Here is a 53,245-nt window from a genome sequence, read left to right on the forward strand (position 1 = left end):
TCCTGTACCGACCCGACAGTCTGTATGGTCGAGCACAGCGGCCCAGGAGACAGATGATGCGGCGTTTGGTAATGGCAATGGCGATGTCCGCATTCGCGGGTGGCACGGCACTGGCGGCGGCGCCCTATGTCGGGGCATGGTCCAGCGATCGGCTGAACTGCCATGCGGCCGCCGACATCCAGCGCGAAACTGTGTTCACTGTGGATCAGGCTGCCCTGTCGTTTCCCGAATTCGGCTGCGAGCACGCGACGTTTCGCAAAAGCCCGACCGGATGGGTGGTGCTGGCAAGCCAATGCTACGGTTCGGACCCGTCGCTCGAGGAGCCGTTCACGCGCGTCATCCATATCGTGAGGCATGGCGCCACGCTGCGGCTCACCTGGCCCGGCTTCGACAGCGGACCCCTCGTCCGCTGCTGAAGGCGTCCATCGCCTCAGAACAGCCCGACCAGAAACGCGGCGCCGCCGAGAAAGCCAGCCGAACAGACCCACAGCAGCCATAGTCCGCGCACGCGGCATTCGAGCACCGCCGAGGCGGGGTTGGCGGGGTCATAGTGGACGTCGACCTTGCTGCCCTCGACATACTGTCGTGCCTGGCCGCCAACGAGGCCGGGCAGCGAAGCCGTCACGGTTGCGCCGAAGGTCACACGATCGGCGCTGTAGCGCTGGCCGTCGACGCCATAGGAGTAGACGACGCGGGATTTGAAGACGGTGCGCCAGCGTCGATAGCCTGAGTGGCTTTTGAGCGCCTGCAGGCCCGAGGCATCGATGCGGCCGGCAGTGACCGGCCATTTTGCAGCCTGCTCGGCAAGCGATTTCTGGGCGAAACCCATGCGCAGGACAAACAGGCCCATGAACAGCAGCAGCGCTCCCGCGCCGAGATTCTGCGGCTTGGGCAGATGCGGCCCGATCGCCTCCAGGACACCGCCGACGGAAAACACCAGCACCAGTGCGCCGACCACCAGTCCGGCCGAGAGCTGGACCATGAACTTGAAGGCGCCGTCCGGCATGGTGCGCTCGATCACGGCTTTGCTCGGATCAGCTGGATTGTAGAACACAGTCACCTCCGCGCCGCGAGGAAACTGCGCAAGGGTCTCCTTGACTTCGAAATTCCCCAAATTCTCCTTCACGCTGTAGCGCGAGCTTTGAAATTTCTTGCCGCCGACCTTGTATTCGAAGGTGATCGCCGGAAAATTGCGCATTTCGGTGGTATCAGTGCTGTCCGAGCCAACGCCCGAGCGTCTCACCTCACGGGCCTCGACGCGCGAGGAGATGATCTTTCCCGGTGTCGGCAGCCAGCGGCTGAGCGCCTTCACCTCTCGCCATTTCAGGAAGGTGATGAGCGACAGCATGCCCGCGACCACGCAGGCGAAGCCGACGAGCATGATCTTGAGTTCCAACTCGTCTCCCCCCAGGAGTGCAGGAGCCTGCACATAGACAGCATGGCGACGGCAAAGTCTTGTATTTTCGAGAAGCCGCCTCTCCAGAAAGGAACAGACCGTTTTCCTTTGATCCAGATCAACGCACACGCACCGCTCATGCTGTCTCCTCGACAGTCACCAAAGGGAGAACGAGCGTGTCGACTTACGACCTCATGGTTATCACCGCACTGCTAGTCTGTTTCGGGTCATTCTCCGCAGTCCCGGCCTATGCCACCCTCGCTGAATCGCGTCGCCGGCCACGCAGATAAGAGCAGCGCAAACAGCAATAGTCCGCAGCGCGTCAAGACGGCCTCACGGCCAGGAACGTGTTCCATTCCTCGCCATCGCGGCCTACGTTGAAATCGTCCCTGATGAGAACCAGCCCGGCGCTTTCGAGACGGGCCGCGAAGTCGTCCCTGCGCCAGTAGACGGTATGATATTCGCCTGATGTCTCGCCATCGCTGTTGCGCATCGAGGACCGGCACCGGAAAATGGCCCGGCCTGACAGAGCACTATCTGTTCAAGGCGGACTACACGCCGATGCTCAGCCCCAAGCTGGCCGAGAGCGTGGGCGGCATTCGCCACCCCGAGGATCTCTACAAGGTAGCGCTATGCTGTGCGACCGATCCCTGGTGGAAAATCTGGTTCGAAGCAGCCGGTGTACCCTTCGATCCCGATCGCGTCATCGCGGGTCCAATGCTGGGTTCGCAGGCTTATGACGCGATGGCCGCATTGACCGATCAGGGCGCCGCGATCCTCACCCGCAACATCTACAGCGCCCTTCTGGCAAAAGGCCAGTTGATACAGCCATTCGAAGTCCTCGGATCCGACGGCGACGGCTATTGGCTGGTGCACCTGGAAAGCCGCCGCAACACGCCGAAGATCAAGGTGTTCCGGGACTGGGTGCTGGCCCAGACGGCGGATATCAGGGACAGCGAAGCACTCCCGGCCTGATGGACCGGTTCAGTCGGCGTCGGCTACGGTCTGCCGTCCGCCGGCCCAGGCACGCCATTGCCGTTCGTCGCCATGAAAGACGTTGAGGTCGATGCGGCCGGTGACGCCATGCGACAGGCCGGAGCCGGAATACTGCCAGAACAGCCATTTGCGGTCGGGATAGACCTTGGATGGATGCCGCGCCACGGCCCGCAGCCAGAACGGATAATCGAGGAAGGCGCCGCGCAGATTGTCGCGGTAGAAATCGGGCGAGGTGTAGATGATGGGCCGCTGGCCGTAGTGGCGCTCCAGCCTGTCCATGAACAGCTGCATCTTCTCCAGCACCTTTTCGCGCGACGGCCGCCGCTTGCAGCTGGACTCGCCGTTCCACTCGACGTCGATCACCGGCGGCAGCGCGCCTTCGACCCTGGGCACGTTGCGGATGAACCAGTCGGCCTGTTCGCCGGCCGTGCGGCACCAGTAGAAGAAGTGATAGGCGCCGCGCTTCAAGCCGGCAGCGTCGGCATTGCGCCAGTTCTTCATGAACATCGGATCGAGATGGTCGCCGCCGTCCGTCGCCTTGATGTAGGCGAAATTGGCGCCCTGGGCGCGCAGCTTGTCCCAGTTGACGTTGCCTTGCCAGCGCGAGACGTCGACGCCGTGCACGGCAAGGTGGCGGGGCGAAGCCTTGCCGAAATTGATCGGCTTGGCATCGCGAAAGCCATAGCGGGTGACCGGCCCGGCTAGCATAGCGGGTGCCGCGCGGCTCAGCAGCCTCGGCGGCGATATCAAGGCCGCCGGCTCGATCGATGGCTCGATGCTGTCCGACGATCCCGGCGCTGAAAGTGCCACCGTTTCTTCCTCCGCCAGGCCGAAAGGCCGCGGACTTTCGGCCGGGTCATTGTCAGACATGGGCGCCATTTCGACCCTTGGCGCGCGCCTGGTCATTGCCTGCGGGACTGCCGTCACCGGTGCCGGCGGCCGGATCACGGAACTGGTGGTTTCGCTCGACGGTTTCTGCAAATCCAAGGCATCGACGCCGGCCGTCGACGAGCAGCCGGCAAGGCATAGCGATGCGACCAAAAAACTGACGACGCCCGGAATCCGCATCTGGACCTGTACTCAAAACACAACAGACCGAGGGCAAAACGACAGCCAACGGACAAACCGGATCAGTTATGAATGAGAAATTACCAATAAAGTTTGAATCAAAGATTATTTGTCGGAGCGAGGGTTGGCGAATGGGGTTCCCAAGGGCCAAGCGGGGAGCCGGGCAGAGAGTTCGGGCGCTAGCCGCTCTTCCTGAAGACGCCGATCATCGGCCCCAGATTCCAATAGTCGTCGTTGCGGCCGATGGCAGGCGCAAACAGGCTAGATATCGTGCCGTCGAGGAACAGCGCATTGTCGCAGCCGAGCGCGTCGCGGAAAAGCCGGGCGAAGGCATGGAAGGTCACCGTGCCGTTCGAAATCGCAAAGACCGCGACGCCGTCCTTTCGCACCCCGACCCCGTCGCGGGTTTTTCGCGAGGTGCTGTCGGCCTGGAATTTCCGATGCAACTGGCCATCGATCACCAGCATCGGCCCGGATTGCGTCGCATAGTCGACGGGCGGACGCCTTTTCACAAAATCCCTGGTGGCGCGGACCGCGGCTTTGCCGTCGCGCATGAAGAAGATGCCATTCGGCTGCAGGGAGAAATTGCCATTTCCCGATCCGGTCTTCACCGAAGCCATTTCCTGGCCGTGCTCGACGTAGAGACCAACCGGATCGAGGTTCGGGTGATACATGCCGGCGTTGATGCCGAACAGCATCGTGCGCCCGGCCGCCTGTTGCGAGGCATGGAGATTGTGCAGCGACTGAAACGGCTTGCCCGCGGGATCCTTCCAGAACAGTTCGACCTGATATCGTTTCGGGTCGACCTCGCACACGAGATAGCTGGTCGCCTCGAAGGCGAAATCCCGGCATGGCGGCAGCGAGGCAACCCACTGGCCAAACCCAATGCCGAGTGCCGCCACCGACGGCAGCGCGCCCTTGGCCAGCGCCAGCAGCAATGGGACCGATTGCAGAAGGGTCAAGAAAGCCATGCGCGTACAGGAATCCAGTTCGATGATCCGGTACGGATATAGCCCGTTTCAAGCGATACTGTGAAAGTGCCCTAGTGATCGGTAGCGCTGCACCACATCCGCATCCGCTCCACCTGGGGAACTACTCGGTTCATACCTCGGCGGATGCGCTGAAGGCCGGTGAACATCATATAATGGAATTGTGCAAAATGCTGACTGAACGCGAGCGGCAACGGCCATCATCCGAAAGTGGCCCGGTTCCGGTGTTTCGTTAGCGCTGTTGTCACGGCAGCAATTCGGTGATGCCTTGCACCACGCCAAGAAACGCCACCTTGGCGAATCCCAGGCCGACGAAGCCCGTATCCAGGCCTTGAGTGCAAATGTCGGCCAATGGCGAATTCCATGCATGAGAGATCGGACTTGCGCGGACCGGCCAGTACCGGTCAATCCCGGGCAAGCCTTATCGTCATGAGTGGGATAATCAATTTACGGATTTGTAAGCTGTGCCGGAATGCACGCGATTCAAAACCGGCCCGCATTGGGGTCGGTTCAAAGTTCATAGGGAAAACCGCAAGGCGGTTAATCTCAACGCGATTTATGGGCAGAGCTGGAGTTTCTGGCATGCCCTGGCGATCACATGCGCTGGCGGCACGCCAGGTTCATCGACAGAGGGCCGACGAACCCGTTCGAGCAGCATGCGCACCTGTTCGGGGCGCACGCGATCGCGCTCCATCACAAGCAGGACCATCGGATCGCTCAAAAGCTCGTCCAGGGTGCTGATGCTGTCATTCATCCGTCGTCTCCTCGAATGCCGTGCCCGCGCCCCCTAAATAGGGAGACAAAGATGGCTCGCCAATGACGCTTTGCCGGCTATCTCGTGTCGATTTGGATCAAATTCTGTCCAGGCTTGCGCCCTCCATTCCCAGGGAAAAGCCTAGGCCGGCGGCGGCGCGCCTTCGTGCTGCGGCAGGCCGTCTTCGAGCACCAGCCAGGGCTGCTTCGAGGCCGTGAAAATATGCATTTGCGGCTTGAAAATGGAGGGGTCATCAAGCGAACCGGTGGTGATGCCGATGATGCCTGCGGAATCGCGCCGGGAGAACATCGTCGTACCGCAACTCGCGCAAAAGCCGCGCTTCAGGTCCGGCGAGGAGTTGATCGTTGCCAGTGGCCCGTCGACCGTCACGTCGTCGATGCGAAACAGCACGCGTGCATTGAAGGCGGCTCCGATCGCCTTCTGGCAAACCCGGCAGTGGCAGATGCGTTCGTTGATGGGGGCTGCGTCCGTGCGGTAGCGCACCGCCTTGCACAGGCATCCACCCTCATATCTTGCCATGGCCCTGATCCATTGTGGAGAGAATACGCGGCAAGGTAGCCGCGGGACCAATTGGGTCAATTGAAAAGCTTTGATACAACGCCATCGATTATGATGATGCGAATGGAACCGAAGCCATGACGCCGGACATCGAAACCATCGGCATTGCGGACCTGTTCGGCCCGCCCTCGCCCGCTCGCGACCGCACCGACGCCAGGATCATGGCGGCGGCCCGCGGAATCGGCTTCATGGCGGTCCGGGACTTTCCAGGCGACGACTGGCTGACGCCGGACAAACGCGCACAAGTGCTGCGCATCTTCGCGCTTGCCGACGCCGAGAAGCAGAAACTGCTGCGCTGGAATTTCGACCGGACGAAGAAGAATGTCTATCGTGGCTGGTTCCCGCTGCAGCCGACCGCCGTCTCCTACAAGGAAGGCATCGACATGGGACCGGACCTTGCCTATGCGGCTGGTGCCCCGGCTTCAGACGATCCGTTGTGCGAGCCGACACCCTTGCCGGCCGAAGACGTTCTGCCCGGCTGGCGCGCGGCGGCAGCGGATTATTACCGCGCGATGGAGACGGTGGGCAACGCGCTGATGCGCTCGATCGCCCGAGGGCTTGGCCAGCCGGAAAAGATCTTCGATGCCTATTTCGAGCATGGCATCTCGACGCTGCGGCTGATCCGCTATCCCCTGCGTGACGCCAATGCCGGGGTCGACACCAGCGGGCCGGAATTTTCGGTTGTCCACAAGGGCGAGAGGCGCACCATCATCGGCCGCGAGCATGCCGATTCCGGCTTCGTCACCTTGCTGGCGCAGGACGGCGTCGAGGGCTTGCAGGCCAAGACCGTTGCCGGCGAGTGGATCGACGTGCCGCCGGCCAACAGCACGCTGGCGGTCAATTTCGGCCAACTGCTGGAGCGCTGGACCGGCGGACGCGTCCGGGCGACGCGGCACCGAGTGATTGCGCCGAAGACGGCGCGCTTCTCGATCCCGTTCTTCTACGAACCGCGCGTCGATGCGGAGATTGCGCTTCTGCCCCTGGCGGGCACTGAGCCCTTCGAACCGTTTCTCTATGGAGACTATCTCTGGGAGGCGGCGACAAATTTCGTCGAGATGAGCGGCATCAAGCATCTCAGGCAGCCGCGCCGCGCCAAGGCTTCATAAACAGAACCGCCAGCCGTCTCACGGGAGATGGCCGGCGGGAGCAGGCAGGCGATCATTCCGTTTCGCTGACGACCTCGTCCCAGGTCTTCACCTTGATCTCGCCGTTGAGGAACGGCAGTGCCGCAGCCGTCAGTTCCGGCGCGAAGAAGACGTCGTAGTGGGTGCGGTTGGGCAGGATCGCCAGTCGGTTCTGCGACAGGTTCTCGCGCGTCCAGCCGGCGTCCTTCAGGCCGCCGACCGGCATCTTCAGCTTGGCGACGTCGGCGGAGTAGTCGCGGTTCTGACGCATGAAGTTGCCCAGTGCATCGAGCAGCTTCGGGAAATCGGGCGGGCGCGGCGCCACCGCGACGTAGGATTTGTACATCGGCGTGTCCTTCATGAAATCGGCCGCCGCTGCACTGACCTGCGCCTGCTGGCCGCGCATCTCGGCGTAGAATCCGTCGGCCGCGTAGCCGGTCGACACCAGGACAAGCCGGCGCACCGCTTCGGGATTCTGGATGGCCATACGGAAGGCGACGCCGCCACCCAGCGAATAGCCCATGACGTCGACCTTGTCGTAGCCGAGCGCCTCGACGATGGCAGCCATGTCGTCGCCCATCGCCTCCAGACTGAACGGTCGCTCGCCGAGCGCCGTGCGGCCATGGCCTTGCAGGTCGACACCGATGACGGTGCGGTTTTCGGCAAGCTTGGGCAGGAGCGGCGCGAACATGTCCGTGGTGCCAAGGCCGCCATGCAGCAGAAGCAGCGGCTCGCCCTTGCCGTAGATGGCGTAATAGTAGTCCTGGCCGTTGATCGGCAGCAGGCCAGACTTCCCCGGCTTGGGCAGTGCGCTCGTTTCGGTCGTCATGACGGTTTTTGCCTCCTCCGCATTGGTGGTGCCCGGGCAGCCGAGAAGCGCCGCGGCCGAAGCAAGAATGGCGAAAATCAGGGTTTTGGACATATCGATCTCCTCTCCTGCCGATATCAAAGCGTCATGCCGATCAAAGCGTTTTGGCGAGTTCCTCGAGCTGATCGGTGCACTGGCCCCAGCCCTCGTGGAAACCCATCTTCTCGTGCTGTTCGCGGTCGGCGGCGCTCCAGTGCCTGACCCGGGCGATGTAGCGGGTCTTGCCATTGCCTTCGTCCTCGAAGGTCAGCACGCCGGTCATGAACGGCTTTTCCGATGGCTCCCATGCCTGGGTGTAGGCGTCGGTGAACACGATCTTCTTGCCGGGAACGACTTCGAGGAAAACACCAGGGTTGGGGAATTCGTTGCCGTCTGGGCCGGCCATGACGACAAGGCTCGAGCCGCCGGTGCGCACATCCATTTCGGCGCGCGGCGTCGTCCACGGCTTTGGCGCGAACCATTGCGTGATCAGCTTCGGGTCGGTCCAGCAGCGATAGACGTTTTCGCGCGGCGCATCGATGATGCGGGCAAGGACCAGTTCGCGGTCATTGGCGGGGGCGATGTCGAGCTTGGTGGTCATGATGATGTCCTCGGTGTGCGTTTGATCTGGCTTCCGTCCCAAGGACGAGCCGATCAACCGCAAACCGACATGGCCAGCGAAATTTTTTGACGACGTCCGTGCCGTGCGTCGATCCGGTGGCGAACGAAGGCCGTGTCAGTGACGCTTGGCTTGCACCAGATAGGCCTCTATCTCGGTCTCGCCGAGCCATTTTGCCGCCTCCAGCCGATGCAGGCCTTCGACGAGGATATGACGCTTGCCGTCATGGCGGACCTGGATCGGCGTCTTCATGCCGTTTTCCAGGATGTCCTCGGCCAGATGGCGGACGGTCTCGGGGTGCAGCGTCTTCTTGCGCGCCGTCGGCACGTAGATCTCGTCGACCTTGACCTTTTGCACTCTGAGCATGCCGACCCCCGTGGCGGAAACGCCGCCTCCCTTGAGATAGTCCGTTTGGTGGAGGCGGCCAAGGGCGCGGCTAACAAATACGATGCGTGGAGGTCATTCTCGGTTCGAAGATGCCAGGGACAGCAGACCGTTTGCCTGTCGGCGTGCGTTTCGATATTGCGTCGGCGCGATCGTCGATGGCCACGGAGGGCAAGAATCCCCATGAGCAAATCTCTCGTCACTTTTGTCGGCGTCGCTCATCCCTGGATGTGCGACGTGATGGGGCACGTGAATGTGCGTCACTACGCAGCCATGTTCGACGATGCCAGCTTCCAGCTTCTCGGCCATATCGCCGGACAGGACGATAATCAGGCATCGCAAATCGGATGGGCCGATGTGCGCACCGAAATCGACTATCGGCATGAAACCAAAGCCGGTGCGCTCATCACCATCCGCTCGCATGTCGTGAAGATCGGCCGCACCTCCATCACCTTCGAACAGGTGATGTCGGGATCGCTCGACGGCGTTGTCCGTGCATCGAGCCGGACGACCAGCGTGCGCTTCGACCTCTCCGCGCGCGCCTCGGTGGCGCTGGACGAGGCAATGCGAACCCGCGCCACGGCCTTGCTGATCGAATAAACCTGTCTCGGCCGGTCAGCCTTGGTAGATACGGTCGCCAAGCGGTGTCTCCGCGATCAACGTCTGCAGCCCGGACAGCAGCGCCTTCTCGGCGCGGTTCATCGTCTTGTCCGGATTGACCAGCAGGAAGATGTCGATGGCCGGCGGCGCGTCATAGGGGGGCAGCCGCCACAGCGTTCCATCCGCCATGTCACGCCGCGCGACGTGCAGCGGCAGCGGGCCGATGCCGAGCCCGGCAACGATCATGCGCCGTACCTCTTCCAGGCTCGAGGACACGCCGACGACATCGGCGTTCAGCCGGGCTTCGCTGCGCAACAGTGCGACCGGCCGCAACGCGTCCGAAATATGGTCGGTCTGGAACGATACCGAGGGTTCGCCCCGGAGATCGGCCAGCGTCAGTCCGGTTTGCCCGTAAAGCCTGTGTTGCGGCCCACAGAAGAAGCCGAAGAACTCGCGGTAGACCATCGCATATTCCAGCGCCGGATCGCGCTGGCTGACCAGGCAGATGCCGAAGGAGGCACGCCGCTCCCTCACCTGTTTGGCGACTTCGGTGCTTGCCGCCACCGAAATGGTGATGCTGGCGCGCGGGTAGTTGCGGTGAAATTCGGACAGCGCCTTATCGAAGAGCGGCGAGACGACATGGCTGGCCGTCGCGATCATCACATGGCCGGTGACGTCGTCGCTGATGCCGCGCATCAGCAGCGGCAGCTGCGATATGGTGCCGAACACCTCCACGCTCTGCTCATAGAGAAGCCGTCCGACCTCGGTGAGCTCGAAGCGTGTCGCGTCCCGCTCGACCAGCCGCCGGCCGACCCGGTCTTCCAGCCGCCGCAGGGCGTTGCTGACGCTGGGCTGCTTGAGGTTCAGCCGCTCGGCGGCGCGCGTGATGCTCTTCACCTCGGCGATCACAACGAACGTCCGCAGAAGGTTCCAGTCCAGATCCCAGACCAGCCGTTCGGGGCGAGGCAAAGCCATTCCTGACATCTATGCTCCCTATTCCCATTATCTATTTGCGCAATGATACCGCAAAGGCAATCATTGAAAACAGGAAAGCATCCCCGCGCCCCCCAAGAACAAGACTTTGCGCTCCATCCAGAGGACAGGAAATTAGATGAACAGAGTATTTTCCGGCATCGCCGTTGCGGCCCTGCTGCTCGCGTCGACCTTTACGGCTGTTTCGGCCAAAGCCGACGACCTCGAGAAGATCAAGGCGGCGGGCGAGCTGAAGATTTCCATGAGCGGTCAGTATCCGCCCTTCAACTTCGTCAACGACCAGAACGAAGTCGTCGGCTTCGACGCCGATATCGGCAAGGCCATCGCCGAGCGCATCGGTGTCAAGGGCATCATCATCACCACCGCCTGGGACGGGATCATCGCCGGCCTGCTCGCCAACAAATACGACACCGTCGTCGGCTCCATGACGATCACGCCAGAGCGTGAGAAGGTGGTCGATTTCGTCGGGCCCTACTACCACGCCGGCCGCGCTGTATTCGTAAGCGAGGCTTCCAAGGTGCAGAGCCTCGACGACCTCAAGGGCAAGACCATTGGCGTGACGCTGGGCGAGACGCACGAGAAATGGGCGCGCGAAAAAGGCGGCTGGGACATCCGCACCTACAAGGGCCTGCCGGAACTGCTGCTCGAGTTGAGGGCTGGTCGCGTCGATGCCATCGTCGTCGACAACATTCCGGTCATGGTTGCCGTCAAGGAAACCGGCGAGAAGGTCCGCAAGCTCAACACGCCCGATATCGAAGGCGGCGCTGTCGCCATCGGCATCGCCATCCGCAAGGACAATCCGGAGCTCAAGGCTGCGATGCAGAAGGCGCTGGACGACATGCTGGCCGACGGCAGCTACGAAAAGATCTCGATGAAGTGGGTTGGCAGCGACATCCGCTGATCCCTTCTGGCTTCAGGCGGCCAAGATCGTCTGAAGCCGAGCGCCCCTCCTGCTGGACCGTCTCATGGATTTCTCCCTGATGCAGCGTGTCTTCCCGTTCTTCGTGGAAGCCGCCCTGGTGACGATCGAGATCACGGTGTTGGCCCTGATCCTGGGCCTTGCGGCTGCGGCATTGGCCGCGACCGCCAAGATGTCGAGGTCGGCAATCCTGCGGACCATCGGCACGCTCTATGTCAGCCTGTTTCGCGGCACGCCGTGCCTGATCCAGCTCTTCGTGCTCTATTTCGGCGGCCCGCAGATCGGCATCAATCTGGAGCCGTTCGCCGCTGGCGTCATCGGCCTCGGCCTCAACATCGGCGCCTATATGGCGGAATCGATCCGTGGTGCGCTGGTCGCGGTCGACAGAGGCCAGACCGAGGCTGCCCGCACAATCGGCTTCAGCCGTCTCCAGACGCTGCGCAAGGTCGTGCTGCCGCAGGCCGCGCGGCTGATGATCCGGCCGCTCGGGGTCAATACGGTTGCTTTGCTGAAAGGATCCGCACTGGTGTCGACCATTTCAGTCGTCGAACTGACTTACACCGCCCAGCGCTTCATCGGCTCCACCTACAAGCCGTTCGAGATCTTCGGCGTTGCGGCCCTGCTCTACATGATCATGGTCTACGCGGTCGCGCGGGTCGTCGACCTGCTCGACAAACGCTTCGCCATCGTCTGACCGGAGAGCACGATGCAAGGTTTGGATTTCACCGTCGTCGCGCCCTATTGGGACCTTCTGGTGATAGGCGCCTGGTGGACGACGGCGCTGACCGTTTCGGCGGGCGCGCTCAGCTTCTTCGGCGGCATCCTGTTCGCGGTCATCGTGCTCTATGCCCCAGTGATCGTCGCCTATCCCGTGCGCGCCTTCATGTGGGTGTTCATGGGCACGCCGCTGCTTTTGCAGCTGTTCCTGATCTATTTCGGCCTGGTGCAGATCGGCATCGACATCCCTGCCCTTGCCGCCGGCATTGTCGGGCTTGGCCTGCATTTTGCCGTCTACAATGCCGACATCATCCGCGCCGGCATCGTGGCCGTCGATGTCGGCCAGACGGAAGGTGCGCGCAGCATCGGTTTCGGCAAGTGGCAGACGCTGCGCCATGTCGTCATACCGCAAGCCATCCGCAACACCGCGCCGCCGATCGGCGGCAACCTGATCGCGCTGCTGAAGGAATCCTCCATCGTCTCGGTCATCGGTATCGCCGAGCTGGTCCATTCGGCCCAGTTGGCGATCAGCGAAACGTTCCGCCCGTTCGAATTCTACATCACGGCTGCGGCGCTCTACTACATTCTCAACCTTGTGCTCGAGGCGGCCTTGCGCCTGTTTGAAAGACATGTGGAGGCTTCCCGATGAGCACGCAGCGGCCAATGGTCGAGGTTCGCGGCGCGCGCAAATCGTTCGGCGCGGTCGAGGTCCTCAAAGGCATAGACCTGTCGGTCGATCGCGGACAGATCGTCGCCATCATCGGGCCGAGCGGCTCCGGCAAGAGCACGCTGCTGCGCTCCATCAACCATCTGGAATCCCTTGACTCCGGTGAAGTCTGGCTCGACGGCGTGCAGGTCAACCAGAAGCTGCACGGTCATGCCTTCGAGCGGCACATCAACAAGGTGCGACAGCAGATGGGCATGGTGTTTCAGCACTTCAATCTGTTCCCGCATCTGACCGTGATCGAGAACATCTCCATGGGGCCGATGATCCTCAAAGGCATGACCAAGGGCGATGCACATGCGCTTGCGCATAGCCTCTTGTCCAAGGTCGGGCTCGCCGACAAGATCGACGCCTACCCTTCGCGGCTTTCGGGCGGCCAGAAGCAGCGCGTGGCGATTGCCCGTGCGTTGGCTATGCAGCCCAAGGTGATGCTGTTCGACGAAGCCACCTCGGCGCTCGACCCGGAACTGGTCGACGAGGTCAACGCGGTGATGAAACAGCTTGCCGCCGAACACATGACCATGCTCATCGTAACGCATGAGATGCGCTTTGCCGGCGAAGTGGCCGACAGGGTGCTGTTCATGGATGGCGGCGTGATCGTCGAGGAAGGCCCGCCCGGCGACATGTTCCGCGCGCCGCAGAAGGAACGCACGCGCACCTTCCTCAAGAAATATCTTTCCGCCTGAGTATGACCATGACCAGACCAAACACGGAATTCCCCGATTTCGGACTGACGCCGGAGCAGCGCCGCCACGCGGTACGCGGCCACTATTACGAATGGCCGGGCATGGACGGCGAACGCGGCGAGATCTGGTGCTACAGCGACCGGTTTTCCTATCGCGCCGGCGAAACGGTGGCGTTGCATGTCAGTTCGACAGCTCCAACGTTAGGCATGACAATCACCCGGGACGGCGGCAGCGAGACCAAAGTCTTCGAGAAATCGGGCATCGCGGCGCGCTGGCAGGAAAGTCCGGACCAATGTTCGGCTGAAGGCTGCGGCTGGGAAGCCTCGTTCGAATTCCGTATCGGGAGCGACTGGCCGTCCGGAGCCTACCGGGTCACGCTGACCGCGGATGGTCGCGACGGCAAGCCGATCCAATGCCACCATATTTTCATCGTCGCGCCCCTGCCCGGCAAGAAACCCGGCCGTGTGCTGCAGGTGGCGGCGACGGGAACGTGGCTCGCCTACAACACCTGGGGCGGCTCCAACCACTACCAGGGCATCACCGGGCCGGATCGCAACCAGTATTCGCCCATCGTGTCGACGCAACGCCCCTGGTGTCGTGGCTTCGTCGTGCTGCCGAAGGATGCGCCGCGCGTGCCGCTGGAAGTCGCCGTGCCGCCCAAGACGGTGCCGCGCTATCCGCACATGGAATGGGCGCTCGCCACCGGCCATTCGAAGAAATACGCCTCGTCGGGCTGGGCCAGTTACGACAGCCATTTCTTCCGCTTCGCCGAACAGGCCGGCTATGAAGTCGATCTTGCCAGCCAGCATGATCTGCATTTTTCGCCGGACATACTCGACGGCTATGACTGTGCCGTCTTCGTCGGCCATGACGAATATTGGACCTGGGAGATGCGCGATGCCGTCGACGCCTATGTCGAGCGCGGCGGCCATGCGGCGCGCTTTGCCGGCAATTTCATGTGGCAGACGCGGCTGGAAGACGAGGGCCGCCGGCAGGTTTGCTACAAATATCGTTCGCGTGCCGAAGACCCGGCCTATCTCCCGGGCAGCGACGTCACCCGCGCCACCAATTCCTGGGAAGCGCCGGAAATCGGCCGGCCGGGATCGGCGACCTTCGGGCTCAATGCGACCCGCGGCCTCTATGCCGGTTGGGGCGGCTGCGCGCCGCGCGGCGCGCGTGGCTTCCCGGTTTACCGGCCCGAGCACTGGGCCTTCGCCGGCACTGGCATCTACTATGGCGACCTGCTGGGCGCCGACAGCCATGTCTATGGCTATGAGGTCGACGGGCTCGAGTTCGAGATACGCGGCGGCCTGCCCTACCCCGCAGCGACCAGCGGCGCGCCTGATGGCCTGCAGGTTCTCGCCGTCGGCATGGCGAGCCAGGTCGAGGAAAGCGCCGATATCCCGATCGAGGATCAGTTCCTCACCGACGAGGATGGCCGCTTCAACGCAGAAACGCTGTTCGGCGAGGCGACCGACGCCAACCTGGAAAAAGTCAAACGCGGCAATGGCATGATCGTCAATTTCCCGCGCGGCAAGGGCGAGGTGTTCCACGCCGGAAGCTGTGAATGGGTGGCCGGCCTGCTAAGAAAAGACCCGATGGTCGAACGCGTTACCCGCAATGTTCTCGATCGTTACCTCGGAAAGTCCTGACATGTCGAAAGTCCAATCCGCCACGCAAGACACTGACGCCCGGCGCCAATCGCATCTGTTCTATCTGTCCAGCCTGCGCCGGCCGCTGATCGATCGCGCCGAAGGCATCTACATGTGGACGCAGGACGGCCGCCGCTTCATCGACGGCTCTAGCGGCCCGATGGTCGCCAATATCGGCCATTCCAACCGCAATGTGCTGGATGCCATGAAGCGGCAGATGGACCGCGCCACCTTCGCCTATCGGCTGCATTTCGAGAACGAGCCGGCGGAGGAGCTGGCGCGGGAACTCGCCGGCAAACTGCCGGAAGGCATGGACCGTATCTTCTTCGTCTCGGGCGGCTCGGAAGCGACCGAATCCTGCATCAAGCTGGCGCGGCAATGGGCCGTCGCCACCGGCCAGGCCAGCCGCTGGAAGGTGATCACGCGCTTCCCCTCCTATCATGGCGGCACGTTGGGTTCGCTCTCGATTACTGGCGACGATGCGCTGGCCGAAACGTTCGAGCCGATGATGCGGGTGATGCCGACCGTGCCGGCGCCGAATGCCTGGCGCGACCGCGACAATCTCTCGATGGAACAGCGCGGTATCCGCTATGCCGACATGCTGGAAGAGAAGATCCTGGCCGAAGGCCCGGACAGCGTGGTCGCCTTCATCATGGAGCCGATTGGCGGTGCTGCGACATCAGCCCTTGTCGCTCCCGACAGCTATTATCCGCGCATCCGCGAGATCTGCGACCGCTACGGCATCCTGCTCATCCACGACGAAGTGATGAGCGGTGCCGGCCGCACCGGCAAGTTTCTCGGCGGCGACCACTGGAACTGCAAGCCCGACATCGTCGCGCTGTCCAAGGGGCTGGGCTCGGGCTATGCGCCGCTTGGCGCACTGGCCGCCCCGATGCGGCTGGTGCAGCCGCTGCTCGACTCGGGCGGTTTTCAGCATGGCCACACCTACGCCGGCAACCCGCTGGCCTGCGCTGCCGGGCTTGCGGTGCTCGGTGAAATGGATCGGCTCGATCTGATCGCCAATGCGGCTGCCATGGGCGATGTGCTGATGGACGGACTGAAGGGTCTGGCGAAGCGGTTTCCGTTCATTGCCGACGTACGCGGCAAGGGCCTGCTCACCGGCGCCCAGATGGTCGCCGATCCCGAGACGCTGAGGCCGATCGACCAGAACAAGAAAGCCACGCAGCGGCTGCTCGACCTCGCCTATGAGCGCGGGTTGATCATCTATGGCCGCAGGGTCAAGGGCGGCGTCGACGGCGACAATTTCATGGTCGCGCCGCCGATGATCGTCACCAGGGAGCAGGTCGGCGAGATCGTCTCCATCATCGGCGACTCGCTGGAGGTTCTGGCCTCCGAGCTCGACCTGCCGGTCGAAGGGTAAACGCATGGCGCCGCGAAAAGTCATCATCACCTGCGCCGTCACCGGCTCGGTGCACACGCCGTCGATGTCGCCCTATCTGCCGGTGACGCCGGACCAGATCGCCGCCGATGCGATCGCAGCCGCGGAAGCAGGCGCCTCGATCCTGCATCTGCACGCCCGCGACCCCAGGGATGGCCGCCCGACCGCCGATCCGGACGTCTACATGCAGTTCCTGCCACGCATCAAGCAGGCGACCGATGCGGTGATCAACATCACCACCGGCGGCTCGTCGCTGATGACGCTGGACCAGCGGCTGGCTGCGCCGCTGCGGGCCGAACCCGAAATGTGCTCGCTCAACATGGGTTCGATGAATTTCGCGCTGTTCCCGATGCTCGACAAGCCACGGGAATGGCAGCACGAATGGGAACCAAAGCTGCTGGAAGCCACCCGCGACACCATCTTCAAGAACACCTTCGCCGATATGGAAGGCGTGCTTGAGAGGCTGGGCATGGGCTGCGGCACGCGCTTCGAATTCGAATGCTACGATGTCGGCCATCTCTATTCGCTGGCGCATTTCCGCGACCGGGGTCTGGTGTCGGGACCGCTGTTCATCCAGTTCGTGCTGGGCATATTGGGCGGCATCGGCGCCGATCCGGACAATCTCGTCCACATGAAGCGGATCGCCGACAAATTGTTCGGTGACAGCTACCAGTTCTCGGTGCTGGCTGCCGGCCGCCAGCAGATGCCGCTGATTTCCATCGCGGCGGCGATGGGCGGCAATGTCCGTGTCGGGCTGGAGGACAGTCTTTATGACGGCCGCCAGCTGGCGAAATCCAACGCCGATCAGGTGCGTCGCATCCGTGGCATTCTCGATGGGCTGTCGCTGGAGGTTGCCACGCCCACCGAAGCGCGCGACATGCTGGCACTCAAGGGCGGCGACCGGGTGGCGTTTTGAAAGACGACAGTGATCAATCTAACATCCAATGACGTTCTCATACGCCCCGGTCGAGTGGAAGACGTCGAAAGCATCCACGCCGCGATCCTGAAACTCGGCACCCATATTGGTGCGCCCGAGGAAATCATCTCGACACCGGAGGATCTTAGAACTTACGGCTTTGGCGAAAAACCCGCTTTCTCCACACTGATCGCGGAAGTGGACGGCGAATTCGCCGGCCTTTGCCTGCATTTCCCGATGTTTTCGACCTGGATGGGGCGGCCTGGCGTCTATGTGCAGGACCTCTATGTCGAAGATCGGTTTCGCGGCCGCAAGATCGGCGAACGGCTGCTGCGGCACGTTGCGGCGCAGTGCCGGAAAGAAGGCGGCGTCTATCTCCGACTGTCCGTCGACACCGACAATGAAGGCGCCAAGGCCTTCTACGAAAGGCTGGGAATCGCCTGGTCAAGCTATGAGCAGACACAGAAGATCATCGGCGAGGCCTTCTTTGCCTTCGCCGACGCGGCCGAAAATGGGGATCAGGAATGAAAGCCTTCTATGCCGAGGAACAGAAGCGCCACGACCCCAAGGCCTTTCTTTCGAGCGGTACGGCGCAGCCCAATCCGGAAAAGCCGGAGCGCGTCGAGAGATTGTTAGCTGGCGCATTATCCGCGGGTTTCACGATCGAACGGCCGCGCAATCATGGGCTCGGTCCTGTCTCGGCGGTGCACACGCCGGAATATCTCGACTTCCTCGAGCATATCTACACGCGCTGGCAGCGCATCGACGGCGCGTCGGCTGAGGTGATTCCCAACATCCATCCGATTGCGCGCAACGGCTCCTATCCGGCCTCGGCGGTCGGCCAGGCCGGCTATCACATGGCCGATACGGCTTGCCCGATCTCGGGCGAGACTTGGCAGAGCGCGCTGTGGAGCGCCTGGAGCGCGGTCGGTGCGGCCGAGGCTGTGATATCAGGCGCACCGGCCGCCTATGCGCTGTGCCGCCCACCCGGTCACCATGCCTTTGCCGATGTCGCCGGCGGCTTTTGTTTCATCAACAACTCCGCCGTCGCCGCGCAGGTCTTGCGCAGGACGGCGTCGCGCGTGGCGATCCTCGATGTCGACCTGCATCACGGCAACGGCACGCAAGGCATCTTCTATGCACGGCCGGATGTGCTGACCGTCTCGCTGCATGCCGATCCGGTGCGTTTCTATCCGTTCTTCTGGGGCCATGCCGACGAGCGCGGCGAAGGGCCTGGCCTCGGCTACAATTTCAACCTGCCGCTGCCGCGCAAATCCGCCGACGCGGCGTTTCTCGAAGCGCTCGCGGTGGCGTTCCAGCGCATCCGTGCCTTTTCGCCGGATGCGCTGGTCGTGGCGCTTGGCCTCGACGCGTTCGAGGGCGATCCGTTCGGCGGACTTTCAGTGACGACGCCGGGGTTCTCGCGCATCGGCGAGGCCATCGCAAAGCTCGGCCTGCCGACGGTCATCGTCCAGGAGGGCGGCTACCTCTGCGACGAACTCAGCGACAATCTCACCGCGTTCCTCACCGGCTTCGGCGGCAAGGCGCGATGAAGATCGAAGCGATCGTCAGGATCGCTGCTGCCTGAGCATGGCAATGACCCGATGCACGCTCTCCAGCGTCTCGTCGATTTCGGCTGTAGTGTTGTAGTGGGCAATGCCGATGCGCACGACGCCATGCTCGGCCGGAATGCCCAACTGGTGGACGATCTCCCAGGCGTAGTTATGGCCGGACCACAGGAAGATATTTTCGGCATTCATCTGCCGCACGATCGTTTCGGGCACGATGCCGTCGACGGTGAAGGAAACCGTCGGAACGCGCTCGCCAAGCCGCTTCGGATCGGTGATGCCGTGGATGGTCAGACTTGAGATGTCGGAGAGGCCGTCGATCAGCTGTTGCGCCAGCGGGTTTTCATACGCAACCGAAACCGCAAACGCCTTGGCAATCTTCTGCCTTCTTGAACCGTCCCCGCCCGCCGCCGCACCAAGGTCGGCAAAGTAGTCGACCGCGGCGGTGAGACCGGCCATCAGTTCGATCTGCGGTGTGCCGAGTTCGAACCGCTCCGGCAAACCGTTCGACGAGCAGCGGCATTTGTAGGGTTTCAGGTCGTCGATGACATCACAGCGGCCCCACAATATGCCCATATGCGGGCCGAAGAATTTGTAGGCCGAGCAGATCAGGAAATCGCAGTCGAGTTCCTGCACGTCGATCAGTCCGTGCGGGGCGAATTGCACGGCATCGACATAGACAAGCGCGCCGGCGTTCCTGGCGATGGCGGTCAGCGCCTTCACTCGGTTGATCGAGCCGGTCAGGTTGCTGGCGTAGTTCAACGCGACCAGCCGTGTCTTGTCTGAAAGCAGACCAGCCAGCGTTGCTTCTTCAACCTGCCAGCTCTTTTCGTCGAACGGCAGCCAGCGCACGACAAGGCCGAGGTCCTCGGCCAGTTGCAGCCAGGGCGACACATTGCCCTCGTGGTCCATGCGGGTGAGGATAATCTCGTCGCCGGGCTTCATCGTGCGGCCGAGCGTGCGCGACATGTGATAGGTCAGCGTCGTCATGTTGGCGCCGATGATGATTTCCTCGGGGCTTGCGGCGCCAAGGAAATCAGCCATTGCCCGGTGCGCCTCGTCGACGACGGCTTGCGCGGCAATCGTCGTTTCGAAATAGCCGCCAAGGTTGGCATTGGTGGTCAAGAGGCAGCGCGACACGGCGTCCGCGACAGCTTGCGGCACCTGCGTGCCGGCCGGATTGTCGAGATAGACGCGGCGGCGGCCCTTGTCGGTCAGGGAGAGAGCGGGAAACCTTCCACGCACTGCCTCGATCGGAAAATCCACCATCGCTTACACCCCCCTGTTATTCCTGGATAAATTCTACCACCGGAGCCAATCAAGGGCAGGGATTGCCGACCCGCTGATGGATCGCATCCACCGCCTTCTGCATCTCTTCGGTCCAGACGACATTGACGGAAGACAGCGCCATGTCGAGCTGCGAAATGGTGGTGGCGCCGATGATGTTCGAGGTCACGAACGGCCGGCTTGACACGTAGGCATTGGCAAACAGCGCAGGCTCCAGGCCAAAGGAGCGCGCCAGCTCATTGTACTCGAGCTGTGCTTCGGCGGCATTGGGCGTCTCGTAGCGCTGGCCGCGATTGAACAGCTGCGAGCGCGACCCTTGCGGGCGCGCGCCATGGTCGTATTTGCCAGTCAGATAGCCTTGAGCCAGAGGCGAATAGGGGAGCAGCGACACCTGCTCGCGCTCGCAGACCTCGGCGAGATTCACCTCGAAAGTGCGGTTGACGAGATTGTAGGCGTTCTGGATCGACGCGACACGGGGTCCGATCCCTTTGTCAGCCTCAGCAAGGAACCGCATCACGCCCCAGGAACTCTCGTTCGACAGGCCGAAATGGCGGATCTTTCCTGCCTTCACCAACTCGTCGAACACGGCAAGCGTCTCGGCGATCGGCGTTTCGTCGGCCGGCGCGCCGACAGAATCGGCGCGCGGCGATACGGCGCCGACGCGCGTCGGGTTGGCGCCCCAGGGGATGTCCCGTTCCGGCCAATGGATCTGGTAGAGGTCGATATAGTCGGTGCCGAGCTTGGCCAGCGACTTGTCGATGGCGTCAAAAATATCGGCGCGCACCAGTTGCGATGGCCTGCAGCCGCGAAACCATCTGTTGGCCGTGGGGCCGACGACCTTGGAGGCAAGGATCACCTTGTCGCGGTTGCGGTTGGCCTTCATCCAGCTGCCGATGATCTTTTCGGTCCGTCCTTGCGTCTCCGCCTTGGGCGGGATCGGATAGAGTTCGGCGGTGTCGATGAAATTGACGCCGCGTGAAAAGGCCAGGTCCATCTGGGCGTGACCCTCGGCCTCGGTGTTCTGCTGGCCCCAGGTCATGGAGCCCAGGCAGATTTGGGTAACAAGAAGATCGGTCCGACCGAGACGGCGTTTGTGCATGGAATTCTGCTCCGGAGGGAAAGCGTGCGCGGTAGCGCGGGAGGAAGCCGCATCCTACAGGAAAGCAGAGCCGCTCTCCAAGCCTCGGCAGACCGACTTTTGCGTGAACCGGAAAAGTTTAGCGGCGAGCGCCGGCCAGCGCGCGGCGCTTGGCCTCGTCGATCAGCATGTTGGCCACCTGCATGCGGATCATGGCGCGCTGGCGCAGATGCGGGGCGACACGGTCGGGATGGTTGGCAAAGGCAAAGCTGCGGCGCATGCGGCTGAAGTCGGCGACCTGCTTGGGCTGGTTCAGGCCAAGTTCGACCGCGATGGATTCGGGATCGATCGGCGGCAGCTTTTCCTCGGGCTTTGGTTCTTCGCCAGCCAGAGCCAGTTTGGCATGATCGAGCAATGCGGCGAACTCGGTCGCCAGATCAGCACCCGCCTCGCGATATTCGGTGGCAAAGCCGCTGCCCGAAACCTTGATGCGGCCGGAATGGAGTTCATCGGCCACCGAGAGATAGTCGAACGGGATAGATGGACGAGCGCCGGCCTCTTCGCCCTCGATCCCGTCGCCCTTGTCGGAGGCAACGAAGAGGTCGTCGAGCAACGAAGCGAAATCACGCTTGGCGCCAGCAGCGATGTCAGCCTCCTCCTTGCCCGACCGTGCAAGCTTGAGAGCATAGAACCGGCTCGTTAAAAATGCATGCCATCGATCTTAACGAATTTAGCCGTCGCACGCGGTCGCCGCTTCAACTCCTCACCTCAAAACAAAAAGCCGGACTGCACTTTCATGCACTCCGGAATTCGCCAGGAGTGGCAGGAAAAACCGGCCATGTAGCCAGCATTCGAGGCTACGATGCGCGGCGGGCAAAAGTTTCACCTAGTTGCGGAAAAATGGCCAAGGAAAATCGTCAAGACATGGCAGGCATGCAAATGCTGCACTGCACAATTGTCACGATTCACCTATATTGGCTGACGTGGAGGACTAACCTGGAGCCTGAATTATGGGTTTCTTCACTGAAATGTTCGCCCGGCCGCGCCCGCAGGAACATCTGAGATACCGCTCGGCGCTCGCGCTGCTCCATTCGATGAGCAATGCCGACCGCGCCGACATCGGTATCAAGCCCGCCGACTTTCCACGCATCGCCCGCGAAATGGCCATTCGCTAGATGCGGCCGATCGCGAGATGTCCCGGATCGGTCCGGGACATCTCCAAAACCCCAATTTCTTAGCGCGCACCCAGGAACGTCGCCTTGCCCAACGGCACGCCATTGTGGCGAAGGATGTCGTAAGCCGTGGTGAGGTGGAAATAGAAGTTGGGCATGGCCACATGCAGCAGGTACTGCATGCCGGGCATCGAACTTTCGCGTCCGCCAAGCTTCAGCTCGATGATCTTGTCGTCGGAGCCGTCGAACTCGGCAGCCGAAAATGTCGTCAGAAGCTCCAGGGTCTTGGCGATGCGTGCCTGGACATCGGCAAAACTCGCCTCATTGTCCTCGTATCTCGGCACCTCGCGCCCGGCGAGTCGGGACGGTGCGCCCTTGGCGTGATCGGTGGCGATCTGCACCTGCCGGGTCAGAGCGTACATGTCGGGCGCCAGCCGAGCGGTCAAGAACACCTGCGGATCGATCTTGCGGTCAAGCGCATTCTGTTCGGCGGTCGCCAGCACATTGGACAGCGCTTTTAGCCTAGCTGAGAACACAGGCACGGAGGCCTCATACATCGATATCGTCATGTCAAATCTCCTGCCCGGCCGAACGCCGGCGGACGCGACGTAGCGCCTTCGCGCACGATTCTTCAAGACCGCCGATGCTGCGTCACCACGTTGCCGCAATCGCCAGAGTAGAATCTGCATATCGAGCGGAGATTCCGATGAGACGCGCCCTTTTCGCAGCGACTGCCTTTCTCTCCCTTGCCCCGATCGGCCAGACGGCATTGGCCGCTGAAGATGCCCCCGAAGCGCCCTACGTCGACGACCGGTCGAGCGCCGATGCGGTTGTCCGCTCGCTCTACAGTGCCATCAGCCGGCACGAATTCGCCCGTGCCTGGGGGTATTTCGGCGATACAAAGCCGGCAAAGGATTTCGACAGTTTCGTCAAAGGCTATGACGGCACCGACAAGGTCGAGGTTGCCACCGGAGGTGTCTCCGACGAAGGTGCCGCCGGCAGCATTTTCTACAACGTCCCCGTTGCCATCCGCGCGACGGACAAGAGTGGCGGCGAAAAGGTTTTTGCCGGCTGCTACACGCTGCGCCAAGTGAATGCCCAGATCCAGGCGGCGCCCCCCTTCGATCCGATCCATATCGAAAAAGGCGTGCTGAAACCCTCCACCGCCGACTTCGAGGAGGCGCTGCCGCCAAGCTGCGGCGATGGGCCGCCGCCACCGAAGAAGGACGCGGCACTGGAGCAGGCCAAGAAAGCCTTTCTGGCGACCTATGGCGACCAGTGCGACAAGCAGTTCCTCGCCGATGCGCCGACCGTTTTTTCGATCAAATATAAGGACAACGATACGCAGCCTGGCGATCCCGACAAGGAAACACGGCTGTTCCATTTTTCCTGCTCGGCCGCAGCGTACAATGAGAGCTCGATCTACTACATGACCGACGAGGTCTCGGGCGTGCAGCAATTGCAGTTCGCCGAACCCAAGATGGACATCCGCTACGAGAACAATAACAGCGACGGCAAATTGCTGGGCATGACCATCGTCGGTTTCCAGACGACCGGCTGGGCGGTCAATTCCGACTATGACGAGAACGCCCACACGATCACCACCTTCAACAAGTGGCGAGGGGTCGGCGATGCTTCCGACGCGGGGACGTATCTGTTCCGCAATGGCAATTTCTCGCTGGTCCAGTACGATGTCGATGCGTCCTATGACGGCGAGCAAAATCCGCAGACGGTTGTCGACTACAACACCGCGCCTTGAGCGTCACACGGGCTTGCCGGCAGCACAGATCAGGGCGCCTTCGACAGCATCCAGTTGAGCGTGCCGCGCCAGTCGGTCATGCGGATCGGCGTACCGTGGGTGCCTGTCTCGAAACGGACGAAGCGGGTCGGATAGGTCTTCGATTTGGCCAGGATCGAGCGAAAGAACGCCTCCTGATTTGCCACCGGGAAGACCACGTCGTGGCTGCCTTGGCCAAAAAAGACCGGCACGCGGCGCTTGAAGGCGGGGCTGGTGAAAAAGCTCTCATCCCACAGCGAGCCGAGCAGCAGCAGGCCGTCGATGCGGCCGCCCGTATCCTTGCGCGCGGCCAGCTTCCAGCAAAGCGCTCCGCCCATCGAGCCGCAGGCGACGAAGATTTTCGCGCCGGGCGACTGTTCGGCATAGTGACCGATCAGCGCCGCCACCTGCGCCGCTCCCTTGTCGCCGAACTCGGTAAAATCCGGACTGAGATAGAGGCCACCATTGCCGGCCATCAGATTCTTGAGCCGGTTGAAATTGCCGCCAAAGGTGAAGTCGTCGACACCCTGCTTGCGGCTGCCGCCCTGCCCGTGCAGGTAAAGCACGATAATGCCGGCGCCCTCGGTCTTGCCGACGGCGACATGCCTGACATCGCCGGCATCGGTTTTCAGCAACAGATCCTGCTGCGCCTTGCGAACGCTGGTGTCGGTGTATTGGGCGTTCACCCGGCGCTCCGGCACCTGGTCACGCTGGTTGATATCGCGCATCTCGCGGTAGTCGATGACCGTGTAGGCACCGCTGGTGTTGGACGACAGTGTGGCCGGATAGGCGAAGAGATCGTCCTTGAAGGGTTTTAGTTCGAGAGCGGCAGCGGGGGCGGCGACACAAAAAACAAATGTTGCCGCCAGGAAGGCGTGGAGCTTTACGAATGCGACGGTACGAATAGCCATCCCTCAGGCATGCGTAATTCGGTCTGGGTTTGTCAATCCTGCAGCACGCCGCCGGCACATTCCAGTGCCTCGCGTGTGTCGACATCGACAGACGCCGCCGCGCCGATCTCGACATCGATGACATCGAGCCCTTCGGCCTCAACCAGATGGCGTGCGCCGGTGTCGCCTTCGAGATGGGCGATCGCCGGAAACAGCGAACGCGGCAACAGCACCGGGTTGCCGCGCTTGCCGTCATGCGAGGCGCGGACCACCGCATTGCCGCCGGCCTTGCGGAATGTATCGACCAACCTGTCGAGGTCGTCGGACGTGATATCAGGCATGTCGCCGAGAACGATCATCACGCCGGCGCAACCTTCCGGCAGATAGGCAATGCCGGCCTTCAGCGACGTAGACAGGCCCTCGGCAAAATCGGGATTGTCGGCGAAGGTCACGTCGAGGCCTGCCAGCGCCGTGCGCACCCGCTCTCGTTGATGGCCGGTGACGACAATCGTGCCAGACGCCTTCGAGCCTAGCGCCCGCTCGGCGGTGCGGCGCACCAGCGGCTTGCCGTCGAACAGCGCCAAAAGCTTGTTCGGTCCACCCATGCGGCTCGACCGGCCGGCCGCCAGCAGCACGATGCCGACCTTGAGCTGGCTTTTGGCCGGGAGCGGTTCGCGCGGCTGCGGCCGCGTCGGGATTTCCATCAACAGCCCGCCGACCCCCATGCCGGCAATATCCTTGGCGGTCACGTCAAGGCCAGCGATCAACCGATCCAACACCCAGTCGAAGCCGTTTTCCTTGGGGCTGCGGGCGCAGCCGGGCGCGCCGATGACGCGCTTGCCGTCAAGCATGCCCAACACCAGCAGATTGCCGGGATCGACCGGCATGCCCGCCCGGATGACGGTACCACCCGCCCTCTCGATCGCTGCAGGAACGACATCGGCGAAATCGCTCATCGCGGAGGCGCCGAAGATCACCACCATGTCGTTGTCACGCGCCAGGGAGGCCGCGGCTTCCGCCACCGGTGCGATCTCATGCGGCGTGCGGCGCTCTGCCGTCAGCCTGCCGCCCGTGCGCGCCAGCCGCGCTTCGGTGACGCGCAGCGTCTTGTCCAGCACACTTGGCTTGATGCCCGGCAGAACCGTCTGGATGACGCCGACACGCACGGGCCGGTAGGCATTGACGGCAAATATCTCGCCACCGGCGCAGATCTTGGTCGCGGCGTCGACCAGCGCCGAACTGACCGCGAAGGGAATGATCTTCACGGTCGCGACCATCTGGCCTCTCTCGACCGGCGCATGCTGCGCCAGCGTGGCGATGGTGATGGCCGGATCGATGGCATTGATGGCATCGATCATAGCGGCATCGACCGTAAAGATGCCCGACGCTCTGGCATGGAGATTGACCCGCCCGGTCGTAGCCGACCTGGCCTCGATGCCGCGAAAAGCCATGCTCTCGGCGATCGTCTGCGCGGCGGCATCCTCGCCGAGGTCGTCGGCGGCCAGCACGGCTGCAACAACCTCAGAAATGCCGGCGGCCCGCAGCAGCGCCAAATCTCCGGCGCTCAGCCTGTGCGCCTTGCGGAAGCGGCGCTCGCCGGCGGTGGTGGCGTGCGCCAGCACCGCACCTTCCGCCGTTTCAATCGGGATCGGGCCGAATTTCACGCCGCCGCGCCTTTTGCATCCATACCGCGCGAGCGGAACGCGTGGATCGCTTGCGCCAGCACCGCAACGGCGATCTCGGCCGGGCTGGCCGCACCGATATCGAGCCCGATCGGCGCATGGATACGCGCGATCTGCTCGGCGCTCGCGCCCAGCGCCAGCAAGCGTTCGACGCGCTTGGCATGCGTCTTCCTGCTGCCAAGCGCTCCGACATAGAAACAGTTGGCGTCGAGAGCCGCCTTCAGGGCGAAATCATCGACCTTCGGGTCATGGGTGACGGCGGCAAGTGCGGTGTAGCTGTCGAGCGGCAGACGCTTCAGCACATCCTCCGGCCATTCGGCATGAAGCGCCACGTCAGGGAAGCGGTCCGGCGTGGCGAAGGCGGTGCGGGGGTCGATGATCTCCACGGGATAGCCGGCGATTTTCGCCATCGGGGCCAGCGCTTGGCTGATATGGACAGCGCCAATCACGACCAGACGCGGCTGCGGCAGATGCGCGTTGAGAAAGAAGGTTCGACCCTCTGCTTCGACCGAACCGGAATTGCCTGATCGAAAGGCCTTGGCGATCGCGGCTCCCAGATCGCCGGCGACCTGATCGCCCTCGCGCACGATGCGGTCGCGGCCGTCACCAAGGTCGGTGACAAGAATCGCCGCGCGGCGGGCGCGGCGTTCGGCGTTCAGAGTTTTCAGTGCATAGGGATCCATCAGAGATCAGCCGAGCCTTTCCACGTACACCTTGATGCGGCCACCACAGGAAAGGCCGACCTGCCAGGCGGTTTCATCCGCAACCCCAAACTCCAGCATCCTGGCCTTGCCGCTGTCGATGACGTCGATGGCTTCCGTCACCACCGCGCCTTCGACGCAGCCGCCAGAAACAGAGCCGTGGAAATTGCCGTCCGCATCGATGACCAGATGGCTGCCTACGGGTCGGGGCGCCGAGCCCCAGGTCTCGACCACTGTCGCGATGGCCACGTCCTTGCCGTCCTTCATCCACCCCTCCGCGATGATCAGGGGATCGCGAGCTTCATCCAGATAAATGCTGTTTTCCATGACCATTTCTCCAGAAGTCTGTTTTTCTCGAGGATCTGTTATTCGGATGGGAAAGATATGGTTATGCGGCGTGCCTCGCGCCAGCGTCCAGCCATCGGCGCGGATCGACGGATTGTGCCGACTTCTTGTCCAGCGACGCGCAGAGATCGGCGAGCGCATCGAGATTGTGCACCGAACGGAACTCGTCGACATGCGGCAGCATCGCCATGACGCCGCGGGCGCGCGCCTGGAAGCCGTCGTAACGCAGCAACGGGTTCAACCAGATCAGCCGCCGGCAGGACTTGTGCAGGCGCTCCATTTCCTCCGACAGGCCGGCGACATCGTCGCGCTCCAGCCCGTCGGTGATCAAAAGCACGACCGCGCCCTGCCCCAGCACGCGTCGCGACCATATCAGGTTGAACTCGGCCAAAGTATCGCCGATGCGGGTGCCGCCCGACCAATCCTTGACCGCCGCCGAACAGTCGGCAAGTGCGGCATCGGGATCGCGATGGCGCATCTGCCGCGTCAGGTTGGTGAGCCGGGTGCCGAAGACGAAAGTGTGCACGCGCCGGCGCTTTTCCGTCAGCGCATGCAGGAAGTGCAGGAAAATGCGTGTGTACTGGCTCATCGAGCCGGAAATGTCGGCCAGCACCACCAGCGGCGGATGAACCTCGCGCGGTGATCGGAATTTCGGCAGGATCAGTTCGCCGCCGGTGCGCGCGGCCGAACGCATCATGGCGCGCGGATCGATGCGGCGCCCATGCGCATCGGCCTTGTAGCGCCGGGTCCGCACCATGTCGAAAGGCAGCCGCAACTGCGCGATCGCCTTCTTGGCGTCGGCCATCTCTGCGGCGTTCATCTGGGCAAAATCCTTAGCCCGCAACACCTCGTTGCCGGAGAAGGTGAAGCGGGCGTCGACCTCGATCTCGGGAATTTCTTGGCGCGGCTGATTCTTCTGGTGGCCCTCGAACATCGCCTGGCTGACGCGGTTTTCGGCCGCGCGGGGTTTTTGCTTTTCCCTGACATCAGGCGCCACCGGCGAAAACATCGCCAGCATCTTCTCGATCAGTTCGCGCGACTTCCAGAACAGCCGGAAGGCCTCGTCGAAAGTGGCGTGATCCTCATGCCTGGACACCAGCACGGCGTGCAGCGTCCAGTAGAAATCGTCGCGCGAACCGATGCCGGCGACCAGCACCGCTTCGATGGCATCCTTGACCGAGGCCGGCCCGACCCGCATGCCGGCCTTTCGCAAGGTGCGGGCGAAATAGACGATGTTGTCGGCGATCCGCCCGTCCGCCGTCGCTTCTTTCGGTTCGGGGCGCGACATCGCCTACTCCGCAGCCGAAAGCTCGGCCTTCACCTCGTTGAGGATGCGCCGGCCTTCGCCCTGTTCGATGCGGGCAATGTCGTCCTGGTATTTCAACAGCACGCCGATCGTGTCGGAGACGGTTTCCGGATCGAGCGCCACTTTGTCAAGCTCGGTCAGCGCGCCGGCCCAGTCGATGGTTTCGGCGACGCCGGGCACCTTGAACAGCTCGATCTGACGCAGCTTCTGGATGAAGGAGACCACTTCGGCCGAAAGCCGCTGGTTGGCCTGCGGCACCTTGCGGCGCACGATCTCCAGTTCGCGCTCGGCGTTTGGATAGTCGACCCAGTGATAGAGGCAGCGCCGCTTGAGCGCATCGTGGATCTCACGGGTGCGGTTGGTGGTGATGATGACGATCGGCGGTTCCTCCGCCTTGATGGTGCCGAGTTCGGGCACCGTCACCTGGAAGTCGGACAGGATTTCGAGCAGGAAAGCTTCGAACGCCTCGTCGGTGCGGTCGAGCTCATCGATCAGGAAGACCGGAGCAGCGCCCGCCTTGCCGGTCAGCGCATCGAGCACCGGGCGGCGGATCAGGTATTTCTCGGAGAAGACGTTGCGCTCCATGGCGGAGCGCTCGACCTTGCCGGCCGCCTCCTCCATGCGGATCTCGATCATCTGCGCGGCGTAGTTCCACTCATAGACGGCGGACGAGACGTCGAGGCCTTCATAGCATTGCAAGCGGATGAGCCGGCGGCCGAGCGCCTGCGCCAACACCTTGGCGATCTCGGTCTTGCCGACACCGGCCTCACCCTCGAGGAACAGCGGCCGCTTCATGCGCAGCGACAGGAACAGCACGGTCGCCAGCGATCGGTCCGCCACATAGTCCGCGCCGGTCAGGAGATCGAGCGTCTCGTCGATCGTCCGCGGCGCGGCGCGCGGTTTCAGCTCGGTCATTCTTTCTCCGTGAACGCCGCCGCTCCGCTCTCCAGAACGTGGTAGCCGCGGGCGTGGTAGATCAGCGGCCGCAAATTATCGCCCATCCGCAGGCCTGTCACCTTGCCAAAAAGCACACGATGCGTCGCCAGATCCTTGGTGTCGATCAATTCGCAGTCGAACACGGCGAGCGCGCCCTTCAGCGTCGGCGCGCCGGTGGAGATCACGTCCCATTCGCCGAGCGCGAAACGCTCCTCGACCGGCAGGCCGGTGATGCCGGAAAAGCCGACCGACAGCGGCTCCTGGTGCGAAGCCAGCGTGTTCAAGGCAAATTTGCCGTTTTTCACGAACGGCTCGTTCTTGAGATTTTCGCGGTTGAGACAGACCAGAACGGTCGGCGGGGTATCCGATACCGAACAGGCCGCGATCACTGTCGCACCGCGCTTGCCCGCCGGCCCGTCGGTGGTGACCACATGGACGTGGCCGGCAAAGTGGCTCATCGCGTCGCGATAGGCCTGCGGCCCAATGTCGTTCTTCTTCAGCACTGGAAATTTTCCATGGTCATGACCCTATCGCTATATATGGCGACATACGACATGCCACAAGCGAGGCGACGGCTGGACCTCGGCTCATCTCCTTGAATTCGCATGTTGCACCAAGGCCGGGCAGCCTTTAGGTCTTGGCGGGAATTGGCGCCTGCAACATGTCGCCAGCTTGGAGGAAATCTTCACCAGGATGCGACCCAGGACAACGACAACGGCCGCATTGGTCTGGCTTTTCATGGCCAGCGCCACCAGCGCCCAGACGCTGCTGGTCGGCGTCGCCGCGCCCCTGTCGGGACCATCGGCCATTCTCGGCAAGCAGATCGAGGCCGGCACCGGTCTGGCGACCGAAGCGAACGGCATAGAACTCAAGACCGTGGATGACGCCTGTACCGCCGACGGCGGCGCCGCGGCGGCCAGGGAGTTCGTTACGGCCAAGGTCAATATCGTGGTCGGCTTTCTCTGCACCGAGGCGATCGAGGCGGCGATGCCGATTCTCAAGGACGCCAACATTCCGGTCATCACCGTTGGCGTGAGAACCGAAAGCCTGACCGACCGCCGCGCCAAGACCGGCTGGCCGGTCTATCGCCTCGGGCCACGCGGCGACGATGAGCGCAACACCGTCGCCTCTGTCCTCACCCATCTGTGGCAGAACGAGCTGTTCGCCATTATCGACGACGGCACCATCTATGGCCGTGAGATCGCCGAGACGCTGCGGGCAGCGGCCGAGCAGGCGGCGCTGAAACCGGTGTTCGTCGACACGTTCCGGCCACAGCTCGACAATCAGATCGGCATGATCGGCCGGCTGAAGAAGGCCGGCGCCACGCATGTCTTTGCCGGCGGCGACGGCGAAGACATCGCCATCATGGGCCGCGATGCCGCACAGCTCCAGGCGGGTATCGTCTTTGCCGGCGGCGAAAATCTCCGCGCACCGCCGGGCGACGTGCCCTATGCGACGGGCACACTGATGATCGCACCCCCGGAATGGGCTGATGTCGCCGACCCAAAAGTGCTGGCGGCCTTTGCCACGCAAAAGATCGTGCCGGAAGGTTATGCGCTGCCGGCCTTTGCGGCGGTCGAAATCGCCAAGGCGGCGTCAGGTTTGTCCGAAAGCTTGGGCAAGCCGCTGACTGAAGCCCTGACCGGACAGGATTTCACCACCGCGATCGGGCCGATCCGCTTTGATGCAAAAGGAGATCTCAGCCAAAGCCCCTACCGCGTCTTCCGCTTCGACGGCACGCGCTTTGCGCCTTTGGAAAGCAACTGATGTTTCGCACCGGCCCGCGCAACCTGATCACCGACGTTGCCGGCCTGCGCGTCGGCAACGCGTCCGACGCCAGGCTGAAATCCGGCGTCACGACCGTGCTTTGCGATGCGCCCACGGTGGCCGGCGTTCAGATCCTGGGCGGTGCGCCGGGCACCCGGGAGACCGACCTGCTCGAACCGCACAATTCAGTCGAGGCGGTCCACGCCGTGGTGCTTTCGGGCGGTTCGGCTTTCGGCCTCGACGCGGCATCCGGCGTGCAGGCGGCGCTGCGTGAACGCGGCATCGGCTTCGAGGTCGGCGGCTTTCGTGTGCCGATCGTGCCGTCGGCGATCCTGTTCGACCTGCGCAATGGCGGCGACAAGGATTGGGGCCGTTATCCGCCTTACCGCGAGCTTGGCTATGAATCAGCGCAAACCGCCACCGCCGACTTCCAACTCGGCACCATCGGCGCCGGCACAGGCGCGCTGACCTCGGGGCTGAAGGGCGGCCTCGGCTCCGCCTCGACGCTGCTGGACAGCGGCGTCACCGTCGGCGCGCTGGCCGCCGTCAATCCGACTGGCTCGGTGACAACAGGCCGCACCCGCCATTTCTGGGCAGCACCATTCGAAATCGGCTACGAATTCGGCGGGCTTGGCTATCCCTCGCCGATGCCGGACGACGCGAAAGATATCCTGCTGAAATACCGCGACAAACATGTCCGGAGGCAGACGGAGACCGGCGGCAACACCACCATCGCCGTCATTGCCACCGATGCGGTCCTCACCAAGGCCGCGGCAAAACGGCTGGCGATATCGGCGCATGACGGATTCGTGCGCGCCATCTGGCCGACGCACACGCCGGCCGATGGCGACCTTGTGTTCGCGCTGGCGACCGGCACCAGCGGCATCGAACTCGCCGCCGACGCGGCAATTGACCTCTACGCCGCTGCCGGTGCCACCATGGCACGTGCCATCAGCCGCGGCGTGTTTGCCGCGACGCCTAACGAAAACGATCTGTTTCCGGTCTGGTCGTCACGCTTGGGATGAGGCGGAAGGCTTCAATCAGACCGGATCGGACTTTTCTTCCTCGAACGTCACCGCGACATCGGAATTCGCCGACAGCCACACCTTCTTGCCATCGACCTCGGCAATCAGGCTCAGGGGAATGTAATGGTGATGGCCCTTGTGAGCGCCCTCGCCGCTATCGGCCTTGGTCAGCTTGATGCGCTGGCCGTCGACTTTGTCGACGGTACCGACATGCACGCCATCGGCGCCGACGACTTCCATATGCTCACGAATTTTGCTGGTGTCGGTCATGGTGGTTCTCCATTGGGACTGCCGACATTAACAAATGACGGGCCGATTGGATGCATCGGCTTTCGCATTGCACGACGTTTTGATTTCGTCGTGCTAGGGGATTGAAACGATCACGGGGGTGAAGACCGATGCGAATGCTCTTTCTCTTTGCCGTTGGCCTGCTTGCACAGTTTGCGACTTCGATCGGCGCACGTGCCGGCGATGTCGCCGAGCTTGAAATCCTCGGCTTCAACAAGGACGGCGGCGTCTTCGCTTTCGAGGAATATGGCGTGCAGGATGGATCGGGCTTTCCCTATGCCAACCGCTACTACATCGACACCAGCACCGACAGCTTCCTCAAGGGCACACCGATCCGGGTCCGGCTCGAGGACGAGAATGCCAAACTCGACGCGGCGCGCCTTCAGGCCCGGCAAAAAGGCGAAGCCATTGTCAGTCAGGCCGAGCTGAGCGCCAACCGCGGCATCACCGCCGGTTTCAACCCTGTAACCGAACTTTCGGCCGATCCGCACCGGATGGCGGTCAACCCGCGCCCGATCTTTTCGCCGGTCGACCCACCGCTCGAGTTCCGCCTCGACGAGTTGGGCATGAACAACACCGAGGGCTGCGAGACCCAGGGCGAGATCAACGGCTTCCGGCTGCTGCGCATCGAGGCGCAGGATGGCGGCACCACCAAGCTGCTGCACGAGGACAAGGCGATCCCGAAAAGCCGGGGTTGTCCGAACGGCTATCGCATCGGCGCCGTGCAGACCTTTTCAATGGACAGTCTGAGCGCCTATGCGGTGCTGATCGCGGTGCGCCAATACGGCTTCGAGGGGCCGGACTTTCGCTGGATAGCGGTGACCGGCCGGCTGTGACACCGCTTGTTCGACCCGCCATGCGCTATCGTGCGCTGAACCGCCTTCGCCGCGCGATACCGACGCCGCGCACAGCGCTTTTCGGCGCCTTGCTGTGGGCGGTGACGATGGGTGCCAGTGCACTCGTCACCCTGTTTTTGGACGACTGGGAGACGCCGGCGAAAATCCGCATCGTCACCGTGCTGTTCGCGTTGGGGGCTGCGCTGGCCTTTCCGATTGGCCTGTTTGCGGCGCGACTGGTTTCGCAGGGAAGGCGCTGGGAAGTCGCCTTCGCGGCGGCGTTCGTGTGCCTCACTGCAGCAACGATCGGCCTGACCGGCGGGCTGTTTGCCTTGCAGTACCGCTCCTATTACGCCGCGTGGCATGCACCTGCTTTCACCCACACCTGGGCCCTCCAGTTCGTCTTCACGACGTTGATTGCGCTCTATCAGTTCGTCGTGCTGGGCATCCGGCTCTATTTTCCACTGGGTTTCGTCGCCCTGTTTGCCGCGGGTGTCTGGTTTGCCCGCCAGCAGCGTTGAGCATTTTGCCCGCCTCTGTTAGGACGCGGGCAAACTTCTCGATACGTCAGGACTGACCGATGATCCCTCGCTATTCCCGGCCGGAAATGGTCGCCATCTGGTCGCCCGAAACCCGGTTCCGCATCTGGTTCGAGATCGAAGCCTATGCGTGCGACGCACTGGCCGAACTCGGCGTGATCCCCAGGCAAGCGGCAAAAACCATCTGGGAAAAGGGCAGTGCTGCAAAATTCGATGTCGAGGCGATCGACGAGATCGAGCGCGTCACCAAGCACGACGTCATCGCCTTCCTCACCCATCTTGCCGAATTCGTCGGGCCCGACGCCCGCTTTATCCACCAGGGCATGACCTCGTCAGATGTTCTCGACACCTGCTTTGCCGTGCAGCTTACCCGGGCCAGCGACATCCTGCTCGCCGACATCGACGGCCTGCTTGCGGCACTCAAGCGCCGTGCCTTCGAGCACAAGGACACCGTCACCATCGGCCGCAGCCACGGCATCCATGCCGAGCCGACAACCTTCGGCGTCAAGCTGGCGCAGGCATATGCCGAGTTCTCGCGCTGCCGCGAGCGCCTGGTGCATGCGCGGGAAGACATCGCCACCTGCGCCATTTCGGGCGCGGTCGGCACCTTCGCCAACATCGACCCCTATGTCGAGGAACATGTGGCGGCAAAGCTCGGCCTGAAGCCCGAGCCGGTGTCGACGCAAGTGATCCCGCGCGACCGCCACGCGATGTTCTTTGCCACGCTCGGCGTCATCGGCTCGTCGGTCGAGCGGCTGTCGATCGAAATCCGGCATTTGCAGCGTACCGAAGTGCTTGAGGCGGAAGAGTATTTTTCGCCGGGCCAGAAAGGCTCCTCGGCAATGCCGCACAAGCGCAACCCGGTGCTGACCGAAAACCTCACCGGGCTTGCCCGCATGGTGCGATCCATGGCGCTGCCAGCTATGGAGAATGTGGCGCTCTGGCACGAGCGCGACATCTCGCACTCCTCGGTGGAGCGCATGATCGGGCCGGACGCCACGGTGACGCTGGATTTCGCGCTGTCACGGCTGACCGGCGTCATCGACAAGCTGCTCGTCTATCCCGAGAACATGCTGAAGAACATGAACAAGTTCCGCGGCCTCGTGCATTCGCAACGCGTCATGCTGGCGCTGACGCAGGCGGGCCTGTCGCGCGAAGACTCCTACCGGCTGGTGCAGCGCAACGCCATGAAAGTTTGGGAGCAAGGCGCTGATTTTCTTGAGGAACTTTTGGCCGACAAGGAAGTGACCGCAGCGCTGCCGGAAGCCGAAATCCGCGAGAAATTTGACCTGGGCTATCACACCAAGCATGTCGACACGATCTTCAAGCGGGTGTTCGGGGAAGCCTGAGACCCGTCCGAAACAAAAATAGGTCCGCAGGCCATTGCCGGCGGACTTGTTTGTTTTGGTGTCCGGAGGACGGTCAGGCCTTGCCGGGAACAGCCCTGATCACCGTGCCCCAGGGATCTTCGCGGGTTATCGGGCTCGTCACATTGTCCGAACGCATTTCGACCCAGGCCAGACCAGACCGGGTGGAATCGCGGCGGCCGGCGCCCGAACTCTGCCAGGCGTTAGCGCCGATGTGGTGGTGATAGCCGCCCGACGACAGGAACACCGCCTGGCCGCCATATTTCGCCACCGTGTCGAAGCCGAATTCCTGGTTCCACCAGGCTTCGGCGTCTTCCGGCCTGCCGACGCGCAGGTGGACATGGCCGACAATGCTGTCTTCCGGCGCGCCCTGCCAACCGGCGTCACCTGCCGGCACCTCGGCAACGACGGACGGGATGTTCAGCCGCTCCGTCGCCATGGCGATCTTGTCGCCATTCCACTTCCAGTCCTTGGGAAGGCGATCGGCATAGATCTCGATACCGTTGCCTTCTGGATCGGTCAGGTACAGCGCTTCGCTGACCAGATGGTCGGAAGCCCCCTCGATGGCGATCTTGTCTGATATGGCGTGGTTGATCCAGCGGCCGAGATCGGCGCGGCTGGGCAGCAGGAAGGCTGTGTGGAACAGGCCGGCGCTGCGCGGATCGTCCGGCTTGGCCGAAGGATCGCCCTCGATGACCAGCAACGGACGGTTGGCGGCGCCCAGCGTAATCGCACCGTCGGCACGGCTCAACTCCTGCAGACCGACGACCCGGCGATAATATGCGGCAAGACTTTCGGCATCGCGCGCCTTCAACCCGACGCGGGCAACGCTGACCGGGGTGGTGGCGGCAAAAGGCAGTTCACTCATCAGATGCTCCGTTCGACCAGCCTGCGGTGAAAAGGCAAGAAGCGCCGCGCTGCCGATCATCATACGTCGTGTCAGTTCCAATATCCGGGTTCCCGCACACGGCTGTTTCTGTTCCCACCACAAATCGTCCACAGGCATCGTTCACACAAGACGCGAAGAAGCGAACATCGTGTTCACTATTGTGATCAAGAGTGCCGTTGATGACCGTTGCACGAAGCGACGCCGCTCGCTATCTCAGCGCCATGAAGGTCAAGGAAGCAGATATTCTCATCGTGCCGGGCTACACCAATTCCGGCCCCGATCATTGGCAAAGCCGCTGGCAGTCGAAGCTGTCGACGGCGCGCCGCGTCGAGCAAACGGAATGGTCGAAGCCGGTGCGCGAGGACTGGACGGCGAGCGTGGCCAAGGCCGTTAACGAGGCCGACAGGCCGGTCGTCCTGGTCGCGCACTCGCTCGGTGTCGCCACGGCGGTGCAAGCCATTCCGCAGTTCCGCAAGCCGGTTGCCGGGGCTTTCTTCGTGGCGCCGCCCGATGTCGCCAATCCCAAGATCAAGCCGAGGCATCTGATGACCTTCGGCCCCTACCCGCGCGAGCCGCTGCCCTTCCCGTCCATCGTGATCGCCAGCCGCAACGATCCGTTCTGCGCCTTCGATGTGGCCGAGGATATTGCGGGCGCATGGGGTTCGCTGTTCATCGATGCCGGCGAGACCGGCCACCTCAACGCGGATTCGGGCTTCGGGCCGTGGCCCGAAGGTTCGATGACCTTCGCCAAATTCCTGACGGATCTGAAGGCCTGAGCGTCTTCAGGAGCCGATCGAATCCCTGACGCTCTTGATCAGGGTTCTTGCGCCGAGCCCGATCAGCGCGTGTTCCGAGCCCATGGCCAGCAGCCGGTAGCCCATCGACACAACACGGCCGGCAATTGCCGGCTCGACGACATAGATCGCCGCATACTTACCGGCCTTGCGGGTACGCTCGGCGACCGACGCCACCGTCTCCATCATGCTTTCCAGCGTCGAATTGACCGTGGCGCCATTGCTCCAGGCGATCGAGAAATCCGACGGGCCAAGGAAGATGCCGTCGATGCCCGGCGTGTCGAGGATGCCATCGAGCGCATTAAGGGCCGCACGCGTCTCGACCATGGCGAAAGCCATGGTGCGCTGGTTGCTGTCACGCAGCCAGTCGGCCTGGTCGCCCTTGCCGTGGCGCGGAAAAGCGTAGGTCGGACCCCAGGAGCGCTCGCCGAGCGGTGGATATTTCATCGCGGCGGCGAACAGTTTTGCGTCGGCAACCGAGTTCACCATCGGCGCGATGACAGCCTCGGCGCCGAAGTCGAGCGCGCGGCTTGCCATGTCGAAACGGCCGACAGGAATGCGCACCAGCGCCGGCTTGCCGGCAGCGAGCACCGGCACCAGGCCGCGCAAGACGCTGTCTTCGTGATGGCCGCCATGCTGCATATCGAGCGTGACGGCATCAAACCCCTGCTTGGCGACGATCTCGACACTCAAGGCATCCGGCACGCCGGACCATGCGGTGAACAGCGTTTCATCGGCCGCCAGGCGGGACTTCAGGGACATGGACTCTTTCCTTGTTAACGATCGCAGTTCAGCCGGAAACCGCGGCAAAGGCAAAGAAAAACCGCCCGGATAGGCCGGGCGGTCGATTGGTCCAGTCATTCTTTGGCCTGTCGCAGGTTCTCTGTCGCAAAACCGTGGGACACTTTTGCGGAACCTGCTTCGGCCGGATCAGGTGTTCTTGATCTGCTCGATCGCCTGCGCCATCAACTCGTCCATGGTGCGACGGATCTGATGGTCCGACTGGTCGACGCCGGCCGCATCGAAATCCTTGCGGATCTTGCGGAACACGTCGTGGTCGCCGGCTTCCTCGATGTCGGAAACAACCACTTCCTTGGCATAGGCGTCGGCGTCGGCGCCCGACTTTCCGAGCTTTTCGGCGGCCCACAGGCCGAGCGCCTTGTTGCGGCGCGCAGCGGCCTTGAACCGAAGTTCCTCGTCGAAAGCAAATTTGCGCTCGAAGCCCTCTTCGCGGTCTTTCATGCTGCTCATGGCGTCCCTCCGGGTCAAATTCGATTCGTTGGCGGTGAATATGTGCGTTGCCAAAGCACAAACCAAAAGGTCGCGGGCCGGTCAATACGCTTCATCGCATGCTGCGCTGCGGCATTTCAGTCCCGAAAGCGGTTGATTGGAAGGATTTGCCGATTGAGCAAACGATGTGATTGGGGTAGACCCGGCATTGAACCCTACCGTAGCCGCACTATTTCAGGCAGACGGACAGGAAATGGTCTGATACCGCCTGTCCGGAACCCCAGAGAAAAATCAGATGAAAAATCGCCGCCGCATTTATGAAGGCAAGGCCAAGATCCTCTATGAGGGACCCGAACCGGGCACGCTTATCCAGTTCTTCAAGGATGATGCAACCGCGTTCAACAAGAAGAAACACGAAGTCATCGACGGCAAGGGCGTCCTCAACAACCGCATTTCCGAGTACATTTTCAACCATTTGAACCGTATGGGCATTCCGACCCATTTCATCCGCCGGCTCAACATGCGCGAGCAGCTGATCAAGGAAGTCGAGATCATTCCGCTCGAAGTGGTGGTGCGCAATGTCGCTGCCGGTTCGCTGTCCAAGCGTCTCGGCATCGAGGAAGGCACGGTTTTGCCGCGCTCGATCATCGAATTCTATTACAAAGCCGACGCGCTCGACGATCCGATGGTGTCGGAAGAGCACATCACCGCGTTCGGCTGGGCGAGCCCGCAGGAAATCGACGACGTCATGGCGCTGGCCATCCGCGTCAACGACTTCCTCTCCGGTCTGTTCATGGGCGTCGGCATCCAGCTCGTCGACTTCAAGATCGAATGCGGCCGCCTGTTCGAGGGCGACATGATGCGCATCGTCGTCGCCGACGAGATTTCGCCGGACTCCTGCCGCCTGTGGGACGTGGCGACACAGGACAAGCTCGACAAGGACCGTTTCCGCCGCGACATGGGTGGCCTTGTCGAGGCCTACCAGGAAGTTGCCCGCCGCCTCGGCATCATGAACGAGAACGAGCCGCCGCGCCCCACCGGCCCGGTGCTTGTCGCCTCGACCGACGGCCTCAAAGGCAAGCCGCACTGATAGCGGTTTGCGACCCGATATTCAGAACAGGAGCATGTCCAGCGTGATCAAGGCCCGCATTACCGTCACCCTCAAGAACGGCGTGCTCGACCCGCAAGGCAAGGCGATCGAACACGCATTGTCCGGCCTGGGCTTCGGCGGTGTGGGCGCGGTGCGGCAGGGCAAGGTGTTCGACGTCGAGCTGGCGGAAAGCGACAAGGCCAAGGCCGAGGCCGACCTGAAGGCCATGTGCGACAAGCTGCTGGCGAACACGGTGATTGAGAATTATAGTGTAGCCATCACCTGAGGTTGTACCGGAGGAGTTGGTGGCCGAGATCGATGGGAGCTTGATATTTGAAGTCCTCAAGTCCATCCAATCTCGGTTGGACAGGATCGATTTGACGCTTGGAGAGGTAAAATCCGAGCTTGGTTCCATTCGCGGTCATCTGATAGCCACCGAGGGTGACGTGAAGAACATCTATGTTGTGCTCGCCCGCCAAGATGACCGGCTGGAACATATCGAACGCCGGCTCGACCTGAGCGAGCTCTCCGAAGCACAGAGGCCTTACGAACCGAAATGAAATCAGCCGTCGTCCTCCTGCCTGGCCTCAACCGCGACCGCGACATGATCGCGGCGCTGACCAAGATTTCGGGAACACAGCCGGTCACGGTCTGGCAAACCGACACCGAAATCCCCGATGTCGACCTGATCGCCATTCCGGGCGGTTTTTCCTTCGGCGATTATCTGCGCTGCGGCGCGATCGCGGCGCGCATGCCGGTCATGCGGGCGGTGGCCGAAAAGGCGGCCAAGGGCGTCATGGTCATCGGCGTCTGCAACGGCTTCCAGATCCTGGTCGAGGCCGGCCTACTGCCGGGCGCCTTGATGCGCAACACCTCGCTGAAATTCGTCTGCCGGCAGGTGAAGCTTGAGATCACCAACGCCAACACCATGTTCACACGCCGCTACCAGCCAGGCCAGATCATCCGCTCGCCGGTCGCGCATCATGACGGCAATTACTTCGCCGACGCCGACACACTTGCCCGTCTCGAAGGCGAAGGCCAGGTGGTCTTCCGCTATGCCGAAGGCACCAACCCCAATGGCTCCATCAATGACATTGCCGGCATCATCAACAGCCAGGGCAATGTGCTCGGCCTGATGCCGCACCCGGAAAACCTGATCGAGGCAGCCCATGGCGGTACCGACGGCCGTGGAGTGTTCGAAAGTGCCCTCGGCATCGCCGCCTGACGTCATCGAAGCGAACAGCTTGAAAACAGCCGGACATTCCTGTCTCTTTACCGGAGCAAGTCCGATTCATTGGGGAGAGAGACGGTCATGAAACTCTATTCGCGGCCGTTGTCGCCCTACTCGTCGATCGTGCGGGCACTGGCCTACATCAAGGATGTGCCGCTCAAGATCATCGCGCCGCCGCCCGGTTTTCCGATCCCGGAAGCGTTCCGCGCCATCTCACCGATGAACCGGATTCCGGTGCTGATCACCGGTTCGGGCGAAACCATCGTCGAATCGGTGGTCATCGCCGAATATCTAGAGGAACGGTTTCCGGAACCCGCGCTGTTGCCGCCCGATTCCAAGGACCGCGCGCTGGTGCGCATGTTCGCCCGCATCACCGATCTCGATGTGCTGACCCCGACGATGAAGCTTTTCGAGCTTCATTTCGGGCCGAAGCGAAACACTGCCGAGATCGACGCCCAATTCGCCCGCCTGCATCACGGACTGGCGGCAATCGAGGCGCGCATGGCGCAAGGGCCTTTTGCGCTCGGTGACGACATCAGCTTCGCCGATGCCTGGCTGACACCGACACGGTTCATCTTCAACAATTTCCGAGCCATGACAGGACGCCTCGACCTGCTCGACGCCTATCCCAAATTCGATGCCTACGAACAAATCGCCACGCAGCACCCGGCATTGTCGCGGGTGTGGGGCGAGATGACCGACGGTTTGAAGATCTTTCTGTCTGAACTTGAGATGGGTGCCGCTTGATCAGGAGCAAGACGATCGCGCTGGTCGCCGCGGCGGGTTTCGTTCTCGCATCCTGCCAGTCGACCCCGAAGAGCACGCCGGTCCCCTCGGGCAAAAGTGCTGCCTTGCTGGCCATGGAACAAGTGGCGATCGCTGCCCATAAATGCTGGATCGCCAGCAAGGACCCGGCCTTCAAGCAATATCAGATGGCCAACGAACTGAATTCGTTCAGCGGCACACCGCGTTTCCTGCTGGTGCCGGCCAAGCACTATGGCGGCAAACCACTGCTGGTCGTGCAGGCGCAAGGCAATTCAAGCCGCGTCGACGTGTTCGGACCGCTGATGAACGATCCGCTCGGCGCCCGCATCGGCTCGGACATAGCTCGTTGGCAAGCCGGCAATCCGGCCTGCGCCGCTGCCGCGTAGTGCGATGGGCCGGTTTCTGCAGATTATGGGTCTGGTGATCGGCCTGGCCGGGCTTGTGCTGCAGTTCTGCATCACCGTTCCGGCGTCGATGGAAGCTGGCCGCAGCCTGCTTGGCTCCATCGTCTTCCTGCTTAGCTTCTTCACCATCCTGACCAACATCGGCGCGGTGCTGGTGCATACGTCGCTGCTGTCGCCCTCAGGCTATGCGTGGCTGCCCGCTTTCGCCGGGACACGGATGCGGGCCGGCGTTGCCGTTTCGATCGCGCTGGTCTTCATCATCTACGCAACGGTCCTGGCACGGCTTTGGCAGCCGCAGGGACTGTTCCTGCTCTGCGACGTCGTGCTGCATTATGTGACGCCGGTGCTGTTCGTGCTGTGGTGGCTGATATCAGGCGCTGACGGCCGCACGCGCTGGAGCGACATTTCCTGGTGGATGGTCTATCCCGTCGCGTATCTGGCCTATGCGCTGGCGCGGGCGCCGTTTGCCGGCGAGGTGCCCTACCCCTTCCTCGATGTCGCCAAGAACGGCGCAACCAGCGTCGCCATCTCGGCCGCGGCCATCACCGGACTTTTTTTCGTGCTGTGCGTGGTCGCCGTCCTTGTGGACCATGGCGTTGCATCCACCAGGGCATCAACACTCCGCTAGAACAGTTCACCGTTTCAAGGAAACGGCGAACCGCTCTAACTCTTTGTTTTGGCGCAATTCCCAAGCGCTACGCGCTTTTCCCGGGAAAACCGTTTCACACTTTTCCTGGAATTGCTTTGGCTTTCAGTCCCAGAACGGCCTGATGCCCTCGCGGTGGGCATCGCAGCGCGAGACGCCGATATCCTTGAGCTGATCATCGGTCATTTCCAGCAGCGCCAGCCGGCTGCGGCGGCGCTCCAGCAGATGGTCGATCCATCTCGCCAGCGACCTGACCAGGCGCACCAGACGGCTGACAAAGCCGCTCCGGCCCGATGGACGTGTCAATTGGCCTGTTAATTCGGCTCTCGTATGACGGATTGTCACGATTGTATTCATTTTCTTCTACCAGAATTTCAAATTGTACCCTTTTTGGCACCCAACCGATATGTATTGACTCATATACGGGTGCAATATAGAAAATTGTCACCATGACAAATTGGCTCCCCGATCTCACCGCCGGCTCCGGCCCGCTGTATCAGCGGTTGGCGGCTTCCATCGAAACGGACATCGACCGGGGCGTGATCGACGTCGGCGCAAAGCTGCCGCCGCAACGCGACCTCGCCTACGACATCGGCACCACCGTCGGCACGGTCGGCCGGGCCTATCAATTGCTGCGCGAGCGTGGGCTGGTGAGCGGCGAAGTCGGGCGTGGAACCTATGTGCTCGGCCAGCGCGCCGATGGGGCGAAACCGGACCTGCTGGCTCCGGACGTCAGCGCGGAAGGCACACGCTATATCGACGCGCCTAGAGGCAAACTGCGTTTCGACAGTACGGCCGCTCCCGATATTGGCCAGGGCGCCATCGTCGCCGATGTCCTGTCGCGCACGGCACAAGACCATCCGCATGAGATTTCAAGCTACACGCGGGATTTTCCCGACCGCTGGTACGAAGCTGGCGCCCGCTGGCTGGCGCGCAATTCGTTTCGCCCGAATGCCGACACCATTGTCCCCACGCTCGGCACGCATGCCGCGGTGATGGCGGCGATCGCGGCGCTCACCACCCCTGGCGATTATGTTGCCTTCGAACACCTCACCTACTCGCAGATTTCCCGTAGCGCCGGACTGATTGGCCGCCGCACCGCGCTGGTGGCGTCGGACGACGAAGGCATCGATCCCCAGGATTTCGAGCGCGTCTGCGCGCAAAAGCATCCGAAGATGATCTTCCTGATGCCGACGGCTCAGAATCCCACGCTGGTGACCTTGTCGGCGGCGCGCCGCGAGGCGATCGCGCGTGTCGCGCGCGAATACAATGTCGTCCTCATCGAGGACGACCTCTACGGCAATCTGACCGATGATCCGACGCCGTTGCTGGCCGAATATGCCCCTGAGAGAACCATTGTCGCAGGCGGCCTGTCGAAGTCGGTCGCAGCCGGTGTACGCGGCGGCTGGCTTTCCTGCCCGCCCGCCTACCGCCACCGCATCCGCGTCGCCCACAAGATGATGACCGGCGGCATGCCCTTCCTGCTGGCGGAGGTGAATACAAGGCTGGTGCTGTCGGGCCAGGCCGATGAGATACGCAAGCGCAGCATCGCCGAAATCAACGCCCGCGTCGCCATCGTTCGCGAGACTTTGGCCGGCTTCGCGTTCAAGTCACATGACAGGGTGCCCTTTGTCTGGCTGACTCTGCCCGACCCCTGGCTTTCCGGCACCTTCAAGAAAGCCTGCCTCGAGCATGGCGTGCTGATCGACGACGAGGACGAGTTCAAGGCCGGCCGTTCCGAGCAGGTTTTCCATGGCGTCCGCTTCGGCGTTTCGCAGCCAAGACAACGCAAGGATATCGCCGAAGGCGTTGCGGTGATCCGGCGACTTCTCGATGAAGGCCGTGCCGGCTACGACAGCTTCTCCTGACTCACTGTGGCTATGTCCGGTTTTCGGTCGGTTTTCGTCAATCCATGGGTGTATCGGCCTCAAAGCTTGCGATAAGACGGGACTCAAATCCCAACGCCCCAGGATATAAATCGCCGCCCATGACCATTTCCAATTCCGTGCCGATCACCCCCGAGCTCATTGCCGCGCACGGGCTGAAGCCCGACGAGTACCAGCGCATTCTCGACCTTGTCGGGCGCGAGCCGAGCTTCACCGAACTCGGCATCTTCTCGGCGATGTGGAATGAGCACTGTTCCTACAAATCCTCGAAGAAGTGGCTGCGCACGCTGCCTACCACCGGTCCGCGGGTTATCCAGGGACCGGGCGAGAATGCCGGTGTGGTCGACATCGGCGACGGCGACTGCGTCGTCTTCAAGATGGAGAGCCACAACCACCCGTCCTACATCGAGCCCTACCAGGGTGCGGCGACCGGCGTCGGCGGCATATTGCGCGACGTCTTCACCATGGGCGCGCGGCCGATCGCGGCGATGAATGCGCTGCGCTTTGGCGCACCTGACCATCCCAAGACCAGACACCTCGTTTCAGGCGTGGTTTCCGGCGTCGGCGGCTATGGCAACGCCTTCGGCGTGCCGACGGTCGGCGGCGAGGTCAATTTCGACGCTCGCTACAACGGCAACATCCTGGTCAATGCTTTTGCGGCGGGCCTTGCCAAGACCGATGCGATCTTCCTGTCGGAAGCCAAGGGCGTCGGCCTGCCGGTTGTCTACCTCGGCGCCAAGACCGGCCGCGATGGCGTCGGCGGCGCCACCATGGCGTCGGCCGAATTCGACGACAAGATCGACGAAAAGCGCCCAACCGTGCAAGTCGGCGACCCCTTCACCGAAAAGTGCCTGCTGGAAGCCTGCCTCGAACTGATGGCCTCGGGTGCCGTCATCGCCATCCAGGACATGGGTGCGGCCGGACTCACCTGCTCGGCGGTCGAAATGGGCGCCAAGGGCGACCTCGGCATCGAGCTCGATCTCGACAAGGTGCCGGTGCGCGAAGAGCGCATGAGCGCCTACGAAATGATGCTTTCGGAAAGCCAGGAGCGCATGCTGATGGTGCTGCGCCCGGAAAAGGAAAAGGAAGCCGAGGCGATCTTCCACAAATGGGGGCTCGACTTCGCCATCGTCGGCAAGACCACCGACGATCTGCGCTTCCGCGTGCTGCACCAGGGCGACGAGGTCGCCAACCTGCCGATCAAGGATCTCGGCGACAAGGCTCCGGAATATGACCGCCCATGGGTCGAGCCGAACAAGCCGACGCCGCTGGCCGCCAATGACGTTCCGCAGGCCGATGTTGCCGATGCGCTGCTGAAGCTGCTCGGCGGTCCGGATCTCTCCTCGCGCCGTTGGGTCTGGGAGCAGTATGACACGCTGATCCAGGGCAATTCGCTGCAGCTTCCCGGCGGCGATGCCGGCGTGGTCCGCGTCGAAGGTCATCCGACCAAGGCGCTCGCCTTCTCCTCCGACGTGACTCCGCGCTATTGCGAGGCTGACCCCTATGAGGGCGGCAAGCAGGCGGTGGCCGAATGCTGGCGCAATTTGACCGCCACCGGCGCGCTGCCGCTGGCCGCCACCGACAACCTCAATTTCGGCAATCCGGAACGGCCCGAGATCATGGGCCAGTTGGTCGGAGCGGTGAAAGGCATCGGCGATGCCTGCCGCGCGCTTGGCTTCCCGATCGTCTCCGGCAACGTCTCTCTCTACAACGAGACCAACGGCCAGGGCATTCTGCCGACACCGACAATCGGCGGCGTCGGCTTGATCGCCGACTGGTCCAAGATGGTGCGAACCGGCTTTGCGGCCGAGGGCCAGATGATCCTGCTGGTCGGCGCGCCTGCCTCCTGGGGTACGCATCTTGGCCAGTCGGTCTATATGCGTGACATCCATGGCCGCACGGACGGCCCGCCGCCGCCGGTCGACCTCGAGCATGAAAAGCGCGTCGGCGACCATGTGCGCGCTCTCATCGCATCCGGCATCGTCACGGCGGCGCATGACGTTTCCGATGGTGGCATCGCCGTGGCTTTGGCCGAAATGGCGATGGCGTCCGGCCTCGGCGCCACCGTTCCCGGGCTTATCGGCACAGACCCCATCCCGGTCTGGTTCGGCGAGGACCAGGGCCGCTATCTCCTGACGCTGTCGATCGATCCGCATGGCGATGAATGGGACACCATTCGCAAGCAGCAGAGCGAACTCGGCATCTTCGCGCCGTGGATCGGCTCGACCGGCGGCAGCGTGCTGAAGCTTGGCGAGGCGCGGGCAATCCCGGTCAGCGAATTGACCACGGCCCACGAAGGCTGGTTCCCCCGCTTCATGGATCAGGCCAGTTGACCACACTGGCTGCTCGGGCACTGCTTGCAGTTGTCTTCTGGCCGTCGCTGTTCTTCTTCTGGTTCCTCGGGCCGTTCGTTTTTTTCCTGCTGTCGACGACCTCGAGCGAGGTTTGCGCCCGGCTGGAAACGCGCGCGCAGTTCCTTGCCGCGGCCAACAGCGCCATCCCGATGCTGGCGCTGCAGACCCTCACCTACGCGGTCCCGATCGTCTGCCTGGTGCTTTGGGGCCGCCTGGCGCCGGATCCGGCACGGGCAAGGCATATCCTCACCTGCATCAAGCTTTTTGCCAGCGCGGTGGTTGTAGGGGCGTTGTGGGAGTATGGCTCCTCGCTTGTCTGCGACGGCTACGGACAACCGTACTTCTCGCCGTTCTGGCAAATGACGAGCTATCTCCCCATCGTCAGCCTCGTGCTCAACGTGCCGCTCTATGTGCTGGCCTTCAGCCTTGGCCGCTCGTTTTCGACGCGCGAGGACGTTGTCGAGGATGAAGCAAGCCCACCGGCCTAGATCTTTCTCCGAAACGTCTGGCTGTTGGCGGGACAGAACGGCTTCAATCCGGACCGGAAAGGCCTTAGGCTCGTCCGACTCTCATCTTATGGCCGGCTACCGGCCGCTCGAAACAGGATTTTGCCATGGCAATGGACGCCCACGACATCGAAAAACTGATCAAGGACGGCATTCCGGACGCCAAGGTGACGATTCGCGATCTCGCCGGCGACGGCGACCACTATGCGGCCGAGGTGGTGGCCGAGAGCTTTCGGGGAAAAAGCCGCGTCCAGCAGCACCAGATGGTCTATGACGCGCTGAAGGGCAACATGGGCGGGGTGTTGCACGCACTCGCCTTGCAGACCAGCGTTCCTGACTGACCCGCATCGGAACATAGACCGCAACCACCCGAATCAGTGTTGCGACAGCCGCTTGGCCCAACACGGCCCATCCTTTGCGCCATTTCAGCCACGGCGCGGCTAACGTCTTGTTTCGAGCAATCGTTGGGTTTATTTGAAGGATATGTTTCGAGCCTGACTCCCACAGGCGGGAAAGGATATTCCATGAGCGGTATCAACGACTACATCGACAACGAAGTGAAGGGCAACGACGTCGTCCTTTTCATGAAGGGCACGCCCGGTTTCCCGCAATGCGGATTTTCCGGCCAGGTCGTCCAGATCCTCGACTATATCGGCGCCGACTACAAAGGCGTGAACGTTCTGGACTCCGCCGAACTGCGCCAGGGCATCAAGGAATATTCCAACTGGCCGACGATCCCGCAGCTCTACGTCAAGGGCGAATTCGTCGGCGGATGCGACATCATCCGCGAGATGTTCCAGGCGGGCGAACTCCAGACATTCCTTGTCGAGAAGGGCGTCGGCGTCAAAGGCGCCGCCTGATTCCTGTTTTCGTGCATGTCGTCCGCCTGAAGCCGCCGTACGGTTTCGGGTCACGTGCACCAAACGCCAGGGCAGCGCCACCTCGGCAATTTTATGTCCTGCCCCCAGGACCAAGACGAGCCAAATGCGCCGGCCCGCCGGCGCATTTTCGTTTGAAAGATCGGACTTGCCGTGGACCAGCCAAAATCAGCGCCGCAATCGGCAAGCAAACTACCCATTCCACGCTGGGAATTCATCGCCTTGTGCGCCGCGCTGATGGCGCTGAACTCGCTGGCCATCGATATCATGCTGCCGGCTTTGCAGCAGATCGGCGCCTCGCTTGGCGTCGAAAATGAGAACCACCGGCAATATGTGATCACCGCCTATATTCTGGGCTTCGGCGGCGGACAGCTGTTCTTCGGGCCGATCTCGGATCGCTTCGGCCGTCGCGCACCGCTGGTCGCAGGGCTGGTGATCTATGTCGCCGCGGCCGCGGCGGCGGCCATTGCACCAAGCTTCGAAACACTTCTGCTGTGCCGTGCCGTGCAAGGCATCGGTGCGGCCGCCACCCGCGTCATCGCCGTCTCGATCGTGCGCGATACGTTTGACGGCCGGCGCATGGCCGAGGTGATGTCGCTGATCTTCATGGTGTTCATGGCGATACCGGTCATTGCTCCCGGCATCGGCCAGTTCATCATGCTGCTTGCGACCTGGCATTGGATCTTCGTCACCATGGCCTTCGGTGCGCTCATTGTCTCGGCCTGGTCGCTGCTGCGCCTGCCTGAGACATTGCATCCCGAACATCGCCGGCCGCTGACCCTGAATTCCATTGTCGGTGGGTTTCGCATCGTGCTCACCAACCGCATTGCGATCTGCTATGCCTTCGCCAGCACCTTTATTTTCGGCGCCATGTTCGGCTTCATCGCCTCGGCGCAGCAGATCTACGTCGACATCTTCAACGTCGGCGAAATGTTCCCGGTCATCTTCGCCGGAGTTGCCGGCGTGCTTGCTTTCTCCAACTTTCTGAACTCCCGCCTTGTCGGCCGTATCGGCATGCGCCGCCTGTCGCAGAGCGCGCTGCTGCTGTTTCTGGTCATCAGCCTTGCCTGGCTGGTCGTTTCGCTGGAAATGAAGATGCCGCTCTGGCTGTTCATCACCTTCTTTGCCAGCGCCATGCTTCCGTTCGGTGCGCTCGGCGCAAATTTCAATGCATTGGCCATGGAGCCGCTCGGCCAACTGGCCGGCACGGCATCGTCCATACTGGGTTTCATGCAGACGTTTCTCGGCGGCATTCTCGGCACACTGATCGGTCAGGCTTTCAACGGCACGGTGACGCCGCTGGCGGCCGGCTTCTGCAGCGTCTCGGTCGCAGCGCTGCTGATGATCTTCATCGCCGAGCGCGGCAAGATGTTCCAGCCGCAGAACCCACCCGTTCTAGGACACATTACCGACTTGCACTGAATTGTTGTTTTTGCACGTGTCGTTGTCCCGGGGCCACTTTTAGGCGACACGCATCAGGACGCACCTTCAAGGGCCGCCGTGAAGCGAGGGGCAAGCATACGCCCCGCGATTGCTTCGCCCATGCTGTCCGAAAAGGGCAATGGCAGGGCTTCATCGAGTGCCCTGAGGATTGAAGCCACGAATGCCCGGCTGAGCTGGGCATCGCTCCGCAGATCGGAATATGTGGCGCGAGGCTTGCCAATCAGTGTGCCGTTGCGGCGAAGCGAGAACCGCAGCGTTAGGGACATGCCGGCGGTTCCGGGCGGCGGCTTCCAACAAGCATAGATAGCGTCCGACATCTCCTTTATCGTGTCGACGGGATCGGGACTGCGACAGGTGCGCTCTAGCGAGCTTGCTTCGTAGGAACTGGCAAACAGGGCGGCAAGAGCCGCTGCGACGACTGCGAATCGAGGTTTCATTCGAGAGCCTCCGGATTTGCGTGAGATTGCATCGCTCTTTCAGCTGATCGCGGAAATTGATCCTATTTCGCCCAGAGTTCGCGGCGCAATTCGTGCCAGCTTTCCCGATCAGGCGCGACAATCAGGCCGCCGCCGAGATGCGAGGGCAGATAGGCGCTGCCGTCGAAGCGCGCGGCATGGCCGCCAGCCTCGGCATGAATCAGCACGCCGGCCAGATGGTCCCACGGCATCAGCTTGTTGTAGACGACGAAGTGGGCATGGCCGCTCGCCAACAGGCGGTATTCGTGCGCCGCGCAGCGATAAGCGAATTGCGACAGGATCTTCGTCTGGTTGCGCGCCAGCCGCGACCGCTCCGGCTCGGGCATATATTGCCAGGAGACCGAGCCGGTCATCTCCGAAATCGGTGCAGGTGCCGTGACCTGCACCCTCTCGATGCTGCCATGCGCATGCCTGATATGGCTGCCGGCGCCCTTGGCGCCGATCAGCCAGTCCTTGCCGACCGGATCGTGGATGATGCCGGCAACGGTCTCGCCCTTGATCACGACCGCCAGCATGACACCGAACAAGGGCACGCCGGAGGCGAAGTTGAAAGTGCCGTCCACCGGGTCGATGACGAAAGCCAGATCGGCATCGCCCAACCCGTTTAACAGCGCTGGATTGTCGGAACAGGCCTCCTCGCCGACGACCATCGCCGAGGGGTAACGCTCGCGCAGCCTGGCGGTGATGAGCCGCTCGGCGTTGACATCGGCCTCGGTCACCAGATCCGCGGCCGAGGTCTTCTGCCTGATATCGCCGTCGCCCAGCCGGCGAAAGCGCGGCATGATCTCGGCCATTGCGGCGTCGGACAGAAGGCCAGCGAGCCAGTCGATCGCGGTGTCGTCAAATGTCATCGGATATGTCTAGCCTTGTGCTGAGGGTCTCGTTGAGCGCCGCGAAATCGAACAGCTTTCTGTCGAGCAGATGCGACGGCCTGCTGTTGGACAGTGCGCGCAGCATCGTATCTTTGCGGCCGGGCATGCGCTTTTCGATGTCCTCAAGCATCGCCTTCATGGCGTTGCGCTGAAGACCTTCCTGGCTGCCGCAAAGATCGCAGGGAATGATCGGGAACTGCATGGCGGCCGCGAATCTCTCGAGGTCGACCTCGGCGCAGTAGCTCAGCGGCCGCAGCACCATAACGTCGCCCTCGTCATTGAGCAGCTTTGGCGGCATGGCGGCGAGACGGCCGCCATGGAACAGGTTCATGAAGAAGGTTTCGAGAATGTCCTCGCGATGGTGGCCGAGCACCAGCGCCGAGCACCCCTCCTCGCGCGCTATGCGGTAGAGATGGCCGCGCCTGAGGCGCGAACAGAGCGAGCAATAGGTGCTGCCCGCAGGCAGCTTGTCGGTGACGACGGAATAGGTGTCCTGATACTCGATGCGATGCGGGATGGCGTATCTGTCGAGATAGTCCGGCAGGATGTGTTTGGGGAAATTCGGCTGGCCCTGATCGAGATTGCAGGCCAGCAGGTCGACCGGCAGCAGCCCGCGCCATTTTAGGTCGAGCAGCACGGCGAGCAGGCCGTAGGAATCCTTGCCGCCCGAGAGGGCTACGAGCCAGCGCTGGCCGGGCTTCACCATCGAGAAATCCTCGATCGCCTGTCGGGTCAGCCGCAGCAGCCGCTTGCGCAATTTGTTGAACTCGACCGAGGACGGCACATCGGCAAACAGCGGATGGAAGCCGCCCTCGATGTCGCTGGCTGGTTCAAGCGATTCGGCGTCTGGCAGCATGTTCATGGCGTCAGTTCCAAAATCCGGGAGCAACGACTGTCCGGCGCTTCGTTGCGCCCCGGAATTAGCGGAGATGGCCGACAAAGAAAAGGCAGACAAAGAAAAGGCCGCCTCGAGGGGCGGCCTTTGCTTGGTATCGCAAAACGCGTTCGCTTAGCGCGAATAGAATTCGACGACCAGGTTCGGTTCCATCTGCACGGCGAACGGAACATCCGCCAGGCCGGGGATGCGCGAGAAGGTCGCGACCATCTTGTTGTGATCGGCTTCGATGTAATCCGGCACGTCGCGTTCGGCGAGACCGACCGCTTCGAGAACGATGACCAGCTGCTTCGACTTTTCGCGCACTTCGACGACATCGCCCGGCTTGCAGCGATACGAGCCGATGTTGACGCGCTTGCCGTTGACGTTGACGTGGCCGTGGTTGACGAACTGACGGGCGGCGAAAATGGTCGGCACGAACTTGGCGCGGTAGACGACCGCGTCGAGACGCGACTCGAGCAGGCCGATCAGGTTCTCCGAGGTGTCGCCCTTGCGGCGGTCAGCCTCCTCATAGACCTTGCGGAACTGCTTTTCCGAAACGTCGCCATAGTGACCCTTCAGCTTCTGCTTGGCGCGCAGCTGCAGGCCGAAATCGGAAAGCTTGCCCTTGCGGCGCTGGCCATGCTGGCCGGGGCCGTATTCACGCTTGTTGACCGGGGACTTCGGGCGGCCCCAGATGTTTTCGCCAAGACGACGGTCGATCTTGTACTTCGCGGATTCGCGCTTGCTCATCGCATTCCCTTTTCAAAACAATACACCCGGAACCTCATGGTCCGGGTGAAGGAAACGCGCCCTCCTCTGGCCTCCGTTTTCGAGACCTGACAGGGTTTTCCCACGCAACGCGGCGGAAAACCCACGGGACACGTCAGTTCAAACAAGATAGTAGAATTGAGTTCCACGCATCTTGCGCACATAAAGAAAACCACCGGGCATTGCGGCCCGGTGTTGGCGCGCTGATTA

At 62.5% G+C, this 53,245-nt stretch carries 63 protein-coding genes and 2 pseudogenes; 34 read left to right on the forward strand and 31 right to left on the reverse strand.

The window, feature by feature from the left end; translation table 11 throughout:
- The first annotated feature begins 56 nt into the window (after positions 1-56).
- Positions 57-416, forward strand: coding sequence for a hypothetical protein (locus ASD99_RS29665; RefSeq protein WP_057145882.1), 360 nt, complete (start codon positions 57-59; stop codon positions 414-416).
- A 14-nt stretch (positions 417-430) separates the two neighbouring features.
- On the opposite strand, the gene ASD99_RS29670 is transcribed toward ASD99_RS29665, so the two are convergent.
- Positions 431-1,396, reverse strand: coding sequence for a DUF3592 domain-containing protein (locus ASD99_RS29670; protein WP_244497946.1), 966 nt, complete (start codon positions 1,394-1,396; stop codon positions 431-433).
- Positions 1,397-1,718: 322 nt separating this feature from the next.
- Positions 1,719-1,892: pseudogene (locus tag ASD99_RS32945) on the reverse strand (methyltransferase type 12); the annotation flags it as partial.
- On the opposite strand from ASD99_RS32945, the gene ASD99_RS29675 reads away from it, so the two are divergent.
- Positions 1,865-2,371, forward strand: a complete 507-nt coding sequence (locus tag ASD99_RS29675) for a LysR substrate-binding domain-containing protein (protein WP_244497948.1) — start codon at positions 1,865-1,867, stop codon at positions 2,369-2,371. The pseudogene ASD99_RS32945 and the gene ASD99_RS29675 sit on opposite strands and share 28 nt — an antisense overlap.
- Positions 2,372-2,380: 9 nt before the next feature.
- On the opposite strand, the gene ASD99_RS29680 is transcribed toward ASD99_RS29675, so the two are convergent.
- The 5 genes and pseudogenes from ASD99_RS29680 to ASD99_RS29695 form a co-directional block, all read right to left on the reverse strand.
- The gene (locus tag ASD99_RS29680) at positions 2,381-3,460 is read right to left on the reverse strand and encodes a GH25 family lysozyme (protein WP_057145806.1); all 1,080 of its coding nucleotides are present in this window, start codon (positions 3,458-3,460) and stop codon (positions 2,381-2,383) included.
- 179 nt (positions 3,461-3,639) lie between these two features.
- Entirely contained in the window at positions 3,640-4,431 is a 792-nt protein-coding gene (locus ASD99_RS29685) for a phosphodiester glycosidase family protein (RefSeq protein ID WP_057145807.1), read from the reverse strand.
- Between the two features lie 265 nt (positions 4,432-4,696).
- A pseudogene (locus ASD99_RS33770) lies at positions 4,697-4,801 on the reverse strand (undecaprenyl-diphosphatase); the annotation flags it as partial.
- A 204-nt stretch (positions 4,802-5,005) separates the two neighbouring features.
- Positions 5,006-5,203: a hypothetical protein gene (locus ASD99_RS29690; protein ID WP_056594467.1), complete on the reverse strand. Its 198-nt coding sequence runs from the start codon at positions 5,201-5,203 to the stop codon at positions 5,006-5,008.
- 141 nt (positions 5,204-5,344) lie between these two features.
- Positions 5,345-5,743: a GFA family protein gene (locus ASD99_RS29695; protein WP_057145808.1), complete on the reverse strand. Its 399-nt coding sequence runs from the start codon at positions 5,741-5,743 to the stop codon at positions 5,345-5,347.
- Positions 5,744-5,859: 116 nt separating this feature from the next.
- Between ASD99_RS29695 and ASD99_RS29700 the strand changes: the two genes are divergently transcribed.
- Complete coding sequence (locus tag ASD99_RS29700; RefSeq protein ID WP_057145809.1) at positions 5,860-6,888, forward strand: isopenicillin N synthase family dioxygenase; 1,029 nt, start codon at positions 5,860-5,862, stop codon at positions 6,886-6,888.
- Positions 6,889-6,940: 52 nt separating this feature from the next.
- Here the strand turns inward: ASD99_RS29700 and ASD99_RS29705 are convergent, their stop codons facing one another.
- The 3 genes from ASD99_RS29705 to ASD99_RS29715 form a co-directional block, all read right to left on the reverse strand.
- A complete protein-coding gene (locus ASD99_RS29705) occupies positions 6,941-7,828 on the reverse strand; it encodes an alpha/beta fold hydrolase (RefSeq protein WP_057145810.1) in 888 nt (295 codons plus the stop codon).
- A gap of 40 nt (positions 7,829-7,868) precedes the next feature.
- Complete coding sequence (locus ASD99_RS29710) at positions 7,869-8,354, reverse strand: SRPBCC family protein (protein WP_057145884.1); 486 nt, start codon at positions 8,352-8,354, stop codon at positions 7,869-7,871.
- A gap of 135 nt (positions 8,355-8,489) precedes the next feature.
- Positions 8,490-8,738, reverse strand: coding sequence for a ParB N-terminal domain-containing protein (locus ASD99_RS29715; RefSeq protein WP_013532091.1), 249 nt, complete (start codon positions 8,736-8,738; stop codon positions 8,490-8,492).
- A gap of 201 nt (positions 8,739-8,939) precedes the next feature.
- Here ASD99_RS29715 and ASD99_RS29720 point away from each other — a divergent pair, with 201 nt between their 5' ends.
- On the forward strand, positions 8,940-9,356 hold the full coding sequence (locus ASD99_RS29720) for an acyl-CoA thioesterase (RefSeq protein ID WP_056594453.1): 417 nt from the start codon (positions 8,940-8,942) through the stop codon (positions 9,354-9,356).
- 15 nt (positions 9,357-9,371) lie between these two features.
- Here ASD99_RS29720 and ASD99_RS29725 read toward each other — a convergent pair whose 3' ends face one another.
- Positions 9,372-10,331, reverse strand: coding sequence for a LysR family transcriptional regulator (locus ASD99_RS29725; protein WP_056594450.1), 960 nt, complete (start codon positions 10,329-10,331; stop codon positions 9,372-9,374).
- Positions 10,332-10,467: 136 nt separating this feature from the next.
- Here ASD99_RS29725 and ASD99_RS29730 point away from each other — a divergent pair, with 136 nt between their 5' ends.
- From ASD99_RS29730 to ASD99_RS29770, 9 genes are all read left to right on the forward strand, one after another.
- Positions 10,468-11,250, forward strand: coding sequence for an ABC transporter substrate-binding protein (locus tag ASD99_RS29730; RefSeq protein WP_057145811.1), 783 nt, complete (start codon positions 10,468-10,470; stop codon positions 11,248-11,250).
- Between the two features lie 64 nt (positions 11,251-11,314).
- Positions 11,315-11,962, forward strand: a complete 648-nt coding sequence (locus ASD99_RS29735; RefSeq protein WP_057145812.1) for an amino acid ABC transporter permease — start codon at positions 11,315-11,317, stop codon at positions 11,960-11,962.
- Between the two features lie 12 nt (positions 11,963-11,974).
- Positions 11,975-12,634, forward strand: coding sequence for an amino acid ABC transporter permease (locus ASD99_RS29740; RefSeq protein WP_057145813.1), 660 nt, complete (start codon positions 11,975-11,977; stop codon positions 12,632-12,634).
- Entirely contained in the window at positions 12,631-13,395 is a 765-nt protein-coding gene (locus tag ASD99_RS29745) for an amino acid ABC transporter ATP-binding protein (RefSeq protein ID WP_056594441.1), read from the forward strand. The genes ASD99_RS29740 and ASD99_RS29745 overlap by 4 nt, the downstream gene beginning before the upstream one ends.
- Positions 13,396-13,403: 8 nt before the next feature.
- Positions 13,404-15,047 (forward strand): N,N-dimethylformamidase beta subunit family domain-containing protein, encoded by a 1,644-nt coding sequence (locus tag ASD99_RS29750; protein ID WP_057145885.1) that lies wholly within the window; start codon positions 13,404-13,406, stop codon positions 15,045-15,047.
- 1 nt (position 15,048) lies between these two features.
- Entirely contained in the window at positions 15,049-16,428 is a 1,380-nt protein-coding gene (locus tag ASD99_RS29755) for an aspartate aminotransferase family protein (RefSeq protein WP_056594439.1), read from the forward strand.
- A 4-nt stretch (positions 16,429-16,432) separates the two neighbouring features.
- On the forward strand, positions 16,433-17,362 hold the full coding sequence (locus ASD99_RS29760; protein ID WP_057145814.1) for a 3-keto-5-aminohexanoate cleavage protein: 930 nt from the start codon (positions 16,433-16,435) through the stop codon (positions 17,360-17,362).
- A 54-nt stretch (positions 17,363-17,416) separates the two neighbouring features.
- Positions 17,417-17,890 (forward strand): N-acetyltransferase family protein, encoded by a 474-nt coding sequence (locus tag ASD99_RS29765; protein WP_413813966.1) that lies wholly within the window; start codon positions 17,417-17,419, stop codon positions 17,888-17,890.
- Positions 17,887-18,915: a histone deacetylase family protein gene (locus tag ASD99_RS29770; RefSeq protein WP_057145815.1), complete on the forward strand. Its 1,029-nt coding sequence runs from the start codon at positions 17,887-17,889 to the stop codon at positions 18,913-18,915. Before ASD99_RS29765 ends, ASD99_RS29770 begins: the two co-directional genes overlap by 4 nt.
- A 15-nt stretch (positions 18,916-18,930) precedes the next feature.
- Here the strand turns inward: ASD99_RS29770 and ASD99_RS29775 are convergent, their stop codons facing one another.
- The 3 genes from ASD99_RS29775 to ASD99_RS29785 all read right to left on the reverse strand — a co-directional run bounded on the left by ASD99_RS29775 (position 18,931) and on the right by ASD99_RS29785 (position 21,908).
- Positions 18,931-20,199 carry a cysteine desulfurase-like protein gene (locus ASD99_RS29775; protein ID WP_057145816.1) on the reverse strand — a complete coding sequence of 423 codons (1,269 nt, stop codon included), beginning with the start codon at positions 20,197-20,199 and terminating at the stop codon, positions 18,931-18,933.
- A 49-nt stretch (positions 20,200-20,248) separates the two neighbouring features.
- Complete coding sequence (locus ASD99_RS29780; RefSeq protein WP_057145817.1) at positions 20,249-21,316, reverse strand: aldo/keto reductase; 1,068 nt, start codon at positions 21,314-21,316, stop codon at positions 20,249-20,251.
- A gap of 118 nt (positions 21,317-21,434) precedes the next feature.
- Positions 21,435-21,908: a hypothetical protein gene (locus ASD99_RS29785; RefSeq protein ID WP_056594422.1), complete on the reverse strand. Its 474-nt coding sequence runs from the start codon at positions 21,906-21,908 to the stop codon at positions 21,435-21,437.
- Positions 21,909-22,305: 397 nt separating this feature from the next.
- Between ASD99_RS29785 and ASD99_RS34220 the strand changes: the two genes are divergently transcribed.
- Complete coding sequence (locus tag ASD99_RS34220) at positions 22,306-22,470, forward strand: hypothetical protein (protein ID WP_082525718.1); 165 nt, start codon at positions 22,306-22,308, stop codon at positions 22,468-22,470.
- Between the two features lie 59 nt (positions 22,471-22,529).
- Here ASD99_RS34220 and ASD99_RS29790 read toward each other — a convergent pair whose 3' ends face one another.
- Complete coding sequence (locus ASD99_RS29790; RefSeq protein WP_056594418.1) at positions 22,530-23,036, reverse strand: DUF1993 family protein; 507 nt, start codon at positions 23,034-23,036, stop codon at positions 22,530-22,532.
- A 137-nt stretch (positions 23,037-23,173) separates the two neighbouring features.
- Here ASD99_RS29790 and ASD99_RS29795 point away from each other — a divergent pair, with 137 nt between their 5' ends.
- Positions 23,174-24,226, forward strand: coding sequence for a DUF1176 domain-containing protein (locus ASD99_RS29795; RefSeq protein WP_057145818.1), 1,053 nt, complete (start codon positions 23,174-23,176; stop codon positions 24,224-24,226).
- Positions 24,227-24,255: 29 nt separating this feature from the next.
- Here the strand turns inward: ASD99_RS29795 and ASD99_RS29800 are convergent, their stop codons facing one another.
- From ASD99_RS29800 to ASD99_RS29830, 7 genes are all read right to left on the reverse strand, one after another.
- Entirely contained in the window at positions 24,256-25,155 is a 900-nt protein-coding gene (locus ASD99_RS29800; RefSeq protein ID WP_056594413.1) for an alpha/beta hydrolase family protein, read from the reverse strand.
- 32 nt (positions 25,156-25,187) lie between these two features.
- The gene (locus ASD99_RS29805; protein WP_057145819.1) at positions 25,188-26,798 is read right to left on the reverse strand and encodes an NTP transferase domain-containing protein; all 1,611 of its coding nucleotides are present in this window, start codon (positions 26,796-26,798) and stop codon (positions 25,188-25,190) included.
- Positions 26,795-27,499: an XdhC family protein gene (locus ASD99_RS29810; RefSeq protein WP_056594408.1), complete on the reverse strand. Its 705-nt coding sequence runs from the start codon at positions 27,497-27,499 to the stop codon at positions 26,795-26,797. The genes ASD99_RS29805 and ASD99_RS29810 overlap by 4 nt, the downstream gene beginning before the upstream one ends.
- Positions 27,500-27,505: 6 nt before the next feature.
- On the reverse strand, positions 27,506-27,844 hold the full coding sequence (locus ASD99_RS29815) for an XdhC family protein (RefSeq protein ID WP_056594403.1): 339 nt from the start codon (positions 27,842-27,844) through the stop codon (positions 27,506-27,508).
- A gap of 61 nt (positions 27,845-27,905) precedes the next feature.
- Entirely contained in the window at positions 27,906-29,150 is a 1,245-nt protein-coding gene (locus ASD99_RS29820) for a vWA domain-containing protein (RefSeq protein WP_056594400.1), read from the reverse strand.
- 3 nt (positions 29,151-29,153) lie between these two features.
- Entirely contained in the window at positions 29,154-30,083 is a 930-nt protein-coding gene (locus ASD99_RS29825; protein WP_013532114.1) for an AAA family ATPase, read from the reverse strand.
- Positions 30,080-30,607, reverse strand: coding sequence for a flavin reductase (locus ASD99_RS29830; protein ID WP_056594397.1), 528 nt, complete (start codon positions 30,605-30,607; stop codon positions 30,080-30,082). The genes ASD99_RS29825 and ASD99_RS29830 overlap by 4 nt, the downstream gene beginning before the upstream one ends.
- A gap of 190 nt (positions 30,608-30,797) precedes the next feature.
- On the opposite strand from ASD99_RS29830, the gene ASD99_RS29835 reads away from it, so the two are divergent.
- Together ASD99_RS29835 and ASD99_RS29840 are read left to right on the forward strand one after the other, a co-directional pair.
- The gene (locus ASD99_RS29835) at positions 30,798-31,871 is read left to right on the forward strand and encodes a branched-chain amino acid ABC transporter substrate-binding protein (protein ID WP_056594395.1); all 1,074 of its coding nucleotides are present in this window, start codon (positions 30,798-30,800) and stop codon (positions 31,869-31,871) included.
- Positions 31,871-32,896 (forward strand): P1 family peptidase, encoded by a 1,026-nt coding sequence (locus ASD99_RS29840; protein ID WP_056594392.1) that lies wholly within the window; start codon positions 31,871-31,873, stop codon positions 32,894-32,896. Before ASD99_RS29835 ends, ASD99_RS29840 begins: the two co-directional genes overlap by 1 nt.
- A gap of 15 nt (positions 32,897-32,911) precedes the next feature.
- On the opposite strand, the gene ASD99_RS29845 is transcribed toward ASD99_RS29840, so the two are convergent.
- The gene (locus tag ASD99_RS29845) at positions 32,912-33,166 is read right to left on the reverse strand and encodes a DUF2171 domain-containing protein (protein WP_013532118.1); all 255 of its coding nucleotides are present in this window, start codon (positions 33,164-33,166) and stop codon (positions 32,912-32,914) included.
- Between the two features lie 128 nt (positions 33,167-33,294).
- Here ASD99_RS29845 and ASD99_RS29850 point away from each other — a divergent pair, with 128 nt between their 5' ends.
- Genes ASD99_RS29850 through purB form a run of 3 tightly spaced genes read left to right on the forward strand, consistent with a single transcriptional unit; the run spans position 33,295 to position 35,908 of the window.
- A complete protein-coding gene (locus ASD99_RS29850; RefSeq protein ID WP_056594385.1) occupies positions 33,295-34,020 on the forward strand; it encodes a DUF2259 domain-containing protein in 726 nt (241 codons plus the stop codon).
- A gap of 20 nt (positions 34,021-34,040) precedes the next feature.
- Positions 34,041-34,541 carry a hypothetical protein gene (locus ASD99_RS29855; RefSeq protein WP_056594381.1) on the forward strand — a complete coding sequence of 167 codons (501 nt, stop codon included), beginning with the start codon at positions 34,041-34,043 and terminating at the stop codon, positions 34,539-34,541.
- A 59-nt stretch (positions 34,542-34,600) separates the two neighbouring features.
- A complete protein-coding gene (gene purB / locus ASD99_RS29860; RefSeq protein WP_057145820.1) occupies positions 34,601-35,908 on the forward strand; it encodes an adenylosuccinate lyase in 1,308 nt (435 codons plus the stop codon).
- Positions 35,909-35,981: 73 nt separating this feature from the next.
- On the opposite strand, the gene ASD99_RS29865 is transcribed toward purB, so the two are convergent.
- Positions 35,982-36,794 (reverse strand): VOC family protein, encoded by an 813-nt coding sequence (locus ASD99_RS29865; protein WP_056594587.1) that lies wholly within the window; start codon positions 36,792-36,794, stop codon positions 35,982-35,984.
- Between the two features lie 242 nt (positions 36,795-37,036).
- On the opposite strand from ASD99_RS29865, the gene ASD99_RS29870 reads away from it, so the two are divergent.
- Positions 37,037-37,591, forward strand: a complete 555-nt coding sequence (locus ASD99_RS29870; RefSeq protein ID WP_056594584.1) for an RBBP9/YdeN family alpha/beta hydrolase — start codon at positions 37,037-37,039, stop codon at positions 37,589-37,591.
- Positions 37,592-37,597: 6 nt separating this feature from the next.
- Here ASD99_RS29870 and ASD99_RS29875 read toward each other — a convergent pair whose 3' ends face one another.
- Both ASD99_RS29875 and ASD99_RS29880 read right to left on the reverse strand, forming a co-directional pair.
- Positions 37,598-38,371: an HpcH/HpaI aldolase family protein gene (locus ASD99_RS29875; protein ID WP_057145821.1), complete on the reverse strand. Its 774-nt coding sequence runs from the start codon at positions 38,369-38,371 to the stop codon at positions 37,598-37,600.
- A 168-nt stretch (positions 38,372-38,539) separates the two neighbouring features.
- Positions 38,540-38,860 (reverse strand): DUF1476 domain-containing protein, encoded by a 321-nt coding sequence (locus tag ASD99_RS29880; protein WP_027028128.1) that lies wholly within the window; start codon positions 38,858-38,860, stop codon positions 38,540-38,542.
- Positions 38,861-39,134: 274 nt separating this feature from the next.
- On the opposite strand from ASD99_RS29880, the gene purC reads away from it, so the two are divergent.
- The 7 genes from purC (at position 39,135) to ASD99_RS29915 (ending at position 42,957) form a co-directional block, all read left to right on the forward strand.
- Positions 39,135-39,929 carry a phosphoribosylaminoimidazolesuccinocarboxamide synthase gene (gene purC / locus ASD99_RS29885; protein ID WP_013532127.1) on the forward strand — a complete coding sequence of 265 codons (795 nt, stop codon included), beginning with the start codon at positions 39,135-39,137 and terminating at the stop codon, positions 39,927-39,929.
- Positions 39,930-39,972: 43 nt separating this feature from the next.
- Positions 39,973-40,215, forward strand: a complete 243-nt coding sequence (gene purS, locus ASD99_RS29890; RefSeq protein ID WP_023759521.1) for a phosphoribosylformylglycinamidine synthase subunit PurS — start codon at positions 39,973-39,975, stop codon at positions 40,213-40,215.
- Between the two features lie 19 nt (positions 40,216-40,234).
- Positions 40,235-40,489 (forward strand): hypothetical protein, encoded by a 255-nt coding sequence (locus ASD99_RS29895; protein WP_057145886.1) that lies wholly within the window; start codon positions 40,235-40,237, stop codon positions 40,487-40,489.
- The gene (gene purQ / locus ASD99_RS29900) at positions 40,486-41,154 is read left to right on the forward strand and encodes a phosphoribosylformylglycinamidine synthase subunit PurQ (protein ID WP_057145822.1); all 669 of its coding nucleotides are present in this window, start codon (positions 40,486-40,488) and stop codon (positions 41,152-41,154) included. Before ASD99_RS29895 ends, purQ begins: the two co-directional genes overlap by 4 nt.
- A gap of 87 nt (positions 41,155-41,241) precedes the next feature.
- A complete protein-coding gene (locus ASD99_RS29905; protein ID WP_057145823.1) occupies positions 41,242-41,907 on the forward strand; it encodes a glutathione S-transferase family protein in 666 nt (221 codons plus the stop codon).
- Positions 41,904-42,311: a hypothetical protein gene (locus ASD99_RS29910; protein ID WP_057145824.1), complete on the forward strand. Its 408-nt coding sequence runs from the start codon at positions 41,904-41,906 to the stop codon at positions 42,309-42,311. The genes ASD99_RS29905 and ASD99_RS29910 overlap by 4 nt, the downstream gene beginning before the upstream one ends.
- 4 nt (positions 42,312-42,315) lie before the next feature.
- Positions 42,316-42,957 (forward strand): Pr6Pr family membrane protein, encoded by a 642-nt coding sequence (locus ASD99_RS29915; RefSeq protein ID WP_057145825.1) that lies wholly within the window; start codon positions 42,316-42,318, stop codon positions 42,955-42,957.
- 123 nt (positions 42,958-43,080) lie between these two features.
- Here the strand turns inward: ASD99_RS29915 and ASD99_RS29920 are convergent, their stop codons facing one another.
- The gene (locus ASD99_RS29920) at positions 43,081-43,332 is read right to left on the reverse strand and encodes a DUF1127 domain-containing protein (protein ID WP_057145826.1); all 252 of its coding nucleotides are present in this window, start codon (positions 43,330-43,332) and stop codon (positions 43,081-43,083) included.
- Between the two features lie 92 nt (positions 43,333-43,424).
- Between ASD99_RS29920 and ASD99_RS29925 the strand changes: the two genes are divergently transcribed.
- From ASD99_RS29925 to ASD99_RS29950, 6 genes are all read left to right on the forward strand, one after another.
- Positions 43,425-44,843: a PLP-dependent aminotransferase family protein gene (locus ASD99_RS29925; protein ID WP_057145827.1), complete on the forward strand. Its 1,419-nt coding sequence runs from the start codon at positions 43,425-43,427 to the stop codon at positions 44,841-44,843.
- 119 nt (positions 44,844-44,962) lie between these two features.
- Positions 44,963-47,194, forward strand: coding sequence for a phosphoribosylformylglycinamidine synthase subunit PurL (gene purL, locus ASD99_RS29930; protein WP_056594348.1), 2,232 nt, complete (start codon positions 44,963-44,965; stop codon positions 47,192-47,194).
- The gene (locus ASD99_RS29935; protein ID WP_056594346.1) at positions 47,191-47,703 is read left to right on the forward strand and encodes a hypothetical protein; all 513 of its coding nucleotides are present in this window, start codon (positions 47,191-47,193) and stop codon (positions 47,701-47,703) included. The genes purL and ASD99_RS29935 overlap by 4 nt, the downstream gene beginning before the upstream one ends.
- A 125-nt stretch (positions 47,704-47,828) precedes the next feature.
- Complete coding sequence (locus tag ASD99_RS29940) at positions 47,829-48,062, forward strand: BolA/IbaG family iron-sulfur metabolism protein (RefSeq protein WP_010909092.1); 234 nt, start codon at positions 47,829-47,831, stop codon at positions 48,060-48,062.
- Positions 48,063-48,245: 183 nt separating this feature from the next.
- Positions 48,246-48,581, forward strand: a complete 336-nt coding sequence (gene grxD, locus ASD99_RS29945) for a Grx4 family monothiol glutaredoxin (RefSeq protein WP_056594343.1) — start codon at positions 48,246-48,248, stop codon at positions 48,579-48,581.
- A 171-nt stretch (positions 48,582-48,752) separates the two neighbouring features.
- The gene (locus ASD99_RS29950; protein ID WP_082525716.1) at positions 48,753-50,021 is read left to right on the forward strand and encodes a multidrug effflux MFS transporter; all 1,269 of its coding nucleotides are present in this window, start codon (positions 48,753-48,755) and stop codon (positions 50,019-50,021) included.
- Positions 50,022-50,074: 53 nt separating this feature from the next.
- Here ASD99_RS29950 and ASD99_RS29955 read toward each other — a convergent pair whose 3' ends face one another.
- The 4 genes from ASD99_RS29955 to rpsD form a co-directional block, all read right to left on the reverse strand.
- Positions 50,075-50,479, reverse strand: coding sequence for a hypothetical protein (locus tag ASD99_RS29955; RefSeq protein ID WP_056594340.1), 405 nt, complete (start codon positions 50,477-50,479; stop codon positions 50,075-50,077).
- A gap of 62 nt (positions 50,480-50,541) precedes the next feature.
- The gene (locus ASD99_RS29960) at positions 50,542-51,369 is read right to left on the reverse strand and encodes an inositol monophosphatase family protein (protein ID WP_056594338.1); all 828 of its coding nucleotides are present in this window, start codon (positions 51,367-51,369) and stop codon (positions 50,542-50,544) included.
- Complete coding sequence (gene ttcA / locus ASD99_RS29965; RefSeq protein ID WP_057145828.1) at positions 51,359-52,252, reverse strand: tRNA 2-thiocytidine(32) synthetase TtcA; 894 nt, start codon at positions 52,250-52,252, stop codon at positions 51,359-51,361. The genes ASD99_RS29960 and ttcA overlap by 11 nt, the downstream gene beginning before the upstream one ends.
- Positions 52,253-52,399: 147 nt before the next feature.
- Positions 52,400-53,017 carry a 30S ribosomal protein S4 gene (gene rpsD, locus ASD99_RS29970; protein ID WP_023759539.1) on the reverse strand — a complete coding sequence of 206 codons (618 nt, stop codon included), beginning with the start codon at positions 53,015-53,017 and terminating at the stop codon, positions 52,400-52,402.
- Positions 53,018-53,245: the final 228 nt, after the last annotated feature.

It is taken from the genome of Mesorhizobium sp. Root695, from assembly GCF_001428185.1.
GTDB lineage: Bacteria > Pseudomonadota > Alphaproteobacteria > Rhizobiales > Rhizobiaceae > Mesorhizobium.

Excerpts from the sequence above, each read along its gene's own strand:
- ASD99_RS29955 (WP_056594340.1), bottom strand. The coding sequence starts at position 50,479 with ATGAAACCTCGATTCGCAGTCGTCGCAGCGGCTCTTGCCGCCCTGTTT.
- ASD99_RS29720 (WP_056594453.1), top strand. The coding sequence starts at position 8,940 with ATGAGCAAATCTCTCGTCACTTTTGTCGGCGTCGCTCATCCCTGGATG.
- ASD99_RS34220 (WP_082525718.1), top strand. The coding sequence starts at position 22,306 with ATGGGTTTCTTCACTGAAATGTTCGCCCGGCCGCGCCCGCAGGAACAT.
- purL (WP_056594348.1), top strand. The coding sequence starts at position 44,963 with ATGACCATTTCCAATTCCGTGCCGATCACCCCCGAGCTCATTGCCGCG.
- ASD99_RS29875 (WP_057145821.1), bottom strand. The coding sequence starts at position 38,371 with ATGTCCCTGAAGTCCCGCCTGGCGGCCGATGAAACGCTGTTCACCGCA.
- ASD99_RS29810 (WP_056594408.1), bottom strand. The coding sequence starts at position 27,499 with ATGGATCCCTATGCACTGAAAACTCTGAACGCCGAACGCCGCGCCCGC.
- ASD99_RS29825 (WP_013532114.1), bottom strand. The coding sequence starts at position 30,083 with ATGACCGAGCTGAAACCGCGCGCCGCGCCGCGGACGATCGACGAGACG.
- ASD99_RS29715 (WP_013532091.1), bottom strand. The coding sequence starts at position 8,738 with ATGCTCAGAGTGCAAAAGGTCAAGGTCGACGAGATCTACGTGCCGACG.
- ASD99_RS29820 (WP_056594400.1), bottom strand. The coding sequence starts at position 29,150 with ATGTCGCGCCCCGAACCGAAAGAAGCGACGGCGGACGGGCGGATCGCC.
- ASD99_RS29865 (WP_056594587.1), bottom strand. The coding sequence starts at position 36,794 with ATGAGTGAACTGCCTTTTGCCGCCACCACCCCGGTCAGCGTTGCCCGC.
- ASD99_RS29745 (WP_056594441.1), top strand. The coding sequence starts at position 12,631 with ATGAGCACGCAGCGGCCAATGGTCGAGGTTCGCGGCGCGCGCAAATCG.
- ASD99_RS29750 (WP_057145885.1), top strand. The coding sequence starts at position 13,404 with ATGACCAGACCAAACACGGAATTCCCCGATTTCGGACTGACGCCGGAG.
- ASD99_RS29690 (WP_056594467.1), bottom strand. The coding sequence starts at position 5,203 with ATGAATGACAGCATCAGCACCCTGGACGAGCTTTTGAGCGATCCGATG.
- ASD99_RS29790 (WP_056594418.1), bottom strand. The coding sequence starts at position 23,036 with ATGACGATATCGATGTATGAGGCCTCCGTGCCTGTGTTCTCAGCTAGG.
- ASD99_RS29695 (WP_057145808.1), bottom strand. The coding sequence starts at position 5,743 with ATGGCAAGATATGAGGGTGGATGCCTGTGCAAGGCGGTGCGCTACCGC.
- ASD99_RS29680 (WP_057145806.1), bottom strand. The coding sequence starts at position 3,460 with ATGCGGATTCCGGGCGTCGTCAGTTTTTTGGTCGCATCGCTATGCCTT.
- ASD99_RS29705 (WP_057145810.1), bottom strand. The coding sequence starts at position 7,828 with ATGTCCAAAACCCTGATTTTCGCCATTCTTGCTTCGGCCGCGGCGCTT.
- purC (WP_013532127.1), top strand. The coding sequence starts at position 39,135 with ATGAAAAATCGCCGCCGCATTTATGAAGGCAAGGCCAAGATCCTCTAT.
- ASD99_RS29905 (WP_057145823.1), top strand. The coding sequence starts at position 41,242 with ATGAAACTCTATTCGCGGCCGTTGTCGCCCTACTCGTCGATCGTGCGG.
- ASD99_RS29940 (WP_010909092.1), top strand. The coding sequence starts at position 47,829 with ATGGCAATGGACGCCCACGACATCGAAAAACTGATCAAGGACGGCATT.
- rpsD (WP_023759539.1), bottom strand. The coding sequence starts at position 53,017 with ATGAGCAAGCGCGAATCCGCGAAGTACAAGATCGACCGTCGTCTTGGC.
- ASD99_RS29710 (WP_057145884.1), bottom strand. The coding sequence starts at position 8,354 with ATGACCACCAAGCTCGACATCGCCCCCGCCAATGACCGCGAACTGGTC.
- ASD99_RS29880 (WP_027028128.1), bottom strand. The coding sequence starts at position 38,860 with ATGAGCAGCATGAAAGACCGCGAAGAGGGCTTCGAGCGCAAATTTGCT.
- ASD99_RS29775 (WP_057145816.1), bottom strand. The coding sequence starts at position 20,199 with ATGGTGGATTTTCCGATCGAGGCAGTGCGTGGAAGGTTTCCCGCTCTC.
- ASD99_RS29845 (WP_013532118.1), bottom strand. The coding sequence starts at position 33,166 with ATGACCGACACCAGCAAAATTCGTGAGCATATGGAAGTCGTCGGCGCC.
- purQ (WP_057145822.1), top strand. The coding sequence starts at position 40,486 with ATGAAATCAGCCGTCGTCCTCCTGCCTGGCCTCAACCGCGACCGCGAC.
- ASD99_RS29850 (WP_056594385.1), top strand. The coding sequence starts at position 33,295 with ATGCGAATGCTCTTTCTCTTTGCCGTTGGCCTGCTTGCACAGTTTGCG.
- ASD99_RS29755 (WP_056594439.1), top strand. The coding sequence starts at position 15,049 with ATGTCGAAAGTCCAATCCGCCACGCAAGACACTGACGCCCGGCGCCAA.
- grxD (WP_056594343.1), top strand. The coding sequence starts at position 48,246 with ATGAGCGGTATCAACGACTACATCGACAACGAAGTGAAGGGCAACGAC.
- ASD99_RS29770 (WP_057145815.1), top strand. The coding sequence starts at position 17,887 with ATGAAAGCCTTCTATGCCGAGGAACAGAAGCGCCACGACCCCAAGGCC.
- ASD99_RS29685 (WP_057145807.1), bottom strand. The coding sequence starts at position 4,431 with ATGGCTTTCTTGACCCTTCTGCAATCGGTCCCATTGCTGCTGGCGCTG.
- ASD99_RS29960 (WP_056594338.1), bottom strand. The coding sequence starts at position 51,369 with ATGACATTTGACGACACCGCGATCGACTGGCTCGCTGGCCTTCTGTCC.
- ASD99_RS29675 (WP_244497948.1), top strand. The coding sequence starts at position 1,865 with ATGTCTCGCCATCGCTGTTGCGCATCGAGGACCGGCACCGGAAAATGG.
- ASD99_RS29795 (WP_057145818.1), top strand. The coding sequence starts at position 23,174 with ATGAGACGCGCCCTTTTCGCAGCGACTGCCTTTCTCTCCCTTGCCCCG.
- ASD99_RS29800 (WP_056594413.1), bottom strand. The coding sequence starts at position 25,155 with ATGGCTATTCGTACCGTCGCATTCGTAAAGCTCCACGCCTTCCTGGCG.
- ASD99_RS29780 (WP_057145817.1), bottom strand. The coding sequence starts at position 21,316 with ATGCACAAACGCCGTCTCGGTCGGACCGATCTTCTTGTTACCCAAATC.
- purB (WP_057145820.1), top strand. The coding sequence starts at position 34,601 with ATGATCCCTCGCTATTCCCGGCCGGAAATGGTCGCCATCTGGTCGCCC.
- ASD99_RS29815 (WP_056594403.1), bottom strand. The coding sequence starts at position 27,844 with ATGGAAAACAGCATTTATCTGGATGAAGCTCGCGATCCCCTGATCATC.
- ASD99_RS29925 (WP_057145827.1), top strand. The coding sequence starts at position 43,425 with ATGACAAATTGGCTCCCCGATCTCACCGCCGGCTCCGGCCCGCTGTAT.
- ASD99_RS29855 (WP_056594381.1), top strand. The coding sequence starts at position 34,041 with ATGCGCTATCGTGCGCTGAACCGCCTTCGCCGCGCGATACCGACGCCG.
- ASD99_RS29835 (WP_056594395.1), top strand. The coding sequence starts at position 30,798 with ATGCGACCCAGGACAACGACAACGGCCGCATTGGTCTGGCTTTTCATG.
- ASD99_RS29840 (WP_056594392.1), top strand. The coding sequence starts at position 31,871 with ATGTTTCGCACCGGCCCGCGCAACCTGATCACCGACGTTGCCGGCCTG.
- ASD99_RS29870 (WP_056594584.1), top strand. The coding sequence starts at position 37,037 with ATGAAGGTCAAGGAAGCAGATATTCTCATCGTGCCGGGCTACACCAAT.
- ASD99_RS29740 (WP_057145813.1), top strand. The coding sequence starts at position 11,975 with ATGCAAGGTTTGGATTTCACCGTCGTCGCGCCCTATTGGGACCTTCTG.
- ttcA (WP_057145828.1), bottom strand. The coding sequence starts at position 52,252 with ATGAACATGCTGCCAGACGCCGAATCGCTTGAACCAGCCAGCGACATC.
- ASD99_RS29920 (WP_057145826.1), bottom strand. The coding sequence starts at position 43,332 with ATGAATACAATCGTGACAATCCGTCATACGAGAGCCGAATTAACAGGC.
- ASD99_RS29915 (WP_057145825.1), top strand. The coding sequence starts at position 42,316 with ATGGGCCGGTTTCTGCAGATTATGGGTCTGGTGATCGGCCTGGCCGGG.
- ASD99_RS29730 (WP_057145811.1), top strand. The coding sequence starts at position 10,468 with ATGAACAGAGTATTTTCCGGCATCGCCGTTGCGGCCCTGCTGCTCGCG.
- ASD99_RS29700 (WP_057145809.1), top strand. The coding sequence starts at position 5,860 with ATGACGCCGGACATCGAAACCATCGGCATTGCGGACCTGTTCGGCCCG.
- ASD99_RS29735 (WP_057145812.1), top strand. The coding sequence starts at position 11,315 with ATGGATTTCTCCCTGATGCAGCGTGTCTTCCCGTTCTTCGTGGAAGCC.
- ASD99_RS29665 (WP_057145882.1), top strand. The coding sequence starts at position 57 with ATGCGGCGTTTGGTAATGGCAATGGCGATGTCCGCATTCGCGGGTGGC.
- ASD99_RS29725 (WP_056594450.1), bottom strand. The coding sequence starts at position 10,331 with ATGGCTTTGCCTCGCCCCGAACGGCTGGTCTGGGATCTGGACTGGAAC.
- ASD99_RS29760 (WP_057145814.1), top strand. The coding sequence starts at position 16,433 with ATGGCGCCGCGAAAAGTCATCATCACCTGCGCCGTCACCGGCTCGGTG.